This window comes from Nitrosomonas sp., assembly GCF_040240425.1.
In the GTDB taxonomy this organism is placed as follows: Bacteria; Pseudomonadota; Gammaproteobacteria; order Burkholderiales; family Nitrosomonadaceae; genus Nitrosomonas.
Window position 1 is genome coordinate 1 of the sequence record NZ_QPHG01000008.1, and the last position, 57,671, is coordinate 57,671.

Below are 57,671 nucleotides of genomic sequence, written 5' to 3' on the forward strand. Positions count from 1 at the left end.
AGCCTAGCTCGTTTCAGTACGTCATAAATCGTTGGACGGCTGACGTGGAAGTGTTCTGCCAGCTGAACTACCTTCCACAACCGGGTTTGATATAGCCGCCAGATTTCCTGACGATCCAATAATGTTAAGCGAGTGCGTTTGTGTATGTTCATCTACAGTATTCTCCTGAATACTGTAAACAACGCTAGGAATTCTTACACTTTATCAAATTAATCAATCCTGATCGGTGAAATTTTAATCAGAACTCTTCATTTCTAATATACTTTATTGAATCTGAGATCCAGGGAATTACAATTAAGGTTAAGGAGAGTAATTTGTTTTTTACGCGCGACGATCGCAAAATCAGCATCATAGGTGGCTTACTATTGCTGGGGCTCACGCTGACGACAGGCATTACCGTGTACACCGCCATGCGGCAGGAGATCGAGTCGGTACTGGGTAGAGGATTGGCTGTTGCCTTGCAAGGGAAGTCATTTTTGCTGGAATCTCAAATTGAAAAAGGTTTGGCGGATGCTCGCGCGCTGTCGCTGCGCCCTTTTATTGTTCAATCGATGCAACAACTCGCCGTCGAACCTGGCAATCTCAATGCATTACATGATCTCATGCGAAATGTTAACTCGCTGCCCGAAGCTGGTTTCTCCGCGGCCATCGTTCGTGATATACGAGGTAAAACGCTGTCGCAAGTGGGTGAGTTCTCCAAAAGTAAAGAAGCGCTCCGGTTAAACAAAGACACACTCCTCATGTGGGACAAGCAATTTTTTCTTCACACCACGAATAATGTGCTCGATCAAAACAAACAACGGATTGGCAGTATCACAACGCAAGTCAAATTACCACAGCTCACGAGCCGGTTCATAGGAATGAGATCAATCGGTGAAACCGGTGAGTTCGTATTGTGCGCAAAACCGGAGGAAGGAAAATATGAAGTGGCTTGTCTGATTAGCCAGATTAACGGCGTCCAATTCAAGCATCTACTTCCGAATGAAAGTGCACCATCCCAATTTCTGACGATTTACAGGAAAAGTGGGGTTGCCGCCACCAAGGATTATCGTCAAGTACCCGTCATAGAAACCTATGCTTCCTTGGATTCTATTGGTCTTAACATGATTCTCAAGTTGGATGAGGAGGAATTATTTAAACCGGTTACTGAAAAGCTGCAAGATATCAGTATTTATCTTGCAGCACTAATTATTGCTGAAATATTGTTACTAAATTGGTTTGTACGCAAACTCATCAAATCGGAAAAAGAAGCACGAAAAGCTAAAGAAACAGCCGAGCAATTTTCCATTGAATTAAGCCGCAAAGAAAGTGAATTGCGGGAACGCTTAAAGGAAATCACTTGCCTTTATGAAATTCGCCGCAGTATCGGACTGGAGTTATCGGTAGAAGCAGTTTGCCAGAATATTATTAAGTTTTTAATTCCTGCAATGCAACATCCGGAACATACATCGATTACGATTGAATTGGATGGAAAACGTATTTCTTCCTCGCTTCAGGCTGAGGATTCCACACATGAGTTAGCATCGGATATTTGTATTAATGGTGAGAATCATGGTCAATTAAGTGTTTATTATCTTGAAAATAAACCTTTTTTAGTTATAGAAGAACAACGACTCATTAATGCAATAACGACTGATTTAGCGCTATGGCTTGAACGAAAGCAAGTTGACGAGCTATTGCACGCACGCCTTAAAGAAATCACATGCTTGTATGAAATCCGCCGCAGCATGGGAACGGAACTTTCGTTAGAAGATGTTTGCTTCAGTATATTTAAATACCTAATACCCGCTTTACAGTATCCGGAAATCGCTACTGCAATTATTGATGTCAATGGTAAAAATTTTACTTCTCTCAGTGAGGATTTCAATCAAACTAACCAGCTTCACTCCATTAATAAAATAGATACTAATGATTCTAATTTTGAGCTTCATCATCAAATTGATGAGAATAAATCTGCTTTGCAATCAAAAATCTGTGTTAATGGAAAAGAATGCGGACATTTAATTATTTTTTACTCTGAAAACAAACTATTTCGTTTACCGGAAGAACAGAAGCTTGTTAATGCGATTGCCAATGATTTAGGAAGCTGGCTTGAACTCAGACGGTTAGAGCAAGCACTGGTATCTGTGGCTGAAGAGCAAGCTCATACAATCGGGCAGGAATTACACGATAATGTGGGGCAACAAATCGCTGCGATTGGTTATCAGGCCAGAGTACTCGAAAAGAAAATTTCAGCTTCAACAGTCGGAAATGAAAATTTGACTACATTGGCAGCCTCAATCGCTTCCCAAACACAAACTGCTGTGATTCATATCAAGCAGCTTGCGCAGGGATTACTCCCATTCGAATTGGAAGCCAATGGCTTGATTCAAGCATTACAAACCTTAGCCACTAGAATCTCAACAACGTATAATATCGACTGTAATTTCTCGTGGAATAACGTTAGTATAATCAATGACAATAGCGTAGCACTCAATTTGTACCGGATTACGCAGGAAGCTGCAAATAATGCCATCCGGCATGGTAAAGCGCAACATATAACCATTACCTTAACGTCCGATGAAAAAACGCTCCGCTTATCAATCTGTGATGATGGATGTGGTTTTACTGGAATTGATATCAATCATCCGTCAACACCAGGAATGGGCATTAAAATTATGCAATACCGTGCGAAGCAATTAGGCGCGAAGATGGAAATTCTGGCCCGCAAAGAAGGCGGCACAGAAGTTCGTTTAAAAACACAATTAACTAAAAATGTCGACAATGAAAGCAAAAGTAATGCTCGTTGATGATCATGCCATGCTACGGCACGGCCTTGCAATGCTCATCAATATGGAACCGGATATGGAAGTATTTGCTGAAGCAGGTGATGGCGCTGAAGCAATGGAGATACTCAAGAAAAATAATTCGATTGATATTATTTTACTGGATGTAACGCTCAAAACAGTGTCGGGACTTGAAGTCATCAAAAGTATCCATGCGGCGGTTCCGGATTTACCGGTGCTTTTTATCTCCATGCATGATGAGTCGGTTTATGCTGAACGTGCGCTTCGCTCAGGCGCACTGGGTTATGTCATGAAACACGAACCTGGTGAAATACTGCTTGAGGCTATCCGTGAGGTTCTAAAAGGTAATGTTTATCTCAGTAAGCAGATGCACAAAAAGCTTTTAAAACGAATGGTTATGAAAAGCTCTGAGCCTGAACATCTAATTAATACATTGACGTCCAGCGAACTTGAAGTTTTGCACTTAATCGGGCAAGGGCATAATAGTCACGAAATTTCCCAGATGCTGTGCCGCAGCATTAAAACCATTGATACGCACCGCTTTAATATCCGGTCAAAATTAAACCTGAAAGATGGTGCTGATTTGATTCGCTACGCTACACGCTGGATTTCTCAGCAGCAATAACAATTCAAATACTATGAAGTATTTCCAAGAAGAAGTTTTATCGCAAAAAATACCAATTATCCTCAAAAAACTTCCGGTTAAAAACAAATCATGCGATGAGAACTCTGTTTGATCGTTCTGTTACAAACCTTAATGAAAAGATTAAGAAATAAAAACAATAAGATCAATAAAAAACTCCAATACCAATCGTATGGTTCAAAAAATACCCCACTGACTACAGCGGGGTTTTCAATTTTCTCAAAGCTGAAGTTTGATGTTTCTTGAGGGGTGGCAATTCATTTCTTGAGATATTTCTAGTGCATATCTCAAATTGAATAGTAAAGAAAAAATAACTGCAGAAATTTAAAAATAGAACCCAATTCAACACGCCCATGACCTCCAGGATCATTGTGACATTCTTAAGATAAATTGTCTTAAAAATGCTTGGGTTAAGCGGTCCATTTACAATAAATAGGGATTGTAAATATTTTAAGATGAGGCAAATTTACGGTTTAAATCAGAACGTGATTGAAAATCCGTAAATTGAAATTACTATAAAAACTTAATTTCTGTTCAAAGACGTTTCGTATCCATTGACGTATTTCTTTTTGCTTGCTGATTTACCAAATTTTAAAGCGATCACGATATAAGTGACAAAAAACGCCAATCCCAATTGACCATCGGTAATAATCCAGTTAAAGATATATTGGGTTAATTCAAACATCGATAACAAGCTAGCGCCTATAGCGATAATTGCAATAGTAAATATCTGTTTTGTTGACATAATAATCTCCTTGATATTAAAAATATTTATTTATAAAAACTTTGCGCTTACATTATCGACTCTCGTTAGGTACGCTACTTATTACCCTTAAATAAACAGGTTTAATTTCCTGTTTTATTTTGAGCGCACCAATAATATTGAAGAGTCAACTTTAGCGACCAATTGCTCAGCAACGGAACCTACGTAGAAACGTTCCAATCCGCGGCGATTGGATGTTCCCACTACTATCAAATCCGCCTTCCAGTCATAAACAGCGGCAGCAATAGCATCAGCGATGCCATTTAATCCATATTCAGCTTCGGCATTGAGAAGACGGGTTTCGACACTCAAAACATCCGTATCGGATTTAGCCTTTTCAAGAATTTCATTACCTCGATTTCTATCAACCTCATTTTCACTACCGATGCAATGAACAATGCATAAAGCTGAGTTGTAAGTGTTAGCTATGTTTATTGCTTCCGCTAACGCTTGCTGAGCTATCTCGCTACCGTCGACTGCCACCATTATTCTTTTGTACATACACTATTCTCTTAATGAATTCCTGCTGGGTTTTTTAAAAGTAGTAATACTTTCAGTCCTTAAACACCATCGGATTACGACAAATTATGCGACGGCAATTTGTCTTGCAGATTATTGCTGTGCATTTTTTTCAAATAAACAAAATACTGTTTAATTACAGATACTAATAATTTTTTGAACATGACAAATTCTCCTCAATGTATTTCAATACGTTTTTACGGTAATACTTTGATTCTTCTACTTGTAAATCACTAACAGTTTACGAATAGCCATACCATTCAACATGCTTACTGCAAATTGCTATTATCTTTTCTCAGGTTATCGAAATAACGTTTGACAACTGATTTTCCAGCCATATTCTCGTGTTTGGTATAAACCAAATAGTGCACTACACCATGGATCACCATTGCAACCAGCAGGCCTTCAAAAATACCCACTTTATAAACTAAGCCCGCTGTCAAGAACGCCAATATCAGCGCATAAGGACCATAATGAGTAACGTGTACCAAGCCTGCAATCATCTTATAACCGGTAAACAACATAATGGCCGCCAAGGCAAATTTCGGCAAATAATCAAGATAATGTGTGTTAAACGTAAAGAAACACACCACGGAACCAATAACCAAGACCGAGAATTTGGTCATCGCGCCAGCAAGCTTATTGGTCGTACTTTTAGCCAAGCCATCCAAATTCGTCATACCACCGAAGAAACTCGAACCTAAATTAGAAATCCAGATTGCAAGCAAGCTATTGTTACTATTGGTTTTACGTTTTAACGGGTCAATTTTCTCAATTGCCGCATTACTCATCACCTGTTCAATCACATCCACGATTGCCAGCATGGCGCAGAAAAATATCATGTAAGCCAACATCAACACTGTCGTATCTTCACTCGGTAATGGCAATTTCAATTGCAATTCAATATCTTCAACAGAAATCATAGGAACAGTCATAAACTGCGCCAGGATCACGCCACCGATAATGATCGCGAAATAAGGAACAGCCGGTTGTGTATCTTTAAACTTAGCAAATAGGAGTAAAAACAGACCAAGACCACCAGCTGAAATAGCCGCCATCTGAATGCGCGCTTCATTCCAGAAATCTTCCGTTACCAATTCCGCAGGGATTTCATAGGTAAATTCTGAGAACTTCAGTAAAATCTTCAATCCAACACCAGCCAGCAATCCTTCAACCAGATATACCGGAACCGCAACAAGCAAATAGCGTTGCCAATTAAATTTCCAAATAATGGCTTGCATAATGGCGGTCATACAGATACAAAATGCCATATTCTGAATACCAAAAGCTGCCACACCCATCGCTAATACTGGAGCCAGTCCGGCCGCAATACCCGGTGATCCAATAAAATTGCCCGGCTTGAACCAGGCATTTATCCATCCAATCAAGGAAGCAAAAGCTACTGTAGCCAAGCCTACTTTAATAGGATAATTAGACATAATCGCAATACCAATCGTTAATGGAATCGCCATCGCCCCAGTTATTAAACCCGCAGCAGTATCACGAAAAAAATACTGCGACTGAAAAGCAGCTGATCCCTCTTTCTTGACAGTCTCCGCTGCCTTTTGCTGCGAGACTATCGATTCGTCATCTGACCGTGTTGCCATAAAAATACCTCTCTCTCGTAAACTGTTAGTGATAAACTTTATAAAACCTTTTCGTTCAACTGAATACAAATTTAACCTTTATAGTCAAATAGCTTGTTGAAGAATTTTTCGTCGTTGAAATAAACCGGTATTCTGCAATCCGTCATTTTTCTGCAACGCATACTTCCAAGATCACAAAATTTCTTTATCTCAGCTTTCGAGATGTCTATTCTTCAAATAATAAGCTTAGGCAAATCGTATCGCGCCCGGATTGCGTTGTATATTAGTAAAACCATTATTATTTAATGGGTAAAATGCCAACCATACTTGGTAAAATTATTACCATCCGCGGGCAAATCTATTGCACATTACTAGATTAAAAACTTACTTATTATGAGTAAAATACTTACTTAAAATAAGTAAATTACTTAGATTTTTCTAATTTAATTCGTGAAAAAATTCACCTATAATAATTTATTTATTAAATTTATTTCAATAAATTCATATAACTACACAAGACTAAAGAACCATATCAATTAAAATCCAATATCACTTATTTTTAAAGAAGAGAGTAGGCGAAAAAGAAGAGGCCCTTTGCTGAACCGTTCATGGATAGTTACAAAAAACTGAGATAGGAATAGTGATAAGAAATTGAGATGGGTAAAATAGAGGTAAGCGACACCCCATTTTACTTATATCGTTCTAAGTATCCGCTTGATACGCGGATTAGACTGCAAGCTATTGAAAAGTTATTAATAATAAAATAATGGCGTATATTGCAGCCGATTTTTGATACCAGTGTAAAGTTGCAAATTAATTGCAAAAACCGCATTACGTTACATTAATATCACATCATACTGTTCTTGCGTATACGATTCCTCAACCTGTAAGCTGATTGGTTTCGCAATGAAATCACCCAGTTGGGCTAAACTCTGCGACTCTTCATCCAGGAACAAATCGATTACTTGTTGCGATGCCAGAATACGAAATTCATTGGCTTCAAACTGCCTGGCTTCGCGCAGTAATTCGCGCAATATTTCATAACAAATGGTTTGCGCGGTTCTGATTTCTCCGCGCCCCTGACAAGTTGGGCAGGTTTCGCATAGCACGTGCGCAAGACTTTCTCGAGTTCGCTTGCGTGTCATTTCAACCAATCCCAACGCACTGAATCCATTGACAGTTATGCGCGTTCGATCCTTAGACAGTGCTTTGTTGAATTCCGCCAAAACAGCTTGTTTATGTTCCTCAGAATCCATATCGATGAAATCGATAATGATAATGCCGCCGAGATTACGCAGACGCAGTTGCCTTGCAATGACCTGGGCTGCCTCCAAGTTAGTTTTGAAAATAGTGTCATCGAAATTACGCACACCGATGAATCCGCCAGTATTGACGTCCATCGTAGTTAGCGCTTCAGTTTGATCGATGATCAGATACCCGCCAGACTTTAAATTGACACGTTTGGCCAATGACTTTTCGATTTCTTCTTCCACACCGTACAGATCGAATAACGGACGATCCCCCGTGTACAACACTATGCGTTCGGCGATATAGGTCATATAGTTATGCGCGAAGCGGACCAATCGTTGAAAATTCTCCCGCGAATCAACGAGAATCCGGGTGGAATCTTCATCCACAAAATCGCGCAATACCCGATGACTGAGATCCAGATCCTGATAAAGCAAAACAGGCGCCGCAATCGTCACCGATTTCTGTTGAATGTCGCGCCATAACCGGTGCAGATATTCAAGATCGGCACGCAAATCGGCTTCATCAGCGGTTTCTGCCATGGTGCGGATAATATACCCGCCCTTTTCTTCCACCGGTAAAATCTGCTGTAGCTTTTCCCGCAATAACTCGCGTTCGCTATCATCCTCAATACGCTGAGAAATACCGATATGAGATTCTTGCGGCAGGTATACCAGTAAGCGGCCGGCCAGGCTTATTTGCGTGGACAACCGCGCGCCCTTGGTGCCAATCGCATCCTTGATCACTTGCACCAGAATACTGTTGCCCTCGTATAACAGTTTTTCAATGGGCTTGGCCTCATCACCCTCAGGATTGGAATCGCGGATATCCGCGACATGCAGGAAGGCGGCACGGTCCAAACCAATATCGACAAAAGCCGATTGCATCCCCGGCAAAACGCGGCTGACACGGCCGTTATAGATATTTCCCACAATGCCTCGGCCGCTCGTCCGTTCAATATGAAGTTCTTGCGTTACCCCCTGCTCTAATATTGCTACTCGGGTTTCTTGCGGCGTGATATTAACAAGAATCTCATTGCTCATATTCAATACAATTAGTTCTCAAAAAAATCAGAAATTGGATGAAGCGATCAATCAAACTTAAGATTGTGCTGCAACAACCTTATTGAAAAATTTCTATACCGGTTTCTGCCAGTAACTGCGCTGTCTCATAGAGCGGCAGCCCCATAATGCCGCTATAACTGCCGGATATCTCGACAATGAAAGCGGCCGCCATGCCTTGAATAGCATATGCACCTGCTTTATCCAGCGAATTATTATTCACTAAATAACTACGAATCTCCTGTTCACTGATTTCACGAAATCGTACCGTTGACGCTGACAATCGCATCTGCACATCATCCTTCACGCCGACACCGATCGCTGTCAGTACCTGGTGCGTGCGGCCCGACAAGATTTTCAGCATTTCTTCGGCATGTGCATTGTCTCTCGGTTTCCCGAGAATGCATCCATCAACCGTCACAATAGTATCAGCCACCAATACCGGTAAAACCGGCAAGTGGCGTTGCATAATCCGCTTCCAGCCCGCGTTCGCTTTGGCTCGAGCCACCCGGTAGATATAATCTGATGGCGCTTCGTCCACCAGCGGTTGCTCATCGATATCGATGGCGCGCCCTAGCGTTTCACGCATCATCAGCAAGTTGAATTTCACACCAATCTGCCTTAATAATTCACGCCTTCTGGGGCTTCTGGATGCAAGGTATATTTGGTTCTCAGAGAGCATTACAGTCAACCATCACTTTCAATGGGAATCTCATCATTTCATTCATTGTATTTTAAATACCTAATCACCATACGACGTGCAATCACATTTGCGTGATCCTGTTCAAGCACGATGGTAAGGGTGGTTTTTGTTAATCGACACTGCGCGATAGATCTGTTCCGCCAGTAACACACGAACCAGACCATGCGGTAACGTAAGCTTCGATAATGCCATCAGCTCATGCGCGATTCGCTTGATATCGCCATGCAGTCCATCAGCACCGCCAATGACGAATGCAATAGCTTCACCTGTCGTCATCCATGTATTGATCACATCTGCGAATTGCACTGTTGCCCATTGCTGGCCCCGTTCATCGAGCACTACAATGTGGCAATTCGGCGGCAAAACGGATCGAATTCGTTGGGCTTCCGCTTGCAGAAGTTGTTCAACCGGTTTTCCGCCAACCCGCTTTTCCGGTTTAATCTCAATTAAATTGATGTTAATTTCATGGGACAAGCGTTTGGTATATTCGGCATAACCTGCTTCTACCCAATCCGGCATTTTGTTTCCAACCGCGAGTATAAAAAATTTCATGACTCGAAGAAATCAATTGGTCGTTCTTTTTAGTGCGCTAATTCCGCTCCGACCATAGTGCTTTCAGATTGTAATACTCGCGTACAGCCGGCAACATGATGTGCACAATCACATCGCCCAAATCAACAAGTACCCATTCCCCTGTCTGCTCCCCTTCCATGCTGTAAACCTTTCCCCCGGCAGCTTTAACTTGTTCTTGCACATTATTGGCCAGCGCTTTGGTCTGACGGGTCGAATCGGCACTGGCGATAATGATATATCCAAACATCGCAGTAATTTTGGATACATTAATCACGTCAATATCGTGCGCTTTGATTTCCTCCAAAGCGTCGACAATGACAGGTACCAGTTTTTCTGAATTCATAGATTCCCAGTGTATAAACGATTAAATTTCATATACTCAACGACATTTTCGGGCAGCAGATAGCGTATGCTTTTCCCAGCGCTGATCAGTGACCGTATTTGTGAAGCCGATATTTCCAGCAACGATGTTTGCGCCGCATAAATAAAACCGCCGGATTGCGATTCGAGCTCGCTGACATCGGTGACGTAGCGAGAAGACAAGACCTTCCGCACCTCATCGGGCAAATTCTGATCCGCCTCGATGGAAACAAAGCCTGGCCGGGTAACCACAATGAAATGACACAAATCGAATAACTCATGCCATTCAGACCATTGATTGATCTTAGCAAACGCATCGATTCCCAACACGAAGCAAAGCGCGGTGTTATCTCCCAGCTCGCGCCGGTACTCCCGCAACGATTGCACCGTTGTGCTGATTCCAGGCCGGTTGATTTCCCGTTCATCCAGCGAAAACCGGTTGTTATCCTGTATGGCCAGCCGCACCATAGCTGCACGATGCCCTCTCGATGCCGTGGGCGCAGCCCGTAACCTCGGAGCGCCCGAGGGAACAAAGATCATGCGCCTTAATCCGGCTATATCAAGCAGCTCTTCAGCGACCCGCAAATGCCCATAATGGATAGGATCAAATGTCCCGCCATAAATGCCAATCAGTGGAAACTTATCGGTAACAGCCATGGTTGTATATAAAGAAATTAACAATACGGATCATAGCAGCGCCAAGCGCATATCCGTCAATACTTCCGACAGGTGCGTCGTGAAACGGGCTGCCGTTGCGCCATCGATGACACGATGGTCATAGGAAAGCGACAAAGGCAACATTAAACGGGGTACAAATTGATGATCGCGATAAACCGGTTTAATACTGGCCTTGGAAATACCTAGAATGGCCACTTCCGGTGCGTTGATAATGGGTGTAAAAGCTGTTCCACCAATGCCACCCAAACTGGAAATGGTAAAGCTCGCGCCTTGCATGTCAGTGGATTTTAACTTACCCTCACGCGCCAGTGCAGACAATCTCGCCAATTCTTCGGCAATGGTGATGATCCCCTTCTGGTCAACATCCTTGATTACCGGCACCACCAATCCGTTGGTGGTATCCACGGCAAAGCCAAGATGGTAATAATGCTTGATGATTAAATTGGCTTCACCATTGCTATCGTTATCCAGCGATGCATTGAATTCGGGAAATTTCTTCAAAGGCGCGATTAACGCTTTCATTAAGAAAGCCAATAAGGTCAGTTTGACTCTATTTTCTTTACCGCTATCGTTGGATTCTTTCCGCAATGCTTCTAGATCGGTGATATCCGCTTCGTCGAACTGTGTGACGTGTGGAATCATCACCCAGTTGCGGTGTAAATTGGCGCCAGAAATTTGTTTAATGCGCATTAATGGTTTTAATTCAACCGGACCAAACTTAGCAAAATTCACCTGCGGCCAAGGCAACAGATTCAATGCCGCACCCGTCCCGGTACTGCGGGATTTTGACAATTCGGCTTTCACATACGCCTGCACATCCTCTCTGAGAATGCGATGTTTGGGGCCGCTGCCGGTAATCAAATCGAGATTGACGCCGAGTTCCCGCGCAAAGCGGCGGATCGACGGGCTGGCATGCGCTTTGGATGGAGCATTGCTGACCGCGAATACAGTTTGTGGCAGGTTCTGCGGCTGATTAACAACCGACTTAGCGTTGTGTTGCAGTTGCGGTGCGATTTCTTTTTGAACTGCGGCCACCCCAGAAACTTCAGGAAGTGTTTCCGTGCGATTGTCATCGGAAACTTCCAGGGTCAACACGGTGCTGCCTTGCGATACCTTGTCACCCGGTTTGACTAATATTTCCTTTACCAAACCGGGATAAGGTGCTGGAATTTCAATCGTCGCTTTGTCGGACTCAAGCGTAATCAGGGAATCTTCGGCCTTTACCCTATCGCCAGCTTTGACCAGCACTTCGATGACCGGTATCTCTTTAAAGTCGCCGATATCCGGAATGAGCACTTTTTTTAACTCAGCCACACGCTTTCCTCACATACCTTGGAATGGGAGAATGCAATGACGCACATTCATTGTTGTTAATTCATCACCGGTCTAGCTGGTCGCCGGATTGGATTTTTCCGGATCAATACCGTACTTCTCAATCGCTTGAGTGACTTGCTGCTGGGTGATTTTTCCTTCCTCCGATAATGCTTTGAGTGCCGCCACGGTAATATAGAACCGGTCGACCTCAAAGAAATGGCGCAGTTTCTGACGCGTATCGGAGCGGCCGAAACCGTCGGTTCCTAACACGCGATACCTGCCTGGCACAAATTCACGAATCTGATCCGCATAGATTTTCATATAATCCGTTGCGGCCACTACGGGGCCTTTTCTACCCTTAAGACAATTTTCTACATGCGATTCTTTTGTCGGTTGTTCCGGATGCAGCATATTCCAGCGGGAGACAGCCAGAGCCTCACGTCTTAATTCATTGAAACTGGTTACACTCCACACATCAGCGTGCACAGCATAATCTTGTTTCAGTATCTCTGCGGCAGCAATCACTTCGCGCAAAATGGTTCCGGCACCGAGCAATTGCACGCATGGTGCTTTAGTATTTGCGCCCGCTTCACTGAATAAATACATGCCTTTTAAAATATTTTTCTCAGCATCAACCGGCATTTCAGGGTGACTGTAGTTTTCATTCATCACCGTGATGTAATAATAGACATCTTCCTGTTCTTGATACATCCGGCGCAGTCCATCCTGGATAATCACAGCCAGCTCATACGCAAATGCCGGATCGTACGCTACGCAGTTGGGAATCGTAGATGCAACGACATGACTGTGCCCGTCTTCATGTTGCAATCCTTCGCCATTCAATGTCGTACGCCCGGCCGTTCCACCCAGCAAGAAACCGCGGCAGCGCATATCACCAGCGGCCCACGCCAAATCACCGATACGCTGAAACCCGAACATCGAATAAAAAATAAAAAACGGAATCATTTGGATGCCGTGCGTGCTATAGGCCGTAGCTGCCGCTATCCAGGATGACATGGCGCCCGCTTCGCAGATTCCTTCCTGCAAAATTTGCCCATGCTTATCTTCCTTGTAATACATGAGCTGATCTGCATCCTGCGGTGTATACAATTGACCGCTCGACGACCAGATGCCCAATTGCCGGAACATCCCTTCCATGCCAAACGTACGCGATTCGTCCGCGACAATCGGCACGATATGACTACCGATTTGTTTGTCTTTTACCAGAATGTTCAGAATCCGCACAAACGCCATGGTGGTCGACGATTCGTGTCCTTCGCTGCTGACCTTCAGCAAGGTTTGAAATGCAGACAAAGCTGGTACTTGCAACGCTTGCGCGCGTGTCTTACGGCGGTGAAAAGTGCCGCCCAATGCTTTGCGCCGCTCGCGCATATAGATAAATTCCGGCGAATCTTCAGCGAAAGTCAGATAGGGAATATCATCAATTTTATCGTCGGGAATATCCAAACCGAAGCGATTGCGAAACGCTTTTAACGAAGTCGTTCCCATTTTCTTCTGCTGGTGAGTAATATTTTGCGCTTCGCCCGCTTCACCCATGCCATATCCTTTGATCGTTTTCGCCAGAATCACGGTCGGCTGTCCGGTATGTTTTGCCGCCGCTGCATACGCCGCATAGACTTTATGGGGGTCGTGCCCACCGCGGTTTAACCGCCAGATATCGTCATCGGACATCGTGGCGACCATTTCCAGCAATTCAGGGTATTTACCGAAAAAATGCTCGCGCACGTAAGCACCATCTCGCGATTTGAAATTCTGATATTCACCATCCACGCATTCCATCATCCGCTTCTGCAATAATCCTTTGGTATCCTTCGCCAAGAGCGGATCCCAATAAGACCCCCAGATCACCTTGACGACATTCCAGCCAGCGCCGCGAAAGGCGCCCTCCAGTTCCTGGATAATTTTGCCGTTGCCGCGCACCGGGCCATCCAAACGCTGCAAATTGCAATTGACCACAAAAATCAGATTATCCAGTTTCTCGCGCGACGCCAGCGAAATAGCGCCGAGCGATTCGGGCTCGTCCATTTCTCCGTCACCCATGAAAGCCCAGATTTTACGGCCATCGGTATTGACCAATCCGCGGCTGCCCAGATATTTCATGAAACGCGCCTGATAAATCGCCATCAACGGCCCTAGTCCCATGGAAACCGTAGGAAATTGCCAAAAATTAGGCATCAGCCATGGATGCGGGTACGATGACAAACCATTCCCGTCGGCTTCCTGACGAAAATTATCCAGTTGCTCCTGGCTTAATTCGCCGGATAAAAATGCATAAGCATAAGCCCCTGGGGAAGAATGTCCTTGTACATAGACTAAATCGCCGCCGTGCGTTTCACACGGCGCATGCCAGAAATGATTGTAACCGACGTCGTAAAGCGTTGCGGCTGAGGCGAAGCTGGCAATGTGCCCGCCGACATTGGTATTTTTGTTGGCGCGCAATACCATCGCCATCGCATTCCAGCGCACATACGAGCGAATCCTGTGCTCGATGGCATTGTCACCCGGCGAGCGCGCTTCCTTACCTATGGGAATGGTATTGATATATGCGGTCGTGGCGCTATAAGGCAGATAAGCCCCGGAGCGGCGTGCTTTTTCGATCAGTTTTTCCAATAGAAAATGAGCGCGTTCGCCACCTGCACTGGCGATGACCGAATCCAGCGCATCCAGCCACTCTTGTGTTTCCTGCGGATCAATATCCGGTTGCTGTTCCATGTGCACGCACACTCATTTAAGTTTATTTACTTGCTTACCCGATTTTAAGACCGGCCTGGGCCCGTTCCGCCGCCAGAATGGTATTGCATAGCAGCATGGTGATGGTCATCGGTCCAACCCCTCCCGGAACGGGCGTAATAAAACCCGCAACTTCCTTGACAGCATCGTAATCGACATCACCACAGAGTTTGCCATCCGGCAATCGGTTAATACCAACATCAATGACGACAGCACCAGGTTTTACCATCCCGGCAGTAACCATGCGCGGTTTTCCGGTCGCCACAACCAGAATATCCGCATTTTTTGTAAATTGCTGCAAATTGCGTGTTTTTGAAGTGCAAATGGTCACCGTAGCGCCCTGCTCCAGCAACATGAATGCCATTGGCTTACCCACAATGTTGCTGCGCCCGATCACCACCGCATGCTGTCCTTCAATCGGAATCCGGTTTCTTTCCAGCATCACCATCACGCCATACGGTGTGCAAGGAGAAAAAATGGTATTGCCGGTAACCAATGCACCAACGTTATAGAGATGAAAGCCATCGACATCTTTTTCAACGGCGATGGATGCGATGACACGGTTATTTTCAAAATGCGCAGGCAACGGCAACTGGACCAGGATGCCATGGATGTGCGGATTCTGATTGAGCGCCTGAATACACTGTAATACTTCATCTTGATCAGCGTGCTGCGGAAAGTTATGCACTTCGGAATAAATACCGATTTCGCTGCACGCTCTGACTTTATTCCTGACATAGATACTGGATGCTGCATTATCGCCAACGATAATGACTGCCAACCCTGGCTTGATACCCAGTTGAATCAATTTTTCCGCACGTGCGCTCCATTCAGTCCGCACCAATTCAGCCAATTTCTTGCCATCGATAATCTGAGCACTCATTTTTACACCAGCAGCCGGTTGATCAATCCACGTGAATTTTTGCTATATACCGAACAGTTAGAACATCTTGCTTCCGTGAGCAGCGCTAACTCGCTTGTTTTGCTTTCTTGATTTTTGTGCGATAGATGAAAATACCGATTAAAAATACCGGAATGACAAAAATCGCCGCAGCAATAAGCCCGCTCGCAAGTATCGCAATCGTCGTATTTCCCGGCATGAATAAGGTAACAAACCAAATCACCAAAAAGGCAATTGCTAAACCGCCGTACAACATGATCTTTCTGCCGCGATCATACAATCGCCAGAACGCTCCGGATACTTGCGTATCATCCACGTAGTGATCAAACACTTCCGCCAGACTGTTATCACCGGGCTCAGATTCATAACCGATAGCGACCGCTAGTGCATTGTGATCTTCTTCAATTTTGGACATTTTCCGGAGAAACTCAATGCGCTTGGCGACTTTCTGCTGGGGCATGCGCTCTTGCACGAAAAATTCCGCCAAAGCCGCAAACGCCAACTCGCGCGCATCATCAGCACTGCCCAAGTTTTCCGCGAACTTCCACATGACACCAAACAGATAAAGCTGAATAGTCATGTCCCTGAATTCAGGTGCAAAATCATAACCCTTGCTCTTAATAAGCTCGAGTTGCGTAGTCTTGACTTCTTTGGCGTGCGCAATACAGGCATCCATGATTGAAACATCCGGACCTGTCTTATCTGCACCCTCTAATTCTGCAGTAGTCTTATCAGAAGCAGCTTTCTTCTTTGTCATTTTGAAACCTCATGCTTTTTTATTTTAATCAGAATATTGATGCGCATTATATACTGGCTGAGGGAATCAGGAAAAAGTTCATTCCGGTTTCGTGGCTTTTATGCCATGAATCCGCATCGGGCAATTTCGTAGATATGATGTTTTACTAGCGTAGAATAGCTGATAAAACAATGTACTGCTGCGAGTTGATTGTTAGCGTGCGTGAAGATTAAGACGCTGCCAAATAGCGGATGTCAAGTTGGCGGAGTTCAACGTATAAAAATGCAATCCGGGCGCACCGGCTTGCAATAACTGTTCACATAAGCCGGTGACAACATCCAATCCGAAAGCTTGAATCGATTTACTGTCGTCGCCATAACCTTCGAGTTTCTTACGAATCCAGCGTGGAATCTCCGCGCCGCAAGTATCAGAGAATCTGACCAGTTGTGAGAATTTATTGATCGGCATGATGCCGGGAACAACTGGAATATTCAAACCGGCCGCCTCGCACAACTCGACAAAATGAAAATAAGCGTCGGCATTATAAAAATATTGCGTAATCGCCGAACTGGCACCCATTTCAATTTTACGCTTGAAATTATCAAAATCCGCTTGCGCAGACCGCGCCTGCGGATGGTATTCCGGGTAAGCCGCCACTTCGATATGGAAAGAAGATCCGTATTCCTGCCGGATAAAAGCTACCAGTTCGCTGGCATAACGAAATTCACCGGCTTGCGCCATCCCTGAAGGTAAGTCGCCGCGCAATGCGACAATATGACGGATCCCCGCTTCATAATACTTTTCCAGAATGGCACGAATGTTCTGTTGCGTTGAGCCGATGCAAGATAGGTGCGGTGCAACGACATGACCTTCCGTTTGAATTTCCAGCACGGTCTCGAGCGTCCGCTCGCGCGTCGAACCTCCCGCACCGAAGGTTACCGAAAAGAACTTAGGATTGAATCGTGCCAACTGCTGGCGCGTCAACCGGAGCTTCTCAACTCCCTCAGGGGTTTGCGGTGGAAAAAGTTCAAAGCTGAAGGTCGGAGGAAATTTTTTTTGTGATTCCATTTGTGCAAGCTCTATGGATACAGAATTAGTACGGCTGCTGCCGTAGCTACGCAGATATTAATCATTATTTTCTTACTGGAAGAACCAGCAGAGCAGATGCAAACTCATACACCCGTTCTTCCAGTAAAAAGATAGACGATTAGTACCGGTACATTTCAGGTTTGAATGGACCGTTTTTGCTCAATCCCAGGTAATTGGCCTGTTCATCCGTCAATTCGGTGAGTTTCACACCCAATTTACCGATGTGCAAACGCGCCACTTTTTCATCCAAGTGTTTAGGCAATACATAAACATTTTTCTGATAATTTGCGCCATTCTGCCATAGCTCCATTTGCGCCAATACTTGGTTGGTAAACGAGCTGGACATCACGAAAGAAGGATGGCCGGTCGCACAACCCAAATTCACCAGCCTGCCTTGCGCCAGAACGATGATGCGGCGTCCGGTCGGAAATATGACGTGATCCACTTGCGGCTTGATATTTTCCCATTGGTATTTTTGAATGGATGCGATATCAATTTCCGAATCAAAGTGACCAATATTGCAAATAATGGCCTGATCCTTCATTTTCAGCATGTGATCATGCGTGATGACCCGCAGATTACCAGTTGCGGTAACAAAGATATCCGCTTGACTGCACGCATCGTCCATCGTCACTACGCGATATCCTTCCATCGCAGCTTGCAACGCACAAATCGGGTCAATTTCAGTGATCCAGACAGTCGCACCCAAACCTCGCAGTGATTGCGCACAGCCTTTGCCAACATCACCATATCCGCAAACCACAGCGATTTTACCGGCAATCATGACATCCGTTGCACGCTTGATACCATCAACCAGGGATTCCCTGCAACCGTACAAATTATCAAATTTTGATTTCGTGACGGAGTCATTCACGTTGAAAGCAGGAAACGGCAATTCGCCATTTTTTTGCATTTCATATAAACGGTGCACTCCGGTCGTGGTTTCTTCTGTTACACCGCGTATCCTGGCCAGATTGGTTGAATACCAATTGGGTTCGGTCGCTAATTTCTTTTTGATCGATGCAAATAATGCGGTTTCTTCCTCATTGCCCGGATTCGCAATAACCGCAGGATTTTTCTCGGCTTTTGTACCCAGGATCAACAATAACGTCGCATCGCCGCCATCATCCAGAATCATATTGGCGCCGACCGATTGACCGGCAGCCGTCCATTCAAAAATCTTGTGCGCGTATTCCCAGTAATCTTCAAGCGACTCGCCCTTATAGGCGAATACCGGAATATTTCTGGCAGCAATCGCAGCAGCTGCGTGATCCTGAGTGGAAAATATATTGCAGGAAGCCCAGCGCACTTCGGCACCGAGTGCTACCAGTGTTTCGATCAACACCGCCGTTTGAATCGTCATATGCAAAGAACCGGCAACCCTGGCACCTGCCAGTGGCTTTTGGTTCGCATATTCTTTACGTAATGCCATTAAACCCGGCATCTCCGTTTCAGCGATCGCGATTTCTTTACGACCCCATTCCGCCAATGCAATATCGGCAACCTTATAGTCAGTAAAGAAACTACCATCGGAATTAAGCACAGCGTTCATAATAATTATCTCCTCAATTTATGAACGAGCGCCGTTGTGACAAATACCCGCCTATGCTGAGCCTCGCGGAACCAGCCGCTGCAGCGCTCCTCACCATAGGGGAAAACCAATTAAAGGTTATTGATGTCGGCAAAGATTACAGAAAATTTAGAGACCGGCATCAGCACGTAATTGTGCGGCCTTATCCGTAGCTTCCCAGGTAAATTCAGGAAGTTCACGTCCAAAATGCCCATAAGCAGCTGTTTTAGCATAGATCGGACGTAACAAGTTAAGCGCATGAATGATGCCGCGTGGGCGTAAATCAAAATGCTTTTCGATGAGTTGAACAATCTTTTCATCGGCAATTTTACCCGTGCCGAATGTATTGACCATCAATGAAACAGGACGTGCAACACCAATGGCATAAGCCACCTGCACTTCGCATTTACTCGCAATTCCTGCTGCCACGATATTTTTAGCCACATAACGTCCGGCATAGGTCGCCGATCGATCAACCTTGGATGGGTCTTTGCCGGAAAAAGCGCCGCCGCCATGATGCGCTGCACCGCCGTAGCTATCGACAATGATCTTGCGCCCGGTCAAACCGCAATCGCCCATCGGACCACCCACTACAAAACGCCCGGTGGGGTTCACCAAATATTGAATACGATTACTGATCATCGAAGCAGGCAGTACCGGTTTAATGACTTCTTCAATAACCGCTTCGCTCAAAGCGGAGTGTGAAATATCCGGATCATGCTGAGTGGAAATCACCACTGTTTCGATTTGCTGCGGCTTACCGTTCTGATAACGCACCGAAACTTGCGATTTGGCATCAGGGCGCAGCCAAGGCAATTGGCCTTTTTTTCTCAATTCAGCTTGCCGTTCAACCAAACGATGCGCATAAAAAATGGGCATGGGCATTAATTGCGGTGTTTCGTCGCAAGCATAGCCAAACATAAGGCCCTGATCGCCCGCTCCTTGTTCCATTTCTTCTTCTTTGGAACGATTAACACCTTGGGCGATATCTGGCGATTGTTTGTTGAATGCGGTCAATACAGCGCATGTGGTCGAATCGAAACCGATATTAGAACTGGTATAACCAATATTTTTAACCGTTTCACGCGCAATGATATTGTAATCAACCGATGCATGGGTTGTTATCTCGCCTGATAATACAATCAACCCGGTACTGCACAACGTTTCGCACGCAACCCGCGCGTTAGGATCTTGACTCAGAATTGCATCCAATACAGCATCAGAAATCTGATCGGCAACCTTGTCAGGATGTCCTTCAGAAACAGACTCAGAAGTAAAAAGATATTCACTCATAATTTAACCAATAAAGTAATGATAAGTTTTAAGTATAGCGGATTGTGTCTTTGAAAATAGAACTCTGTCAATTTCGACAATGCTATTGTGACGGAAGAATTGAGCTATGTATCATGGAAATAGACAGTGATTTGCTGATTTATTCATTGCGCTGTCAATAGCAATGTGCTTTATGCTTGCATTTATTTGCTGGGCCAATCGACAATTCCATTGCTTTCCGAAAATGAATTCTCTATTCAATCCAGCTTATATATATCAGCCTTGAAGCATGTATTACCCTTTCGCACCCGTTAGCCGTAAGAAATTCTAACCCAATTTGTTAAAAATATCGAATAAGGAACCGTAGAGAAGCGAAGAAGTGTTTTTTCTTATCGAAAAGGTGTTGTTAAAAATAATTTTATGAGAACATGTTATGGGAAGGTTGGGTTCTGTCAAACGCATTGATTTTTGTCCACTGGAAACTCTAAGAATCTCAAGTTAATGAACCATCAATTCATGGAAGTTACATTTACTCGTATCGCTCAGTCCATTACGCCTATCGCAATCTGCTTCTCACGAATCACCCGGCTGCAGGCGCTCACGGCTGCGGGAATGGTATTGCTGCTGTGCAGCCACACCGCATGGGCCGCTGCATTTGGCAAGTTGATACAGCCTTTTGGCAGCTATGGCTTTACCGCGGATGACAATATATTGCGTATACGCGACAGAATGCCCACAACAGCACTGGGTACGAATAATCTTTTTGATATCTCCCATCGTTTTACCGGCGGCGTGATGTTTGAGAAAGAAGTCGGACGGCAACGCTTGAATGCGAATTTAAACTGGACGCACACCCGGTTTGAGAGATTCGATCAGATGAATAATAATCTGAAGAATTTCAGTGGCAGCTGGCATTGGTTTCTTGGTAACCGCCTGGAAGGTAATATGGGTGCAAGTTATGTGCAGTCGCTAGCACCGTTCTTGTTTCAGCCGGGTGTTAAAAATGTGAGAACCGAGCAAACCGAGTTTTTTAACGCCAGCTGGAGTCTCCATCCACGCTGGCGCTTGAATGGCGCTTACACCCGCTACGATCTCAATTCAAACAGTCCCAATTTGCGCTTTCTTAACCGTACTGAAGACCGCTTCGAAGGCGGAATCGATTTTGTGACATCAGGCAGAAATACCATCGGCGTGCTGTTTCGCGGCACCATCGGTGATTTTCCGGTTCGTGTTCTGGCAGCCGATGGTTCATTCACAGACAATAGTTATCATCAAAAAGAGGCATTGGCAAAAATCAACTGGGCCGTATCTGCCAAATCGAATCTTTACGGAACGGGCGGATGGGTAGAGCGGACCAATGCAAGTTTCCCCGCACGTAACTTTAACGGATTTAATGCCCGTCTAATCTATAATTGGCAACCCACGGACCGGGTTGGATTATCGGTGAGCGGATGGCGCGAGACCGCTGCAATGCAAATGCTTACCGCCAGCTTCAGCCTTAACACAGGGGGCAGTTTTGCACCGTATTGGGATATCACACGAAAAGTGAAGCTTCAAGGAGATTTTTTATATCAAGATATGAAATTTGATAATTTTTCAATTTTCACCGATTCTCTCTTTCCGATCGGTACACACAATACGCTTCGCAATGCCACGGTAAGACTCACATACACCCCTTATCCCGGTTTGCAACTAATGGCCTCGGTCTATCACAATGATTTACAAACCAATAACAGGTTGGGTGGATTTAATGCCAATGGCGCCAATATCAATCTGCAATACACGTACGGAAAACGATGACAGTTAACGATTTACCGATAGTAGCCTTTTTCAAGCATCTGCTCGATCCTTTTATCATCTGGAGCATGCTGATACTGACCGCCTGGTTGTACGATGAAGATTTCACCAGTTATTACCTGGTGCTGGTCATCATTACCTTTTTCGTTTCCACTTACATTTACGAGCGCATTCTCATTTACCGCAATTGGCGCAAGGGGCGTTTGTTCGCCTATATGCGCGATACAGTGGTGGGTTGGCTGATGATCATCGCCATCCTGGTGTTTCTGGGATATGCCACCAAATTTTACAACCAATTTTCTCCGCAAGTGCTGCTGACCTGGTTCATCGTTACACCGCTGATGCTGATTGCAAGCCACATTACGGTGCGAAGCATTGTCACCAATTTATACAACAAGGGTAAGCTGCGTTCGGCGATCGTGATCGGAGCGAACGAAAACAGTTTGGCATTCATCCGCCACATTGCCGAGCTGCCCTTTTTGCTGATCAGTTACCAAGGTTTCTTCGATGAGCGCAGCAGTTCGCGCATTGCTGGCAATTTCGGTTCTCAATCGGATGAACCGGCCGATCTTGCGGCAGCGACGGCTGTCAGCAGACCGGACGATTTCGGTTCGCGTTTGGGGGGATTGGATGATGTTGTGCCTTATATCCAGAAGCATAATACCGAGATGGTTTTCATCAGCCTGCCAATGTCGTCACAGCCGCGCATTCAGAAATTGATGGATGAGTTGCCGGATACCACGTCGTCGATCTATTTTCTGCCCGATATTTATATCTTCGATTTGATGCAGGCGCGTTTCGAGTACATCGGCGATACGCCGGTCGTGGCCATGAACGAGTCGCCTTTCATCGGTGTCGACGGTGTGGTGAAAAGTATCAGCGACTTTATATTGGCTGTGCTGATCATTATTTTGTTATCGCCCGTGATGGCGTGTATTGCCTTGGCGGTGAAAGTCACGTCGCCCGGCCCGGTGATCTTCAAGCAGCGCCGCTATGGTTTGAATGGCGAGGAAATCATCGTGTATAAGTTCCGCTCGATGACGGTGACCGAGGATGGCGCCACGATTCAACAAGCGAAACAGAATGATCAGCGTTTGACCAAAATCGGCGGCTTCCTGCGCCGCACGTCATTGGATGAGTTACCGCAATTCTTCAATGTGCTGGAAGGCAAAATGAGCATCGTCGGCCCGCGTCCGCACGCGGTGGCGCATAATGAGCTCTACCGCAAGTTGATCAAGGGTTATATGCTGCGCCATATGGCTAAACCCGGCATCACCGGCTGGGCCCAGGTCAACGGCTGGCGCGGTGAAACCGATGTCCTGGAAAAAATGAAAGCCCGCATCGAACACGATCTCTACTACCTCAAAAATTGGTCTATCTGGCTCGACCTCTGGATCATCTTCAAAACCGTCTGGATCGTGCTCCGAAAAGATAATGCTTACTAGCTTCAACCGCTGGGAGAATCGCTAACCGATGATATGCCGCAGCCAGCGGCTAATATCCGCAATTTCGGCTTCGCATACACTATGCGCCATGGGATATTCATACCATTCGAGCGGATAATCGGCTGCCAGCAATTTATCGCGAGACACCGCAGCATGCGAAAGCGGTATTACCGGATCATAAATACCATGCGCCATGAATACTGGTGTCGTTGCATTCGCCACGCAGGCTTCCACTGCGAGAGTTTCCGCGAGCGGCAAATAACATGACAAGGCGATAATGCCGCCCAGCGGATTGTTTTGACGCAATCCGGTCTGCAACGCCATTGCGCCGCCTTGCGAGAACCCGGCGAGAAAGATGTGACCAGAAGGAATACCGCGCTGCATCTCTCTTTCAATCAAAGCATCCAATGCTTCTTGCGAATCCCGGATACCGGATTGATCCTCAGGATCGTTAAAGTCTGCGCGATAAATATCGTACCAGGCACGCATGACATAGCCATTATTAATCGTAACCGGACGCTCCGGCGCATGCGGAAAAACAAATCGAATCGACGCACCGGGCGGCAGCGTCAGTTCATTGATGATCGGTACGAAATCATTGCCGTCAGCCCCCAAACCGTGCAACCACACTATGGTATGCGCCGGTGAGCCGCCGGTTTCAATTTCCACAGCAGGTAATAAATCAATTGCTTTCTTCATCGATAGAAAAATACCCATTCACATTGCATTGACATAAAAAATCGATCAGATAAAATTCCGCAACTCAACGAATTCACCATAAAGGAAGTTATGAAACGCAGGGATTTTATAAAATTAATCGGCACAAGTGTACTCTCTTTCCCTGCTTCATCCTTAATGGCTAAGCAACTGCTCTCTTCGGATTTCAGCAACTGGACCAGTTACCGCCTGAGTTATCAAATCGATCTTCCGGCTAAAGGTAATTCAGCCCGTTTATGGCTCCCGCTCCCTGACACCAATGATTCCTCTTTTCAATTCACGCAAGGCAGTAACTGGAGCGGTAATGCGAGCAAAGCATCATTTTCTACCCTAGGTGCGAATCCCTTCCCGGCATTCAAGGCGGAATGGCACGGCAAACCCAAAAGTGGCCAACGCCATGTCAGCGTCAGTTGCATTGTAAAAACATCTCATCATTCCTTTGATCTGGCGCATTATCCCGCTATCAAGAATTCAGCGTTGCCCAATAGTATCAAGCATTATATTAACCCGACGCATTTGAAACCGACCAATGGCATTGTGCGTGAAACCGCTCATGCCATTTTGAAAGAAAAACATGCCGAAACGACAGTACAACAAGCAAAAGCAATCTATGATTGGGTAATCGATAATGCGCAATACGATGAAAACACACGGGGACGCGGTCAAGGCGATGTTAGAGCCATGCTCGAGAAAAATGAACTCAACGGAAAGTGCGTTGATTTGAATTCATTATTTGTCGCGCTGGCCAGAGCGGCCAATATCCCCGCACGTAACCAATACGGTATTCGTATCAATGAATCAAGCCTGCACGACTCCATCGGGCAATATGGCGATATCAGCCAATCGCAGCACTGCCGCGCGGAATTCTTTCTGGCCGGGCACGGTTGGATACCGGTCAACCCGTCCGATGTACGGCAAGTATCCAAACTGGAAAAACTTCCGCTGGACGATGCAAAAATCATGCAATTAAGAGAAAAATTCTTCGGCAGCTGGGAGATGAATTGGTTGACGTTCAACCACGCCGAAGATCTCGCGCTGAATCCTGGTAATGCCGCCAGCAAATTGCCATTCTTCATGTATCCGCAAGCGGAAATTGACGGAAAACTCTTGGATAGTCTGGATCACAAAAACTTCTCATACAAAATCACTTCTGGTGAACTCGTCGGTACCGGTGCTAAGTTTTAGCTCGAGAAAAGATTTCTTTTTCGCGTCGAACCCGCTTCCCCTCGCGGATAGAAGAGATCGTTTGACCGTGGGCGGTGGGTCTTATGATCCTGAACAATTAACCGTAATTTATAAAACCATCCTTACCTGCATAATCGCTTGAGAAGTCGCGCGTCCGGCTTTTCGGTGTTTAGCGTTCCGGCGCATCCGCATCCATCGGTGCAGCAGGCAGCATTTCATTGAAAGGGGACTCACATAACACCCGGAAACCGATAACGCTGCTACGATTGACCAAATGACTGTAGCTGCTCGCTGTCGAGCGCACGTTATCCAAATCATTTTTCCAGAAACCGCGGCACATTACGCGGAATTGAATGCTCTCTAAGGAAATATCACTGCGTGGATAGTCCGTATTCAGACACCATTGCCAAATGTTACTTGCCATATCGCCAACGCCGAACGGATTATGACTCAGCGGGTACAAACCGAGCGCCACCATGCATCTAATACTTGCCCCATGAACTTGCCCCATGATACTAGCCAGATCTGGATGCCTCGCACCTCTCCAAGGAAGATCCTGCCCGGTACTGCCGATGGCAGCCCATTTTCATTCCCACTCGGCCGGTAACCGAATGATCTGATTACGTTTCACACTCAACCAACGGCAGAACGCCACAGCATCGTACCAGGAAACGTTGATCGCCGGATAATTAGCAAACTCCCACAGTAAATTTCCGGGATTATCTGTTTTATGCAAATCCTGCCACCAAGCTTCATTGCGATAACCATCCGCTGCATCCATAAATGCACAGTATTGCGACCAACTGATTGGATAGCGGGCAATACGGAAAGGTGAAATTTGGAAATAATCACCAGTTTCCAGTGTCACTTCTCCAGCCGGTATATCGATCCACGTAATGTCCGGTAATCCCTGCGAATCTAGGCCGACGCCGCGACGCGGATCGCCAAATTGATTCAAACGCAAACCGATTTCTTCACGCCGTTGATGCGATGTAACGTCGTTGTGGAGTTCGTCGAGCAATCGGAGCGGCTCCGGATATAAAAATTGCCGCAACGGTAGTTCCAAGTTCGGCTCCAATGTTCGCCACAGCGCAATAGTTGGATCGCTGAAATTCGCTTCAAAAGGGGGTGCGTCAAGCCGGTGTAATTTCGCCAATGCTTGGATGGCAGTTTTTTGCCGCTCCCAGCCCCATTGCAATACCGTCAGGCGTTGCCAGTTGTGCCATTCATGTGCGGCTTGCTCAACTTGACGGCGCAGCGCTAGATCCCCAGCGTAGCGCGCGTGCCAATCTTTGAACCGTTGCCAGTGGCTGAACACCGCTTCGTGACCCACTTCAACCGTTACTGGTTGATCGTGATTGTCTTGGCGGCTGACCAGGATGCGCCGGTCGACCAGATGTTGCGCCAGCATTAATACCGGTTGCGGTAGTTCCTGTAGGTGCGCACGACGGCGCACCACCGCCAACGACCCGGTGCCGTCGTCAATGCGTTGCTCGACGCTGGCAATGGCGAGAAAAAAACGGGAAAAAACGTCATCATCCAGAGTGATCGTTTGTTGCGCGCAGTTTACTGCTTCTTCGGCCAGGCCGTCGATGGCGCCGGCGATGCCGCCGATCGCTTGATACGCGGCTTCGGTCAGTTCGTGGTCGTTTCTGCGCGCATATAACTGCGCCAGTGCAAATTCCGCCAATGCCAATGCGCCCGGTGCGGTGCCGGTATCGTTCAGAATGCGCTGCACCAGCCGCGGCGCAATGGTGAGTCCCGCGGCTTTGGCGGGCTCGATGATCATTTTCTCTATAGCAGCCGCACCCGGCGTGCCGACGGAATAATGTCCGCTACGCAGCAACGCCGCGCTGGTTTCGTCCCGCGGCCATTGGCTGTAGAAATCGGAGCGCATGGCAACAATGCAGCACAACCGAGGACTTGCCGCCGCGATAGCGAGTAGTTGAAAGAACGCATCGCGCGCCGCGGCATCGATTTTTGCCGCGAACAGTTCTTCAAACTGATCGGCAAACAACAGCAACTGCGCGTTCGCACCCAGCGGTTTTAAACTCTCTTCCGCGATGACTGCGATGCTTGTCGGATCGGCGCGTAACCGCTGCGACAGATCCGGTACGCGCCAATTGCAATCGGGAAAAGCTTTGCTCAAAGCGGCCGCCAGCGGCAGGAACGGATCGTCCCCCAATTCGCGCGGCAAGAAACTGGCGGTCACCCAGCGTATACCACCGATGTCGCTGGTGTGCAGCGCCGGAATCAAACCGGCGTACACCAGCGACGACTTGCCCGAGCCGGACGGCCCGATCACCGCGATGAAACGATCATTACGCGCCAGCAGCCGCTCGATCAAATCAGCGGTCTCGACAGCGCGCCCGAAGAAACGGTCGGATTCCTGCGGCTTGAATGCACGTAAACCGGGGTATGGTTCACCTTCGATGCGTTTAGGTGGCGACGTTTGTTTGCGCGAAAAATGACGGAAAAAAGCTTTTAGGACATGCCCTTTCAAATCTTCCGCCGTTTTAAAAATAGCTGCACGGCTGGTGATTTGCTGCCGGAAAGCTGCGATTAATTGCGGCGGATTTTCTCCGGTGACTGCATCATCGAAATTTCTTCTGATTTCGTCATCGTCTTTGATGAAAATCAAGGTAGGAATGCTACGTGCAACCGCTTCGCAATATTCCTGTTCTGTAATGGATTGAATTGCACCATCCGGTTTGTACCCGTAACGCCGCCCGACGATGCCGATATACAAATCGCATCTCGCAACATCGGCGAGACAACTATCCCGCACGCTGCGCTCGTCGGCGGTATAACTCTCGACCACGATGCATTCCCCGCTCAGCGCATCTTTAACGGCTTGGCGTTCGGGAATTAGATCGTTTAACGTCGATGAAAGGTAGACGAGCATGGCGATGGCAATTCAGGCATAGAAAAAGAATGTTGTTAATTACTTACGAAAAAAATTCTTTGCCGATCACGACATAGTTCTGTCTGATGGAAATTGTCTGATTTTATCAGAACCGCACATGCAGAAAATATCGTGCAATCAACAATTGACGCAAAATCAAACCGCTTTAATCACCCCATCTTCCAGTTCCACCACGCGATCCGCGATGTCCAGGATGCGATAATCATGCGTCACCAAAAGAATCGCAGTTTGCGATTCTTTGGCTAATCGTTTTAGCAGACTAACGGCTTCATAACCGCTTTGCTTATCCAGCGATGCGGTCGGTTCATCGGCCAGGATGATTTTAGGCTGCCCGACTAATGCACGCGCGATGGAAACACGTTGCAGCTGCCCTCCGGAAAGTTGCCCCGGTTTGTAATGCAGCCGGTCTCCCAGCCCCACTGCGATCAGCGCTTCCGCGGAGCGGTCGCGTCTTTGCTGTTCCGTCAGCGTGTTGATCATTTCTAGCGTCATGCTAACGTTCTGCAACGCCGTAAGCGACTTGAGCAAATTATGCTGTTGAAAAATATAACCGATCTGTTGCCGGGCATTGACTCTAATCTGCTCGCTGCTGTTGATGAGCTGTTGATCGAGGACTTTGACACTGCCGTGAAAGGCCTGGCGCAGACCGCCGATAATGGTCAGAAAAGTCGTTTTGCCGGATCCGGAAGGCCCGGTGATGAGTACGATCTCGCCTTTCCGAATGGAAAGGGTAATGTCTTTCAGCACCAGCTGCGTTAACGCGCCGCTGCCAAAGCTGAAATTCAAGTGCTCAACATCAATGACTGTAGGCATCAGAACATATCCGCCGGATTGGCGTCTTTCAGCTTACGAATTGCCAGCAACCCGGCCATGACGCACATGGAAAGAATAAATAGAAACACCGTGATGATTTTGCTCCAGAGCATCGGCATCGGCATGTACATTTGCGATTCAGCAAGGTGGTATAACCCCAAGGAAAGCACATAACCCGGAATGAACCCCAACACAGCCAGAAAGAAAGCCGAAGCAAACACTAGGCGGACAAAATAACCGTGCTCATAGCCCATGGCTTTCAGCGTGGCGAATTCGTTGCGATGATTGGCGATGTCGGTAAACAAAATCTGGTAGACAATCACCAGACCGACCACCCATCCCATGACCGTGCCAAAACCGAAAATAAACCCGATCGGCGCGGTATTGGCCCAATAATCCTTCTCATATTTCAGCAATTCTTCATAGCTAAAAATATTCACGAACTCGTTGAGCTGGCTCCTAAGTTCCGCTTTGACTTGCTGAACCGGCGCACCGGGATGGAGCTTGATGACGCCTATGTCGATCTCACCGAGATTCCTTCTGGGAAAGATGCGCATAAAATTTAAATCACTCGTCATCACATTGCCGTCAGCGGCAAACGACACGCCCAAGCGGAATAAGCCCACGATGTTCACCTTATAATCGTTAATTTCCGTGACATTCCGGCTTGCTTCGAGTAATTGGCGCATAGGGCCGAATTCCGGACGGGAGTATTCGTCAAACAGCACGGTATCCTTGAGCCGCAATTCATGCCGCTTGTTTTTGATCTCATCGACATTGAAAATCAGCGAATCCGGATCGAAACCGTAAACCATTAAGGTACGCTTGACCTGAGTATTAATATTTTTGAGCGGCGCCAACCCGAGATACAACGGATAAGCTTCCGCAACCGCCGGACTTCCTAGCACACGCATCAATTCGCTGCGCTTGAACTGGATCGGCCGCCACATGGCCTCGCTTTGCTTGTGCATCAAAAATAAATCACCGTTCAATTTGACCGGCGCGGAGGCTGCGCTGGCGTACAAGGAATCCTTGAAGCCCAGCTGCATGAACACCAAAACGCACGCAAACAATACCCCGCAAATCGCAGCTACCAGCTTGGATCGGTCAAAAATGAGCTGCCGCCAGGCCAGGCGGGCGGGAAAGTAAAACCAGGCCAGCTTATTCACGGCGCAATCCGCACCTTAACCTGCCGGAAAATCTGGTGCCGCAATTCCGCCACAGCCTCCGGTTCGAGCGTCAAACGCACTTCGATGATGCGATTATCCCGGTCGGCTAAGGGATCAGTATCGTTCAAATCGTTTTTCCGCACGAGAAATCCCAGTTCTCTCACCTGCGCCTGATAAGGCCGCTTGAAACCCACGGCATGGATACATCCAGATTGACCCACCTTGATCCGCAGCAAATCCGATTCATAAACCTCCGCGACAACATCCAGCTCGGTCAAATCCGCCATTTCCAGCACTCCCTTATCGCCAATCCGTTCTCCCGGGCGAGCAAAAATTTTTAATAAGGTACCGTCAATGGGTGCCACAATTTGCGTATTGTTCAGTTCCGCTGCGTTTATTTTCAGCTCAGATTGCGCTTGTGTAATCTCAGCCGACAAGCGCTTCAGATGAATTCCGGATTGTTCAAGCGCCAACCGTTTGGCATCGGCCAGCGAAACACTGGTAGCGGAGCTATGTTCCAATGATTGATAACGCAGGTATTCCCGTTTATTAAAAGCGAGCGCAGCTTGCTCCACAGCCCGCTGTGCTTCCAGCACCTTAATACGCGCTCTGGCGGCTTCCACTTGCGCCTTTTTCTTAAGATGATCGGACAGTATGGCTAATGTATCGCCCGCTTTAACTTGATCGGTTTCCTGAAAAAAAAGCTGTTCAACTCGCGCACCTTCGGGACCTGCATTATGGGAAATTTTAATTACCCGGGAACGCGGTTCAATGCGTCCCAATGCACCAATGCCCAGCTTCGCATCAAGCGAGCATCCCGCCTCTGCCAACGCATAAGAACTGCATAGAATCAGGCTGATAGCAGCGAAAATAGAGCAACTTACTTTAACGTACATAAATAGAGTTTTTTATTTTGATCGATTCATTCAAAAACTTGATTGTCTTATTTTTCATACTAGTCCATGTTCAAACAAATATCGCTATGCCGCACAAATTAAGATTATGCATGAATGGATACGAAATCGTCATACGCATCTCATAACCACCGGATAACTTCGGCTCTTATCGGTGATTCCATGTAGGCAATCAATCCGGCAAACGGGTGAATCCAATAAAGATGACAATCCCCTTAATACAGACAATTTCTTGACAGATACATCAGTGGTCGGGTATGTTTCGCGCTCACATTTCAGGTGCCTTCAAGGTTTCGTTCTTGAAGGTTAAACGGGAAGCCGGTGCGTCTGATTCGAATCAGGCAATGCCGGCACTGCCCCCGCAACGGTAAATGAGTTAATCATCTGCATCGTGCCACTGTGTAACAACACGGGAAGGCGCAGATTTGGAATAGCTTCCGCTCATAAGTCCGGAGACCGGCCCGAAGTGAACATTACTACGGTATTGCGGCGGGCAATCAGTGGCATTTTGACCGGTTTTCATTGCACGGACCGGTTTTCTGTCCATTTCCAATTTCCCTTCGCATTCCTTAATCATTGATAACGCGCGGGTGTGCGCGAAGGGATCAATTCATGCAAAAATGCCGTCTAGCGGCGATGGCTGTGCTGTGGCTCGGCACGACTCTGAATGCGTATGCCGCGAATGAAGATCATCAGGAGAAACCGGTGATTGTGACTGCAACGCGCACGGCGCAAACCGCCGATGCTTCGTTGGCTTCGGTCACGGTCATTTCGCGCCAGGACATCGAACGCCAACAGGCGCGTTCAATTCAGGATTTGTTCCGTGGTGTGCCGGGAATGAGCATCTCGAACAATGGCGGCGCCGGTAAAGACACCGCTGTGTTCATGCGCGGCAGCGAATCCGATCAAGTGCTCGTGATGATCGACAACATCAAGGTAGGTTCCGCCACTTCGGGCACTACGGCGTTTGAAAACATTCCGATCGATCAGATCGAGCGCATCGAAATCGTGCGCGGCCCGCGCTCCAGTTTATATGGCTCCGAAGCCATCGGCGGCGTGATTCATATCATTACGCGCAAAGGCAGCGGCAGCGGATTTAAACCGAATTTCAACTTCGGCGGTGGCAGTTACGGAACTTTGGAAGGCGCCACCGGATTCGCGTACAGCGGCAAGCAGAGCTGGTTGAATATGACCGCCAGCGGCATCGGCACGCGCGGGTTTAATGCCTGCAACGGCTCCAGCGATGCCGGTTGTTTTGTCGATTCATCCGATCCCACGTTATACGACCGGGACGGTTACCGCAATACCGCCGGTTCCGCGCGCGCGGGATACCGTTTTCAAAACGGACTGGAAATCGACGGCAATTTTATGCGATCCGCGGGCAAAACCGAATTCGATGGCAGTTTCGTCAACAAAGGGATTGTGATGCAGCAAGTTTTTGGTGGCACGGCGCGCTATTCGCCGCTCAAATTCTGGCGCATCAATCTGATCGGCGGCAGCAGCCGTGAGGATACCGATAATTTTCTCAACACGCTGTTTCAAAGCCGCTTCAATACCACGCGCAATACCATTTCGGTATTGAACGATTTCACCATCAATCCGAAAAACTTGCTGACCATCGGCATGGATTATCAGAAAGATCACATTAATAGCACAGAAGCTTTTTCCGTGAATTCACGTACCAATTGGGGTGTTTTCGCGCAGCATCAAGCCACCGTTGCCAAACATAATTTTCAGTTGTCGCTGCGGCATGACGATAACCAGCAATTCGGCAGCCGGGTGACCGGCGGCACGGGCTGGGGTTACTCGCTCACCGATAATGTCCGCCTGCTGGCCAATTTTGGTAGCGCCTTCAAAGCACCGACATTCAATGAATTGTATTTTCCCGGCTTCAGCAATCCGCATCTGCGTCCGGAAGATTCGCGCAGTTTTGAGTTCGGTACGCGCGGCAATGCAACTTGGGGAACTTGGTCGTTGAATATCTATGAAAATCACATCTACCACTTGATCGCTTACGATGCCAGCATCTTCGCTCCCGCCAACGTCGATCAGGCGCGTATTCGCGGTTTTGAAGGCATACTCAGCACACAAATCAAAGGCTGGCAATTCAATACCAACCTGACGCTGATGGATCCCGAAAATCGTTCATCCGGACCAAATCGCGGTAATATACTGCCACGGCGCGCCGCAGAATCGTTCCGGCTGGAAGCCGACCGGCAATTCGGCCAATATCGGCTGGGCGCTATGCTATTGGTCGAAGGCCAACGCTATGACGATTTGGCCAATACCCGCAAGCTGGACAGTTACGTCAAATTCGACCTGCGTGCCGAATATAATCTGAGTAAGCATTGGCGCTTACAAGGGCGGATTGAAAATTTATTTAATGAGCACTACCAAACCGCTGCATTCTACAATCAACCAGGGCGGAATTTTTTCGCTATGTTGCGTTATCAACCCTAACATAAGGAGTTAAACATGCTGACTTTATCCACTCGTCATCAAATCGCTATTGGCTTGCTACTGGCAATCTTAATGATGCTCACCCGCAGCCATCATTTTGCCACCTTGTATAACCTTGCTGACGCTTCCTGGGCGGTTTTCTTTCTGGCAGGTATTTATCTGCGTTCCGCATGGCCGTTGTTGGGATTCTTTGCTTTGGGCTGGGGATTGGATGTTGCCGCCACTACCTGGGGCGGTGTCAGTGATTTTTGCATGACGCCGGCCTATTTCTTCTTACTGCCGGCTTATGCGTCGTTATGGCTGGCCGGACGCTGGTATGCCAAGCGGCACCAATTCGCCTGGAACACCGTCCTGCCGCTTTCCGCCAGCATCGTGGCCGGTTTAACGCTGTGTGAATTATTTTCCGGCGGCGGGTTTTACTTTTTCTCCGGCCGCATTGCCGAAACCAGTTTCGCTGAATTCGGTACGCAACTGATCAAATACTTCCCGCTTTATATTGAAACCTTCGTATTTTATGCCGGTATCGCTGCCGTGATTCACGTGCTGTTTACGCTGATTGCGCAGCAACTCAATCCACGCAACACTTCGGCAGGATAACGTCATGACCGATTCCGGACGCGCAGAGCGTTATCGCACACGTATGCAGCGCAAAAAGGAAGTGATTGATGAGGCGATTGCACGTGCCGACCGCGAACAAGGCTTATTGCTGATTCTCACCGGCAACGGCAAAGGCAAATCCAGTTCGGCCTTCGGTATGATGGCACGGGCACTGGGACATGGCATGCGCGTCGGCGTAGCACAATTCATCAAAGGCCGCTCGGATACCGGTGAAGAAGCTTTCTTCCGCAAACAACCCGATGTCGTCTGGCATGTTCTTGGCGAAGGTTTCACTTGGGATACGCAGAACCTGGAACGCGACACGGAAACTGCGCAGCGCGGTTGGGCTGTGGTGCAGGAAATGCTGCGCGACCCGTCGCTGGATTTAATCATCCTCGACGAATTAACGTATCCGATCAAATTCGGCTGGTTGGATCTGGATACTGTTCTGAATGACCTGAGAAACCGCCCGGCCATGCAGCATGTCGTCATTACCGGGCGCGGTGCGCCCGAAGCGCTGTGTGAAGCGGCGGATACCGTGACTGAAATGACCGACGTCAAACACGCCTACCGGGCGGGCGTTCAGGCGCAAAAAGGAATCGATCTGTAGCCACTATGCATAACAGCCATCGCTTCAGTGATAGCGAACGTGCCGCTATCTATCGCGTGATCGCCGAACGCCGCGACATGCGGCATTTTCTGCCCGATCCGGTTGATCCTTGGGTATTGAAGCGCCTGCTCGCTGCCGCACACCAAGCGCCCAGTGTTGGCTTGATGCAGCCGTGGCGGTTTATCCGCATCACCGATCCGCAGTTGCGCACGACTATCGCAGCCCACGTGGAAGAAGAGCGGCACCGCACCGCCGCTGCACTGGCGGAACGCAGCGACGAATTCATGCGTTTGAAAGTCGCCGGTATTCTGGAATGTGGAGAACTGCTGGTCGTTGCATTGAGCGACCGGCGCGAGCAACACATTTTTGGCCGCCGCACCTTGCCTGAAATGGATCTGGCTTCAGTCGCCTGTGCGATCCAGAATTTTTGGCTGGCCGCACGCGCCGAAGGATTGGGCATGGGCTGGGTGTCATTGTTCGATCCCATGCAGTTGGCTGAATTACTCGACATGCCTTCCGGTAGTAAGCCGGTCGCTATTTTATGTCTAGGCCATGTCGAAGCCTTTTATCCCGCGCCGATGCTGAAGCTGCAAGGCTGGGCCGAAGAACGTCCGCTGCAAGAATTGCTTTTTCACAATCGCTGGAGCAACTCGGCGGTACCACCGGAATGAGTATCACGCAGACTGTTTCTTCAGCATGGCTGCATGGCGGCACCTGGGGCACGCTTTGACCCTCATTCAACATCTTCCCTAACTTGGCAGAACACCCGCGATGAATACGCAAACACTGATGGTTCAAGGCACCACGTCAGATGCTGGCAAAAGCATGCTGGTCACGGCGTTGTGCCGCTGGCTATCGCGCCAGGGTGTTCGCGTCGCGCCGTTCAAATCGCAGAATATGGCCCTTAACAGTGTCGTCACCGCCGATGGCGGGGAAATCGGCCGGGCTCAGGCAGTGCAAGCCCTTGCCGCCGGACTGGCGCCGCATACCGACATGAACCCGGTATTGCTGAAACCCAATACCGATAAAAAAGCGCAAATCATCATTCACGGTCATGCCATCGCCAATATGGATGCTGGTATTTTTCACGACTATAAATCGATTGCACTAAAAGCGGTGCTGGAATCGTATACGCGACTCAGTAATCAATACGAACGGATCATAGCCGAGGGCGCGGGTTCACCAGCGGAAATTAATCTGCGTGCCCACGATATTGCCAATATGGGCTTTGCCGAGGCGGTCGATTGTCCGGTCATTCTCATTGCAGATATCGACCGCGGCGGTGTATTCGCGCACTTCGCCGGCACATTGGCATTATTGAGCGAAAGCGAACAAGCGCGCATTCAAGGTTTTGTCATCAACCGCTTCCGCGGCGATAAAGCATTGCTCGATCCCGGATTGGATTGGCTGGAGCAATATACCGGCAAACCGGTGCTGGGCGTATTGCCTTACTTGCAAGGCTTGCACCTGGAAGCCGAAGACGCTTTGCCCGGCTCCGCTGCTTCAACCGTATCGCCGGAGCAGAAACTCTTCCGGATCATCGTCCCGGCACTACCGCGTATCAGCAATCACACCGATTTCGATCCGTTGCGGTTACATCCGCAAGTTCACGTGCAATTTATCGGTCCCGGCGAAACCATTCCGCCAGCGGATTTGATCATCCTGCCAGGCTCAAAAAGCGTATGCGCAGATTTGGATTGGTTACGCCAGCAAGGTTGGGAGCCTGCAATCTGCCGCCATTTACGCTACGGCGGTAAATTGCTGGGCATTTGCGGCGGTTTCCAAATGCTCGGCCAATGGATTCATGACCCCATCGGTCTTGAAGGCGATGCCGGTAGCGCACCAGGACTCGCTTTTTTCGATATGGAAACGACACTGGCAGCGGATAAAATTCTGCGCAATTGCCAGGGACGCTTATCTTTGAACGATACGATCGTGACAGGTTATGAGATCCATGCGGGAATTACTACTTATCACACACGCTATCAGTCGCTTATCCATTTAGCGCAAAGTCAGGATGGCGCAATTAGCGATGATGGTTTAATCGCAGGAACGTATTTGCATGGCATTTTCACATCCGCTGCCGCTTGCCGCGAATTACTGACCTGGGCCGGACTGGTTGATCAACACAGCATGCCCGATTACCCGTCGATATGTAATGCTGCAATTGATCGGTTAGCCGATTGTGTCGAGCAATACCTGGATACCGCGCGAATGAACCAGTTGCTCAACCTACCTGTGCGGATATCATGACATCCGTCCGGACTTTGATTCTGGGTGGTGTACGTTCCGGCAAGAGCCGGTTAGCCGAACGTTTGGCGCTGGAGAGTCAATTGCCGGTCATATACATCGCCACCGCCACCAGCGAGGACGACGAAATGCACGCAAGAATTGCTGCGCACCAGGCGCGGCGTCCTGATCACTGGCAAGTCATCGAGGAGCCTCTGCAACTGGCTTCCGTATTGACGCAGCATGCCAACAACGAGTGTTGTCTATTGATTGATTGCTTGACACTCTGGTTGACGAATTGGTTGATCCACCCGGAAGTCGAGCGATTCGATGCCGAACGCGTGGCATTCCTCACTGCCCTCTCCCAGGTAACCAGCAAGCTGATTTTGGTCAGCAATGAAACGAACATGGGCGTTATTCCGATGGGGGAATTGAGCCGCCGCTATTGTGACGAAGCCGGTAAATTACATCAAGAAGTGGCGCAACACTGCGATCAAGTCATTTTAACCGTTGCCGGTCTGCCTCTGGTGCTTAAAGGAGAGCCGGTATGACGCAACCGGCTGCTCTTCATTGGCTCAGCACTCCACCGGCCGTTCCGAACCAGGAAATGCGCCAATTGGCTGAGCAACGCCAAACACAACTCACTAAGCCACCCGGCTCTCTCGGTCGTTTGGAAGAACTCGCCATCCGGCTCGCTGCGCTGCAAAATACATTGCAGCCCGGTGCCGATCGCGTGCACATCGCCATATTTGCCGCCGATCATGGGGTTGCCGCCGAAGGTGTTTCAGCGTTTCCGCAATCAGTCACTGGCGAGATGATCAGAAACTTCACCCGCGGCGGCGCAGCCATCAATGTTCTGGCGCGCGCATTGAATGCTTCACTGGAGATCATTAACTTGGGAACAGTACACGATACGCAAGCACTGGCCCAAGTGCGGCATTGTCATTTGGGACCGGGTACGGCCAATTTTGTTCATCAGCCCGCGATGACCTGGGAACAATTGAGTCAAGCATTCCAAGCGGGTTTTGAAACCACTGAACATGCACATCAGACCGGTCAGCAGCTCTTTATCGGCGGGGAAATGGGGATCGGCAATACCACCAGCGCCACCACGTTGGCGTGTCTTCTACTGAATGAGCAACCGGAACGGCTGACCGGACGAGGCACCGGATTGGATGAACAAGGCATCGCGCATAAAATAACAATCATCGCGCGTACATTATCATTGCACCGGCCGCAAACGGATTCGCCCTTGGACGCATTGCGCCGCGTTGGCGGGTTTGAGATTGCCGCATTGACGGGGGCTTATATCCATGGCGCTCAACTAGGCTTGCCACTGCTGATTGACGGATTTATCAGTACGGTCGCGGCATTAGCCGCTGAACATGTTGTTCCGGGATGTAAAAATTGGTTTATTTTTTCCCATCAATCTTCCGAACTGGGACACGCACTCGTGCTTAAAGCACTCAATGCCGATCCGCTTATCGATTTGCAGATGCGTCTTGGAGAAGGCAGCGGCGCAGCCGTCACGTTGAATCTATTACGCATGGCATGCAAGTTGCATAATGAAATGGCGACTTTCTCCGAAGCGCAGGTTTCGCAACAAAGTGAGCTTTCGTAGTATTTTGACGACTTCAATTGATTTGCTGCGGCATGGCGTAACAGAAAACAGTCAGCGTTATTGCGGCAGCACGAATTATCCGTTGACCGCGCTCGGTTGGACACAAATGTGGCATGCCGTTAACAGTCAATCGACGCAATGGCAACACATCGTTACTTCGCCTTTAGCACGGTGTGCGGATTTTGCGCATGCTATGGAGCAACATTATTCGATTCCCGTCACTCAGGATGATCGTATCCGGGAGATACATTTTGGTGATTGGGAAGATCGATCCAGCGCTGAATTGATGCACACCGATGCCGGTGCTTTATCTCGCTTCTGGCAAAATCCCTTCGATTACCCGCCACCTAATGGCGAACATTTGCTGGATTTTCAGGCACGTGTTTTATCAGCTTGGGAAGATATTCAACAGAAATTTTACGGAAAGAAGGTTTTATTGATCACACATGGCGGTGTCATCCGAATGATCGTCTGCCATATTCTGCAGCATCCGCTCAAATGCATCCTCGATATTGATGTGCGTCACGCCAGCATCCGGCATGTGCGGATCGATCATGCTGAAGCTTGTCGTATCACGTTCGACCCCAATTCTTCTCTATGATCAGAGCATTTTTGTATCCGTGCAGCGACAGGAATTATCGCAGTACTACTCTGTCGCTACTATTCTTGCGGTTCAGCGAATGGAACTGGTCAGCGGACGAAATCTTCCGGATAAGGCACTTTCATATTCTCGCGATTCAGCAGACTGATTTGCTGATATAACTTATCGATATCGGACCAACCGGCTTGATCTATTGACGGTATCCAACGCGCGCGCATATAACCGTTCCGGTCAATGAGAAATTCCATATGATCCGGATTTTTCCCCTTCCCGATGATATCCGGATGCGTCAGCGTCCGGCGCGATAATGCATAGCTGGCAGCAATCTCGGATGCGCCTTGCGTAACAGCCGAGAACGGCAATTCAGCCGCGATTTGAGTTAACTCAGGGGCGGCAAGCTCATTTGCCGGTACTGCTAATACAGTAATATTTTGCTCACTTAGGCGGTCATACGCTTGCTTTAATTGCTCGATACGATCCTGCGATTGCGGCCATGAGAAAATAACCAGTAAGACAGCTTTATGTCCACGAAAATCCTGCAGCGAGCCGCTGTTGCTATTATTTTCCGTATACGAAAAGAGTGGCGGTTTTACATAGGCTTTATTGGGTATGATTTCCGGTGTTAAAATTCGCGCCTGATAACCTCTTGATAATGCATGTACATAGTTCACCAGATCCCAGCGATCCTCTTCGGATATTTTTTCCGCATAACCCGGCATATCGGTATTAACCATTCCGTAGCTAATCCAATTATAAAAATCTCCCGGTGTGTGCTCTGTGGTATGCGGTTCGATCAACAGATCGGGTAATTTTGTCGATAGCGTTCGTGACTTGATGCCATTGCCCATTCCTTGATGACCATGGCATTCAACGCAGTGCTGATTGAATAAAGCGGCACCATTGGTTATAGAAATTACGTCAAAAGGCACTGACGGTCTACGATAGGTTTCAGGATACGCTTGGATTGTCAACGGCGGCAAAGCAATGGCAAGGCCGGATGCCAGCAATAGCGCAGGAACACCAGTCAAACGCTTGCGTCCCCAATTACGGAGCTGACCGAACTGAATTGCTCCTGCCGCTAATATCAGAATAAAAACTCCAATCCATACTTGAATGGCCACATTCGGCTTATCCCAGGTTGCCAGAATCGAAAACCGGAATGGGAAGGGCCAATTTTCAATCAGCGCGTGCTTTACCGGCGTAGTATTGGCAATTACAGTTGCCAGGAATAGTAATAGCAATGCCAGAATGAATTCAATGCGCACCCACTTCCTCATCCCTGTTTTGCCAGGATTCGTATTATCAGGTTGCGAATCGCTTGCTAATAACGGCAACCAATGCGCACGGACTCGCGCTGCGATTAAGAGAATGATACTGAGGATAAATATCTTGATGCTAAGCAACCAGCCGTAGGGTGTCGCAACAAGCGCAGCATAAAAGCCGTCAAAGATACGATCGGCCACGGTGATTCCGGTCAAAATAATCAATAGCATCACCGGTAACGCAATTGCTGAGAACCGCATCAACGTTTTATATTCCGGCGCATTGCCAGATTTAGCCTTAGCATTTTTGTTATTCTCATAAATCAATAGTAAAAAAGCCGGTAATGCTCCAAACCAAACACCAGCTAGAATAATGTGCAATGCATAAGGCAAAACCGCCAATACGGATAATCCTTCAGCCGCAGCATGACTTGCTAGTGAGCCTGCGATCAGAGGCAGAGTTGCAGCAAAAGCAATTAAAATATACTGCCAGCGGGTTTTGGGAGATTTACGAAGTAAAACAATGACGAATAACAGCATTAGCGCGGATAACGTACGCCAGCTCCATATTTGACCAACGCGCGTATCGCTGATGAATCCTAACCAAACATCTTGCTGCCATAGATTACTGACATTTCCGGTAATTTGAACTAAGGATGTCATCAGCATTACCACAAGACCGATGGGAATACTGATAGCCAGCCATGGGAATAAACGTTCTAGTCGTACAATCCATGCTTCCAGACGGACTCTTTTTCCGGTATTGGCGATAGCTAAAAAGATACAGCTACCCAATAAAATCATGTTTGCTGCAAGTTGAAACCAACGTGCAATTGCTGCGATAACTTCTACCATTTTGCTACATTTTATTCTTTTACATTGAAATCAAAACTTGATTCAATAACATGCCCATCAACCGACATCACGCGATATTTCACAGTGTAACGTCCTGATCCTAGTTGCGGTAAGCTCAAGACGACAGATTTTGGGTCATCTGCAACGCTTTCAGGGCTATTTTCAGTTATTGAATGCTTATTGGAATCGAGCACAGTAACGGCTGCATAAGACCCTTCTATTTTCTCATTAAACCAAAGCCGTACTTGTTTGGGTGGTATAGAGAGTGTAGCTCTTCTGGGTGGATCGGATTTAACCAGCGCCGCATGCGCCATCACTGATTTTACTTGAAATGCAAAAGAAAACATTATCACCAGAGAAGCAAGGACTGCCATCTTTTTAATAACAAACTGTATTGATCGCTTTTCTTGCACAGTTTCCTCTCAATTTTTCAGATTAAATATATTTTTCGCTATTTGATTCTACCAAGAAGGATGAGTTCAATATGTAACTCATCCTTGATTTCACATCAGCATTCGATGCAACTACGACGGGTTTTGATTAGCAGGTTTACGCTTCCGCAAGAAGAAGAAAGCGGCAACAGCGAGAACCAGTACAACTGGTGCAATAATCGCTGCTTTCGGGGTCGGACGGCCTTCACCCACCGAGAACGGAAAACGTGATACATAGTCCTGCGCTCCACCCGTCACCGTCACCAGCCCTACAAACTTGCCTTTCTCCGGAAAGGTGTGATCTACCGTAATCGATGCCGATGGATATACTTTCGGTGGTAAATGAAATACTGTGATCTCATCCAGGTTCGCTTCCGATCCCGTGTCACGAATAATCCGCACTTCCGTTTTCAGCGGCCGTAATTCTTCCTGGATGTAGTCCAGTGCTATCACGGTCTTGCCTGTTTCCGGTATGTCTTCACAGAATTCTTCTTCCTGAGATAAGGGTTGATAGCCGGTAAAGTGCATCCGGTAAGGCCCTACCGTCAGTACGCACATGTCTTCAGCCAGTGCCAAACCACCGTGCGCTTGTGCTTGTGAGGTAAATACCATGCCCGTTGCGAGTATAATCGCGAATAATGCTTGCTTCATTTCTATTAGTCTTGCTGACATCGTTTGGATTTCCTGTGTCTATGAATGGTTAGTCTCTAATATGCTCTGTCTGCTATAGGATCGCTCAGTTCTTGTTGGCCCGGCGCGTTGCCAGCCAGTCTCTGAAACGTCTCGACCGGATGAGTTTATACCCAAGTATTGTAGTCAGCAATAGGCCGACTGCCGGTCCTATGGTGGCTCTGAATACTTCGGCGTAGTTGATCATTTCCACCCGTAAATGATATTCGTAGTTCAGTGGCGGTATGCCTTCGGCAGTAATCAATACCAGATATTTCCCTTGCTCCAGGGGACTTTGCGTGCTGATCACACCGTCCTGATACATCGCCGGGTGCAGATTTGTGATCGTATCTCCTTCGCCAGCTTTGCTGCCTTTCATAACCTTTACGCCTATCGGCATCTCACGCAGTGCAGGGTCTACTAAATCTATCACGAGTATGGCATTGCCCGCTTTGGGTATTTCCGTGCAGTAATGCCCTTCTTCGTTCACTTGTGGCTGATAGGTACTGAGGTGAATCATGTTCTCGCCGATCCGGCGCATGCAGCTGTCTTCTTCCATCGCTACTTTGCCATGTGCACCAGCTGTGCCAGCATACAGTGCCATAACAAGTGTAAAGACTGCCGTCCCCGTTTGTGCTATTTGCCTGACCACGACAAATCCTCCTTTTGGATGAGCGCCTCTAATTTTGCCAGTTCTTTTGTCCGCATTCTTTTAATACCCTAAATTTTTACTCTTTTCTCTACCGATAAAAAAAACCGGCACACCGGCTGTCTTTCGACAGTGGTGTACCGGTGTTGATACTTAACTTCTCTTACAGTTTGGTAAAGACTGGAATTACCGCGCCAGCAATACTGTTGATATAACGATTGCCTGCTTCATCCCAGGTCATCAACAATCCGCCAAAACGGCTTTCAGGGTCACCCAACAGTGCCATCAAACGTTGTACTTCCCACAACGCATCTTTGGCTTCCATCTTAACTTCACGGGTTTCTCCAGGTTGAACGCCTCTGTCATCATCCATCGATAAGCCGGTTGCTACCAGTTCTCTTGGATAGTCAGGATCCAGGTGTTTACGGCCCAGTTCGTTCACAAAGCGTACGCCCGCTGTTGTGAATTCACCAATGTTGACCGCTGTGTCACCGTTGTTGGTGATTTCCATCGTTACACGCAGTGCACGGCCAGGTACGTCGTAGTTAGCGTGCGTTACTTTGATTGCTACCGGGTTCGGTGCAATCGGTAACGGTGCTACTTTCGATTCGCCAGCTTGGATCGGTACTGTGTATGGATGTACGCTTTCGGTGTAACGATAGCCGCCCCAAACAATCGCGCAGGTCAGTATTGCAACTGCCAGACCTACTTTTCTGTCCGTTGGGGAGGTTAACAGTTCGTCACCATACGCCAGCAATACGCGGCTACGTGGCAGGAACATCGGTTTCGCTACAAAGTAGCCAATCCAGAAGCAGCCTAAGCCCAGCCATACGATGTGCCAGAATATACCGTTGCTTAAGTTGAACGTTTCCAGGTCAATGGTTTTACCAGTCAGTGTGGTCACTGGGTTGGTAAAGTCATCCCAACTGCCGGAGATGTTCATCCATGAGGCTGGACCTGCAATAGGACCTGCATCTTTGATGTTTACCATCGCGTGCATGTGATGACGTCCTGGAATACGTGCTTTCAGTCTGACTTCAAATGCATAGTCACGGCCAATTTCCAATGGACCTGAAATAAACGTTGGTTCGCCGTTCAGTTTGGTGCTTAAACGTACAAACACCGGGCTTGGGCTACCTACGTTAAAGAAGGCGCGAGTTGGTTTACCTACCGCACGTGGCCAGTCTTCAGCTAAGTGAAAAAATCCGGTCATCGTCGCAATGTCGTTGACTTTGGTGACTTTCGGTTGCCATTTCAAGTCGTACCATTGAATACTACGCATACGCAGGAACGGTTCTTGTGAGCGTTCACCGTGTGCCGCTGCCGTCTTAACATCTAGTGTCAGCGTCATCGCCAGCGATGCCGCTCCAATCGCTGCTCCATACAGGCCTAATACGCCCAGTTTAAATATGCTTCTTATATTCATTATCTAATCCCCTGTGCAAAGCCTTTTTCACCAAATGCGGTTACGTCGTTCTTCATAGAGATGCGTCCTCTTTCCCCTTTAACATAGTAGAAAGCGGTGCAGTACAGTTTGCCAAAGTACCACCATACGCAGAACATCAGCATGGATACGAACGCTGCGAAGAACGCTGCAATCACTGTGGTGTGTCCACCAAAAGTACGCAGTGAGCCTTGCTCAATCAGGCGAACATATTCAGGTGTACCGGTACGTACGTACAGGAAGCCTGTGTAGTCAGCTACTGATAACAGTACGCCTTCTACAACCACTGGTAAGTGGGTTGGGCCAAATATCGGCCAGTTGCCTGGGTAGAAGAATAGTCCAAAGAATCCGCCGCCTAACAGAGCTGTGATCAGCCAGTTACCGGTCAACAACATGATCGTGTCCATCATCAATGCACCTGGAATCATGGTTGATGGCAGTACAAAGTTGATCGGATAGTGTGACCACCAGTAGAAGCCCCAGTAACGGGTCAGCCATTCACCTACTAACAGGCATACGATACAGAGTGTCGCGCCAAATGGCAGGCGATAGTTTACCCACAGGTAATACATCAGTGCTGCACAGTACATAATACCTACAATCGGTGTCACTACTGGCCACCATTGACGGTCTTTCCAATCAAGCCAGAAATCCCAGTCACCTGCTAGCAACATAAAGTGCATGTGATAGGTTCCTACCAGCAGAATACACAGAATCGGAAAATATACCGCATCTATGTATCTGGACATCTTGACCGCTTCCGGCACCATCTTGGCCGCTGCTAAAATTTCGTCTGTTCTACTCACTAGACCCTCCCTTCTTCATTTCGTGTGATATTAAATTATGAAAACTTGACGATTCCCTTACTTCTTTTTGTCGTCTGCTTTTTGCTCGTTTTCATTACTGCATAGTAACTTAAGTCTTCTTATCCTTCCGCCCGTATCACAGGCGGAAAGGATGTGTTGCATTCAGAATTAAGGAACGATACGGTTGTTCAGAATTTCTCTGCTTGCGTTGTTCCAGGTTACGTCAGTCAGGTTTGAGTAACGGGTGATGATTTGTGCTGCAATACCACCCGAGAATAAACCTGCCCAGCCCAGAATCACAAAGCCCCAGTGCAGTGGCGCGCTGAACAATTCTTCCATGAACCAGAATGCATGACCCCATTCGTTCAAACCTACGTTTGGCAGAATCATCAATGGGCCAGCAATTGCCATAACCAGCGGGAACGATGTGCCGCGGCTGTACAGTGGCAGACGGGTCATTGCGTACAGGTATGACGCTACGCCACACACGATGTACATTGGGAATGAACCGTAGAACACCACTACGTGACTTGGCGTGAAGCTGGTGTCACGAATAATCACTTGGTGCCATGATGCGTCTTGTTCGGTGAAGAAGCTGCCGCCCCAGTAAACACCAAACAGATATACGCCCAGCCACATCATCCAGTAGAAATAACGTTTGATTTCCAGCTTTGGATCTAAGTTGTCCAGTTGTTCTTTGGTGTCACGGGTTTTCAGTATCCAACCCCAGGTTACTAACGCAAACAAAGGCATCAGGGTCATGTGCACACGCCACAGTCCCATCCATACTTTGTCAAATTCCGGTTCCATCGAGTCCATACCGTGTGAGTATGCAAACGTTCTTTGGTACCAGATCCAGAATATCGCAACCAGCAGCATGGTTAACATGCCCAGTTTGTAGTATTTCGAGTCATACCACAGCGACATATCATAGTCAGCACTTGATGCACTGCTACTCGTGTTATAAGTTGTTGCCATTTTATTTTCCTCCTATTAAATAAATAATAAGTCAGTTAGTTAATAGAATTAGTTACTTAGCATGAGAAATCATATTCCCATGTTAAGTACCTGGTTAGACGGTTACTCTCGTCATAAAAGTTCCCGTCAGTCCAAGAAAATCAAATTATGCATTTCGCAACGTCATTGTTACTTTTGCGCTGAATGCATCCGGCATTTTAAGAATTAATAACTACTATTTCAAGTAGTTAATCATCCAGCACTGTTATTCCGAATAACAGGCTGTGTCATAAAAGCGTAAAAAAAATGTAACTGTCATAAAACTGTAACATTGATTCTATATAACGGTTGCCATCGTAGATGACTCACTTTTTCAACCCTGGATCAACGACAGATGAAGAAATTATTCAGACTTACCCTGGCAACCACCGCGTTAATCAATTTAGGCGTTCTATCCAGCGCCTATGCACTCGATTTATATGTCGATACAAAAACCAAGCAAATTTTTGCGGAACCCGGTCCCGGCCGCGTTCATATGGGCACCTATGAAAAATCAGAGAAAGCAGCGGCCAAAACAAAAGCTCCCCTAAGCGTATTGGCAGCGCCTGCACAGACTCCAACCCATGAGGACCGGACAGCGGAAACGGAGCATAAACCGGCGGGCGACCGCTTGGTAAGACTGCGTGAAAAAGCTGAGAAAGAACAACTTAAGAATCAAGTCTCGGTACTCGAGGAACGCGTCAAGGAAGTTGAAAAAATACACGGAAATTTTGACGACCGCGGCTTACATTGGTCAACCAAGGATGGCAATTTCTCGGTATCGATGAATGGACGGATTCAGCCAGCCTCGCAATACAATTTTATCAATGACCCTGACCCCGCTTTCGGAGCAAGTACCGCAAACGAATTGAATAGCGGCATGAATATCCGCCGTGCGCGTTTGGGCATCGAAGGTACATTTTATAAAATCTGGGATTACAAGTTTGAATATGACTTCAGCCGAGGCAACGGTACTGTCGGATCGGGAATTACCGATGCGTTCGTGCGTTTAAACCATACCGATGCGCTCTCTTACAAACTGGGTTCGTTCAAGGAGCCGTTCAGCTTGGAAGAAGCCGCCAGTAACCGCTACCTGACTTTTATCGAACGGCATATGTCCGTCAATTCGTTCGTCGATAATCCCAATACGTATAAAACGGGTATCGGCGCCAATTATGCGGTTAAGAGATTTCAAACCGGTATTGCATTCCAAACCGAACCCATCGGCGGATGGTCTTCCGCATCGACTTCCGTCAATGCCAACGGTAACCAGAACCGTAACAATGGCTCCGGCGACACCGGCTGGCAAGGTATTGGCCGTGTCAGCGGCAGACCTTGGATGATTGATGACACCAAGTTTTTCCATGTCGGTGTTTCTGCGGGACATACCGATGTCAACACACAATATCGCGCCGATGGCACCATGGTAGGTGAGGGCCAGATCGGTGGCGGCGGCGGTATGTCATTCTTCGCCTTTCCGGGCACCAACGTGGATCGCACCAATATCCTGAATACCGGTAATCTGAGCACCGGTGCGTTGAGTGATCCGAATCGCCGTCAAGTCACCAGCTACGATCGTTATGGGGCGGAAAGCTGGTTTGTCTACGGCCCATTCTCGGCACAAGGTGAATATTTGCGCACCAATATCAACGGTGTTGGTTATGACAGCGAACACCTAACCGGTTATTATGGCTTTGTAAGCTACTTCCTGACCGGTGAGTCGAAGGCCTATCACGTCAGAAACGGTGCGGCAAACCGTATCAAGCCTAACCGGCCCTTCCATTGGAACGGCACCGGCTGGGGCGCATGGGAAGTCGCATTCGGCTATGATTACATTGACATGAATTCCGGTGTCATCAAAGGAGGCCGCGCCGACATGGTCAGATTCGGCTTAAACTGGTACCCGCATTCCAATGTTAAGTTTCAGGCCAATGTCATCCATATGCTGGATATCAACACGGCAGCAACGCCAACCACGAATACCAATGGTTACTCGGGCGGTGCCGGAGCACGTACGCATGGATGGAATAATGGTGATCTGAGCGCATTCCTGACACAGTGGACGATTGATTTCTAAAAATCCGCCACTAAAAAGTTGAGCAAAAATCGAGTGTTCAGTGTGATTTCCTGAATGCTCGATTTAAAAAACCTGCGATCTATCAGTACTTAAGTTTTTACCCGCATGACATTGTTGGGAAACATGCGTTAACATTTTCGTGCGCGGCATTTTGAATGCCGTCATTTACGCCGCATCATCTCAAACAGGAGAATGAAATGTCGCAACCTTATTACTTCAACCAACTCGCTGTAGCAATCTCATTGGCAATACTGACTGGCTCCGCCACTGTCGCCAATGCACAAACGGTTATTAAAATAGACGGCTCCAGCACCGTCTATCCGATCACCAAAGCCGTGGCGGACAATTTCCAAGCCGCAAAAAAGAACGCGATTAACGTTACGGTCGGCATATCCGGCAGCGGCGGCGGTTTCAAGAAATTTTGCCGTGGCGAAATTGATATCGTGAATGCTTCCCGTCCGATTCTGAATAGTGAAATGAAGGATTGTAAAGGCGCCCGCGTGCAATATGTCGAAATACCCGTGGCGTTTGACGCTCTGACGGTGGCGATAAATCCGGAAAACTCCTGGAGCACGTCAATGACCATCGCACAGTTGAAGAAAATCTGGGAACCTGCTGCGCAGGGCAAAATCACCCAATGGAATCAAATCAACCCGGCATGGCCGGATGAAGCCATAAAGCTATCCGGCGCTGATGAAGATTCCGGCACTTACGATTACTTCACCGAAGCCATTGTCGGCAAAGCCAAATCCAGCCGTCATGATTTCACTGAATCCGATAATGACAATGTGCTGGTGAACCATGTGGCAAGTAACAAAAACAGCTTAGCGTTTTTTGGCTTCGCCTATTACATCGAGAATCAGGACAAAGTAACCGCCGTTGCGATCGACAGCGGCAAAGGCGCGATTCTCCCTTCTGTCGAAACCGTGGAAAACGGCAGCTATCAACCGCTATCCCGTCCGGTTTTCATTTATGTCAACATCAAAGCGGCTGAAAAACCCGAGGTCAAGGCATTTGTAGAGTTCTATATGAAGAATGCGCTTCTCCTGGTCAAAGAAGTGAAGTTCTTCCCTCTCCCGCCCAGAGCCTATGCCACCATGTTGGAACACTTCAACAACAAACGGGTGGGCTCGGTATTTAGCGGTAAGCCAGCGGTTGGTCTTACGATTGACGAGCTGATCAGGCGTGAAGACCGGTTGCAATATGAGAATTTCTAACCGGTAATATTCTAAAAAATACTTTTCACATCAACAATACATCTTTTACACAGCAGCTCCGGGCAGAAACCTTACGGAAAAATTCTCCCGGACTGCTGCTTCCTTTTACATCCGTGGATTTTCTATTAACACGCGACCTTAACCGTTATCAATGCTAGACTGTATCCTGCCTTAATGCATTGATCGGTTTACCGGTATTGATAAATTTTCAAAAAATCCCAGCATTCATTTATGATATGAATGATTATGTGTAATTAAACCGGCCTCATCGCCGCAGAGTCATCCATCCCGACCATGTCTTTTAGCCCGATTATTTTGTGGACCGATGCGCTGATCTATTTGTTTGTCGCCATTGTATTTTTCATCGTTTGGTATGTCCGCCGTCATGAGCATCTGCTGGCGCAATGGAAACGCGTAGGACATAGCGCCAGCGGCATGTCCGCGCTCACCGTGCTGATCTTTTTTCTGGTGATCGGCTTATTGGACACGGTACACTTCCGCCCCGCACTGGATCACAAAAACAATCAGGGCGAGACGATTTATAGCGTGGAAGTGCTGAGTTTGCTGGATTTACTGGTGACACCGTTACGCACGCAAGTCGAGAAAACCTACTCCGCACCGCTGGCAGCACATTTATATGCCAAAGAAACCATCGAACAGCCGGATGGTACGCAAGTGCGGACTTTCGCCCGGCTCCAGTTTGGCGGCGCGCATTTGCAAGATCCTGACACGGAACACAGCGCCGATATCACGAAACTTGCGCTAAAAGGCTTGGCTTGCGGCTTGCTGATCTGGAGTGTACTGTCCGTTGGCTTAATCGCCCGGCTTTCCTATCGCAACCGGCAGAATTTTGCCCCATGCCTAATGGCCATTTGGCGCCGCAACACCGAAATTCCCTGGCGCGCCATTTTAATCACGCTGCTCATTCTGCTGCTGATCATCGGTTGTATCACTGCATTGGCCGGACATTATCATGTGCTGGGCACCGACAAGGTTGGCCAGGATATTTTGTATCAATCGCTGAAAAGCATACGCGTTGCCCTGGTGATCGGCACGCTAACCACGCTCATCATGCTGCCGTTCGCATTATTGCTGGGCATTATGGCCGGTTATTTCCGCGGCTGGGTCGATGATGTTATTCAATATATTTACACGACGCTGAATTCCATTCCCAGTGTTTTACTGATCGCCGCTGCGGTACTGATGATGCAGGTGTATATCGAAACCCATCCGGAATTATTCGATACCATTGCTTCGCGCGCCGATCTTCGGCTGCTGTTTCTCTGCATGATCCTGGGCATTACCAGCTGGACCGGATTATGCCGGTTGTTGCGCGGTGAAACGCTGAAACTACGCGAACTGGAGTATATCCAGGCGGCGCATGCCTTTGGCGTTTCGCATTGGCGTGTCATCAGCCGCCACATACTGCCTAACGTGATGCACATCGTGTTAATCGCGACGGTGATGGACTTCAGCGGATTGGTGCTGGCCGAAGCGGTGTTGTCGTATGTCGGTGTCGGTGTCGATCCATCGATGATCAGTTTCGGCACCATGATCAATGCGGCGCGGTTGGAAATGGCGCGTGAGCCGATGGTGTGGTGGGCCTTGCTGGCGGCGTTCAGTTTCATGTTTACTTTGGTATTAAGCGCTAACTTGTTTGCCGATGCGGTCCAGAATGCACTGGATCCACGCATCCGGACATTACGGCAACGCACGGTACTCCCGCGTTTTGGCAAAAAAGAAAAGCAATTGAAAGACAACGCATCCGACGCAACCGCACCGGCAAAATCTTCTTCTCATCCATGAATACCTTGCTGGAAATAGAAAATCTCGAAACCGTGCTGCACACCGGCGATATGCCGGTACGTGCCGTCGATGGCTTGACGCTGACCATTTCACCCGGGGAAACATTTGCGCTATTGGGTGAATCTGGTTGCGGCAAGTCGATGACTGCGTTGTCGATCATGCGCTTGTTACCGGGTGCCGGTGAAATCGTTGCCGGCAAAATCAGCATCGGTGGCACGGATTTGCTGCAATTGCCTGAAACCGGCATGCGTAAAATCCGCGGTAAGCGCATCAGCATGATTTTTCAGGAACCGATGCTCAGTCTCAACCCGGTTATGACCATCGCCGAGCAAATCGAAGAAGTGCTTCAGCAGCATTTGAATTTATCGCACGAAGCCATGCAAGCGCGCATCCGGGAATTGCTGGAGCAAGTCGGTATACCCGATGCGGCACGCCGCATGCACGAGTATCCTTTTCAGTTTTCCGGTGGTATGAAGCAACGCGTCATGATCGCGATGGCGCTCGCCGGTGAACCGGAACTGCTCATTGCCGATGAGCCGACCACCGCGCTGGATGTAACGATACAAGCACAAGTGCTCGATCTGCTGCGGCACATCCAACAGCAAAAGCACATGGCCATTTTACTGATTACACACGATCTGGGCGTGGTGGCGGAAATGGCGCAACGCGTCGCGGTAATGTACGCGGGAGAAATTGTCGAGCTAGCAACCCGGCATGATTTTTTTCATCACCCGCGCCACCCCTATTCGCAGCAATTGTTCGCCGCACTGCCTGGAAAACAGAAACGTAATCAAGCATTAACTGTTATTCAAGGCAATGTGCCGTCACTGGCACAGCAATTTACCGGGTGCCGGTTTGTAGATCGCTGCAATCAGGCACTGGCACAATGTCGCGATACCGTTCCGCAATGGCACACGATTTCCGGTCAACATCAGGTCCGCTGTCATTTATACAGTAACAACGCCGCTCAAGCTGCTACCAACGCTAGCACAGTAGTGCAGGAAACCGTGCATGTGACGCCATCGGCTCTCCAGGTAACAGATGAAACGCTGTTGCAGGTCACTGACCTGAAAGTGCATTTCCCGATTCGCAAAGGCTTGTTCAAACGTGTCGTGGGTCATGTCAAAGCAGTCGATGGCGTATCGTTGAAAATTGCCGCGGGCAAGACGCTGGCGCTGGTGGGTGAATCCGGCTGCGGCAAAACCACGATCGGCAAAAGCATTCTGCAATTGATTCAGCCCACAGCGGGCAGCGTGCGTTTCAAGGAACAGGAACTGAACGGATTGAAGCGCAGTCAATTGCGACCGGTACGTTCGCAGCTTCAGATCATTTTTCAGGATCCTTATGCTTCCTTGAATCCGCGCATGCGCATCATTGAGATTCTGCAAGAAGGCATCAATGCCTTAAAAGCCTATCAAACCGGTTACCCCGGCAACGATACGGCTGCATCCGCACAGTCTCCGGAAAATGAAATCGATGCATTATTGCAGCGTGTCGGTCTGCCTGCTGAGGTAAAATGGCGCTTTCCGCACGAATTTTCTGGCGGACAACGGCAACGCATCGCAATTGCCCGTGCCTTGGCGGTCAATCCCAAGCTGCTGATTTGCGATGAACCGACCAGCGCCCTGGATGTATCGGTTCAAGCGCAGATTTTGAATCTGCTCAAATCGCTGCAAAATAATTTAGGACTTGCATTTTTGTTTATTACCCACAATATCGCGGTTGTCGAGTATCTGGCCGATGAAGTGGCGGTGATGTATCTGGGACGTATCGTTGAACACGGGCGTATCGACGAGGTGATGAGTAACCCCAAACACCCGTACACGCAAGCGTTATTGTCATCGGTTCCGCACATTGAAGCGGATCCCGCGCGGCACATTATTCCGCTCACGGGAGACTTGCCGTCACCGGCGGCACCGCCGGCGGGCTGTCATTTTAATCCGCGTTGCGCGCACGCCATGCCGGTTTGCCGTACAGCCTACCCGCCAGCCAGCTCGTTCAGCACCACGCATACCGCGCATTGTTATCTTTATTCACAGGAACACAGAACTACCGATTATGAGCATTGATCAAGAAGTATCGCGGCGGCGCACGTTCGCCATTATTTCCCATCCGGACGCGGGTAAAACAACGCTGACGGAAAAATTGCTGATGTACGCCGGTGCGATTCATATCGCTGGTAGCGTCAAAGCGCGTAAAGCCAGCCGCCACGCCACTTCCGACTGGATGGAAATCGAGAAGCAGCGCGGCATTTCGGTGGCCAGTTCGGTCATGCAGATGGAATACCGCGATTGCGTCATCAATCTGCTCGACACACCGGGTCACCAGGATTTCTCCGAAGACACGTACCGCGTGCTGACCGCCGTCGATGCGGCGTTGATGGTGATCGACGCCGCCAACGGGGTCGAAGCGCAAACGTTGCGTCTGCTCGAAGTGTGCCGCGCGCGCAACACGCCGATCGTTACCTTCGTCAACAAAATGGACCGCGAAGTACGCGAACCGCTTGATCTGCTCGACGAAATCGAGCGCACACTCGGCATGACGACTATTCCATTCACCTGGCCGGTCGGCATGGGAAAAAATTTTCATGGCGTGTGCGATTTGCAGAACAACGGCATGCGCGTATTTCAGCCGGGATCGGATCGCGTCGACACAGAAAATGAGGTGATCGCCAGTTTTGACGATCCGCAAATCCAACAACGTTTCGGCGCAGGATTATCCACCGCGATGCAGGAAATCGATTTGATCAAAGGCGCGTCCCCACCTTTCGACCATGCCGCATTCCTCGCCGGTAAACAAACTCCGGTTTTCTTCGGTTCGGCGATCAATAACTTCGGTGTACGGGAAATTCTCGATGCATTGGTCGATCTGGCGCCACCACCGGAATCGCGCAACGCCATTCAGCGCGAAGTACAGCCGGATGAAAAGAAATTCTCCGGCATGGTGTTTAAAATCCAAGCCAACATGAATCTGGCGCATCGCGACCGTATTGCCTTCGTGCGCGTCTGTTCCGGGCATTTCAAACGTGGCATGAACTTGAAAGTCGCGCGCAATGGCAAGGATATCCGCACCAGCACGGTTGTGTCCTTTTTATCGCAGCGCCGCGACATTCTGGAAGAAGCATACCCCGGCGACATCATCGGCATCCCGAATCATGGCACGCTGCAGCTGGGTGACACTTTGACCGAAGGCGAAGTGCTGCAATTCACCGGACTGCCCTTTTTCGCGCCGGAAATCTTCCGCACCGTGGAAATCGCCGATCCTTTGCGCAGTAAGCAATTGAAACTAGGATTGGCGCAGCTGGGAGAAGAAGGCGCAATCCAGGTGTTCCGCCCGCATTTGGGCAATATGCTATTACTGGGCGCGGTCGGCACGCTGCAATTTGAAGTAGTCGCGCACCGCCTGCAACATGAATACGGTGTCGCGGCGCGAATCGCTTCCGCCAAATATCAATTGGCGCGCTGGATTACCTGCGACGATCCACGCGAATTGCAACGCTTTATCGAAGCCAATGCGCACCGTATCGCCTATGATGCCGTCGACGCACCGACTTTTCTGGCATCTTTCGGCGCGGAATTGAGTGTCGCGGAAGAGAATTGGCCCGCCATCCGTTTTCATAAACTGCGTGAGCACGCCGGACTGGTGTTTCAGAGCCACATGACGGCATGATCCACAGCATGGCGATGAAGGTATGCTTTTTCCTCTCCATGCTCATTTTTGCCGCGCCTGCGGCAGCGAATCCTTCAAATGACGCGGCATCTTCCGGCGCTGCAAAAACCGTGCGGTTTGCCGTACTGGGCGACATGCCCTACACCGATGCCGAATATGCCCTACTGGAACAGCCCAATGGCGCAATCGCCAAAGCCATTCGCGCATTAAACCCGCCCGTGCTGATCCACCTGGGCGATTTCAAAAGAGGCCGGTTGAGCTGCAGCGACGATTTGTTTCAAGACCATTACCGCCAGATCGCGCAACTGAATCCGCATAAAACGGTATACACCCCCGGCGATAACGACTGGACCGATTGCGACCGATTCAGTACCGGCATGCGGCACGACGAACTGGAACGCCTCGGCTATCTGCGCCAACTATTTTTTCATCAAGACCGGCAACACTTAACCAAGAATATTCCGGGCCTTATCCGGCAACGCGATTTCATCGAAAACGCGCAATGGAGCATCGGGCCGGTCGCTTTCACCACGCTGCATATTCCCGGCACCAATAATGGCCGCAGGGAAATTCTGCGCAGCAACATCGACGATGCCTTGAACGAAGCGGATCGCCGCGATCAAGCCAACACCGGATGGCTGCAACAACGCTTCGCCACGGCGGAATCCGCACAAGCGGTGGTCATCGCTTTCCAAGCGGATATGTTCGACTTTGATCACGAAAAACCGGTCTGCACCACGAGCAATCGCACCGATTGCGATGGCTTCCGCTTGCTGCGTGATCTGATCAAGCAAAAAGCCGAACAATTCAAGAAGCCGGTTCTGATCATTCACGGCGACACCGCAGCGTATTGCCTGCACCAGCCCTACCCCGGCATCCCTAATCTTTGGCGCCTGAATGCACCGGGCGATTACAAATACATCGATGCGAGTCTGGTGGTATTCGATCCGGAAAACAAAGACACACCCTTTACCGTAACCGGTCTACTGGACGGTAAACCCGCTCCGGCGATCTGTGACGACAACTTGCTCAGCTTATCCCGGTATATTCCCCTTCAAACTTTAAAAACACTCTTATCATGATTGTCAGCATGACCGGCTACGCCGCCGCAACCCAAGAAATGCCCTACGGATCGTTCAACCTGGAGATCCGTTCGGTCAATAACCGCTATCTCGACATCCAGCTCCGTCTGCCGGATGATTTTCGCAAGCTGGAACCGGCCATGCGCGAACTGCTGACAAAGCAACTCAGCCGCGGTAAAGTCGAATGCCGCCTGAATTTTTCCCCGTCAGCAAATACGGAAAATTCTCAGCAGCTCGATCAGGCTTTGCTGGAAAAATTGCTGCAACTCGAACAATCCGTCAAAACACGCCACCCCGCCGCACCTTCGTTAACGGTGGCGGAAATCCTGAAATGGCCCGGCATGCTCGGAAGTGACATGGCACCCGGCGAGGAATCCGATGAAATCGGCATGACCTTGCTACAAACCGCATTGAATGACTTAAAAGCTGCGCGGATACGCGAAGGCGACAAGCTGAAATCCGTTTTACTGGAACGCATCAAGCAAATGCGCCAATTACTGCAATCCGCTGCCCCGCGCATTCCGGCATTAATCGCTGCCTTCGAGGAAAAACTGCGCACTCGTTTAGAAGAAATTCTTGGCACACAAGAAAACGAACGCATCCACCAGGAAATCACCCTGTTCGCCAGTAAAATCGACGTCGACGAAGAGCTCTCACGCCTGCAAGCGCACATCGACGAAGTCGAACGCATCATCAACAAAGGCGGTGCCGTCGGCAAACAACTCGATTTCATGATGCAAGAACTGCACCGCGAAGCCAATACCATCGGCTCAAAATCGGTTGACCTGGAAATTACGCGGATCTCAATGGAATTGAAGGTGATTATCGAGCAGATGCGGGAACAGGTGCAGAATATTGAGTGATGGAATCTGAGTTTCTACTGCTTTATTTAAATATCACAATTCCACTCAACTAACTCACATCGATAATAGGAGAAATGTCATGCTCTATATCTACATGAATAATTATCGCGGGTTCAGTAACACACTTATTCCTCTAAATAAATGCACTTTTCTAGTCGGAGAAAACAGTACAGGCAAAAGCTCTTTTCTTGCATTACTGCAATTAATA

The 57,671-nt window shown here is 48.4% G+C and carries 50 protein-coding genes and 2 riboswitches (1 of these 52 running past the window's edge); of the genes, 21 read left to right on the forward strand and 29 right to left on the reverse strand.

Annotation, left to right across the window (positions count from 1 at the left end):
* The coding region (locus DU481_RS04375; RefSeq protein WP_176776394.1) for a helix-turn-helix domain-containing protein at positions 1-152 on the reverse strand (152 nt) is incomplete at its 3' end.
* A 162-nt stretch (positions 153-314) separates the two neighbouring features.
* Here DU481_RS04375 and DU481_RS04380 point away from each other — a divergent pair.
* Both DU481_RS04380 and DU481_RS04385 read left to right on the forward strand, forming a co-directional pair.
* Entirely contained in the window at positions 315-2,789 is a 2,475-nt protein-coding gene (locus DU481_RS04380; RefSeq protein ID WP_350132908.1) for a sensor histidine kinase, read from the forward strand.
* Positions 2,755-3,411: a response regulator gene (locus DU481_RS04385; RefSeq protein ID WP_350132910.1), complete on the forward strand. Its 657-nt coding sequence runs from the start codon at positions 2,755-2,757 to the stop codon at positions 3,409-3,411. The genes DU481_RS04380 and DU481_RS04385 overlap by 35 nt, the downstream gene beginning before the upstream one ends.
* A 541-nt stretch (positions 3,412-3,952) precedes the next feature.
* On the opposite strand, the gene DU481_RS04390 is transcribed toward DU481_RS04385, so the two are convergent.
* The 15 genes from DU481_RS04390 to metK form a co-directional block, all read right to left on the reverse strand.
* Positions 3,953-4,174, reverse strand: coding sequence for a hypothetical protein (locus DU481_RS04390; RefSeq protein ID WP_350132912.1), 222 nt, complete (start codon positions 4,172-4,174; stop codon positions 3,953-3,955).
* A 114-nt stretch (positions 4,175-4,288) separates the two neighbouring features.
* Entirely contained in the window at positions 4,289-4,693 is a 405-nt protein-coding gene (locus DU481_RS04395; protein ID WP_350132913.1) for a universal stress protein, read from the reverse strand.
* Between the two features lie 287 nt (positions 4,694-4,980).
* A complete protein-coding gene (locus DU481_RS04400; RefSeq protein ID WP_350132915.1) occupies positions 4,981-6,318 on the reverse strand; it encodes a SulP family inorganic anion transporter in 1,338 nt (445 codons plus the stop codon).
* Positions 6,319-7,133: 815 nt separating this feature from the next.
* Entirely contained in the window at positions 7,134-8,588 is a 1,455-nt protein-coding gene (gene rng / locus DU481_RS04405; RefSeq protein ID WP_350132917.1) for a ribonuclease G, read from the reverse strand.
* 79 nt (positions 8,589-8,667) lie between these two features.
* Entirely contained in the window at positions 8,668-9,288 is a 621-nt protein-coding gene (locus DU481_RS04410) for a Maf family protein (protein ID WP_107804359.1), read from the reverse strand.
* 102 nt (positions 9,289-9,390) lie between these two features.
* Entirely contained in the window at positions 9,391-9,861 is a 471-nt protein-coding gene (rlmH, locus tag DU481_RS04415; protein ID WP_350132919.1) for a 23S rRNA (pseudouridine(1915)-N(3))-methyltransferase RlmH, read from the reverse strand.
* Between the two features lie 37 nt (positions 9,862-9,898).
* Positions 9,899-10,225 (reverse strand): ribosome silencing factor, encoded by a 327-nt coding sequence (rsfS, locus tag DU481_RS04420; RefSeq protein ID WP_090321316.1) that lies wholly within the window; start codon positions 10,223-10,225, stop codon positions 9,899-9,901.
* Entirely contained in the window at positions 10,222-10,899 is a 678-nt protein-coding gene (gene nadD / locus DU481_RS04425) for a nicotinate-nucleotide adenylyltransferase (RefSeq protein WP_350132921.1), read from the reverse strand. The genes rsfS and nadD overlap by 4 nt, the downstream gene beginning before the upstream one ends.
* 30 nt (positions 10,900-10,929) lie before the next feature.
* Entirely contained in the window at positions 10,930-12,234 is a 1,305-nt protein-coding gene (gene aceF, locus DU481_RS04430; RefSeq protein ID WP_350132923.1) for a dihydrolipoyllysine-residue acetyltransferase, read from the reverse strand.
* 72 nt (positions 12,235-12,306) lie between these two features.
* Complete coding sequence (gene aceE, locus DU481_RS04435) at positions 12,307-14,967, reverse strand: pyruvate dehydrogenase (acetyl-transferring), homodimeric type (protein ID WP_350132925.1); 2,661 nt, start codon at positions 14,965-14,967, stop codon at positions 12,307-12,309.
* Positions 14,968-15,001: 34 nt separating this feature from the next.
* Complete coding sequence (folD, locus tag DU481_RS04440; protein WP_350132927.1) at positions 15,002-15,868, reverse strand: bifunctional methylenetetrahydrofolate dehydrogenase/methenyltetrahydrofolate cyclohydrolase FolD; 867 nt, start codon at positions 15,866-15,868, stop codon at positions 15,002-15,004.
* Between the two features lie 85 nt (positions 15,869-15,953).
* A complete protein-coding gene (locus tag DU481_RS04445) occupies positions 15,954-16,643 on the reverse strand; it encodes a hypothetical protein (RefSeq protein ID WP_350132929.1) in 690 nt (229 codons plus the stop codon).
* 192 nt (positions 16,644-16,835) lie between these two features.
* The gene (metF, locus tag DU481_RS04450; protein WP_350132931.1) at positions 16,836-17,690 is read right to left on the reverse strand and encodes a methylenetetrahydrofolate reductase [NAD(P)H]; all 855 of its coding nucleotides are present in this window, start codon (positions 17,688-17,690) and stop codon (positions 16,836-16,838) included.
* Positions 17,691-17,829: 139 nt separating this feature from the next.
* Positions 17,830-19,263 (reverse strand): adenosylhomocysteinase, encoded by a 1,434-nt coding sequence (ahcY, locus tag DU481_RS04455; RefSeq protein ID WP_317530645.1) that lies wholly within the window; start codon positions 19,261-19,263, stop codon positions 17,830-17,832.
* Positions 19,264-19,282: 19 nt separating this feature from the next.
* A riboswitch (S-adenosyl-L-homocysteine riboswitch) is annotated at positions 19,283-19,361 on the reverse strand.
* A 49-nt stretch (positions 19,362-19,410) separates the two neighbouring features.
* Positions 19,411-20,574 (reverse strand): methionine adenosyltransferase, encoded by a 1,164-nt coding sequence (gene metK, locus DU481_RS04460; protein WP_107804367.1) that lies wholly within the window; start codon positions 20,572-20,574, stop codon positions 19,411-19,413.
* Between the two features lie 495 nt (positions 20,575-21,069).
* Between metK and epsL the strand changes: the two genes are divergently transcribed.
* Together epsL and DU481_RS04470 are read left to right on the forward strand one after the other, a co-directional pair.
* The gene (epsL, locus tag DU481_RS04465) at positions 21,070-22,353 is read left to right on the forward strand and encodes an XrtB/PEP-CTERM-associated polysaccharide biosynthesis outer membrane protein EpsL (RefSeq protein WP_350132933.1); all 1,284 of its coding nucleotides are present in this window, start codon (positions 21,070-21,072) and stop codon (positions 22,351-22,353) included.
* Entirely contained in the window at positions 22,350-23,795 is a 1,446-nt protein-coding gene (locus DU481_RS04470; RefSeq protein WP_350132935.1) for an undecaprenyl-phosphate glucose phosphotransferase, read from the forward strand. The genes epsL and DU481_RS04470 overlap by 4 nt, the downstream gene beginning before the upstream one ends.
* Before the next feature lie 21 nt (positions 23,796-23,816).
* Here DU481_RS04470 and DU481_RS04475 read toward each other — a convergent pair whose 3' ends face one another.
* Positions 23,817-24,512, reverse strand: a complete 696-nt coding sequence (locus DU481_RS04475) for an alpha/beta hydrolase (protein ID WP_350132937.1) — start codon at positions 24,510-24,512, stop codon at positions 23,817-23,819.
* 138 nt (positions 24,513-24,650) lie between these two features.
* On the opposite strand from DU481_RS04475, the gene DU481_RS04480 reads away from it, so the two are divergent.
* Positions 24,651-25,697, forward strand: coding sequence for a transglutaminase-like domain-containing protein (locus DU481_RS04480; protein WP_350132939.1), 1,047 nt, complete (start codon positions 24,651-24,653; stop codon positions 25,695-25,697).
* 169 nt (positions 25,698-25,866) lie between these two features.
* Here DU481_RS04480 and DU481_RS15555 read toward each other — a convergent pair whose 3' ends face one another.
* The 5 genes from DU481_RS15555 to DU481_RS04500 all read right to left on the reverse strand — a co-directional run bounded on the left by DU481_RS15555 (position 25,867) and on the right by DU481_RS04500 (position 31,435).
* The gene (locus DU481_RS15555) at positions 25,867-26,208 is read right to left on the reverse strand and encodes an SUMF1/EgtB/PvdO family nonheme iron enzyme (protein WP_502889908.1); all 342 of its coding nucleotides are present in this window, start codon (positions 26,206-26,208) and stop codon (positions 25,867-25,869) included.
* Positions 26,209-26,283: 75 nt separating this feature from the next.
* Positions 26,284-28,602 (reverse strand): nSTAND1 domain-containing NTPase, encoded by a 2,319-nt coding sequence (locus tag DU481_RS04485; protein WP_502889909.1) that lies wholly within the window; start codon positions 28,600-28,602, stop codon positions 26,284-26,286.
* Positions 28,603-28,758: 156 nt separating this feature from the next.
* Positions 28,759-29,436 (reverse strand): ATP-binding cassette domain-containing protein, encoded by a 678-nt coding sequence (locus tag DU481_RS04490; RefSeq protein WP_350132941.1) that lies wholly within the window; start codon positions 29,434-29,436, stop codon positions 28,759-28,761.
* Positions 29,436-30,605, reverse strand: a complete 1,170-nt coding sequence (gene devC / locus DU481_RS04495) for an ABC transporter permease DevC (protein WP_350132943.1) — start codon at positions 30,603-30,605, stop codon at positions 29,436-29,438. The genes DU481_RS04490 and devC overlap by 1 nt, the downstream gene beginning before the upstream one ends.
* Positions 30,602-31,435 carry an efflux RND transporter periplasmic adaptor subunit gene (locus DU481_RS04500; protein ID WP_350132945.1) on the reverse strand — a complete coding sequence of 278 codons (834 nt, stop codon included), beginning with the start codon at positions 31,433-31,435 and terminating at the stop codon, positions 30,602-30,604. Before DU481_RS04500 ends, devC begins: the two co-directional genes overlap by 4 nt.
* Before the next feature lie 344 nt (positions 31,436-31,779).
* Positions 31,780-31,998: riboswitch (cobalamin riboswitch) on the forward strand.
* A gap of 133 nt (positions 31,999-32,131) precedes the next feature.
* Here DU481_RS04500 and btuB point away from each other — a divergent pair.
* From btuB to DU481_RS04540, 8 genes are all read left to right on the forward strand, one after another.
* Entirely contained in the window at positions 32,132-33,979 is a 1,848-nt protein-coding gene (gene btuB / locus DU481_RS04505) for a TonB-dependent vitamin B12 receptor (protein ID WP_350132947.1), read from the forward strand.
* A 15-nt stretch (positions 33,980-33,994) separates the two neighbouring features.
* Positions 33,995-34,576 carry a hypothetical protein gene (locus DU481_RS04510; protein ID WP_350132949.1) on the forward strand — a complete coding sequence of 194 codons (582 nt, stop codon included), beginning with the start codon at positions 33,995-33,997 and terminating at the stop codon, positions 34,574-34,576.
* 4 nt (positions 34,577-34,580) lie between these two features.
* Positions 34,581-35,186, forward strand: a complete 606-nt coding sequence (gene cobO / locus DU481_RS04515) for a cob(I)yrinic acid a,c-diamide adenosyltransferase (protein WP_350132951.1) — start codon at positions 34,581-34,583, stop codon at positions 35,184-35,186.
* A gap of 5 nt (positions 35,187-35,191) precedes the next feature.
* Positions 35,192-35,857 (forward strand): 5,6-dimethylbenzimidazole synthase, encoded by a 666-nt coding sequence (gene bluB / locus DU481_RS04520; protein WP_350132953.1) that lies wholly within the window; start codon positions 35,192-35,194, stop codon positions 35,855-35,857.
* A 100-nt stretch (positions 35,858-35,957) separates the two neighbouring features.
* The gene (locus tag DU481_RS04525) at positions 35,958-37,439 is read left to right on the forward strand and encodes a cobyric acid synthase (RefSeq protein WP_350132955.1); all 1,482 of its coding nucleotides are present in this window, start codon (positions 35,958-35,960) and stop codon (positions 37,437-37,439) included.
* On the forward strand, positions 37,436-37,966 hold the full coding sequence (gene cobU, locus DU481_RS04530; protein ID WP_350132957.1) for a bifunctional adenosylcobinamide kinase/adenosylcobinamide-phosphate guanylyltransferase: 531 nt from the start codon (positions 37,436-37,438) through the stop codon (positions 37,964-37,966). The genes DU481_RS04525 and cobU overlap by 4 nt, the downstream gene beginning before the upstream one ends.
* Positions 37,963-39,036: a nicotinate-nucleotide--dimethylbenzimidazole phosphoribosyltransferase gene (cobT, locus tag DU481_RS04535; protein ID WP_350132959.1), complete on the forward strand. Its 1,074-nt coding sequence runs from the start codon at positions 37,963-37,965 to the stop codon at positions 39,034-39,036. Before cobU ends, cobT begins: the two co-directional genes overlap by 4 nt.
* Before the next feature lie 4 nt (positions 39,037-39,040).
* The gene (locus DU481_RS04540; protein WP_350132961.1) at positions 39,041-39,637 is read left to right on the forward strand and encodes a histidine phosphatase family protein; all 597 of its coding nucleotides are present in this window, start codon (positions 39,041-39,043) and stop codon (positions 39,635-39,637) included.
* Between the two features lie 89 nt (positions 39,638-39,726).
* Here the strand turns inward: DU481_RS04540 and DU481_RS04545 are convergent, their stop codons facing one another.
* From DU481_RS04545 to DU481_RS04575, 7 genes are all read right to left on the reverse strand, one after another.
* The gene (locus tag DU481_RS04545; protein ID WP_502889910.1) at positions 39,727-41,754 is read right to left on the reverse strand and encodes a CopD family protein; all 2,028 of its coding nucleotides are present in this window, start codon (positions 41,752-41,754) and stop codon (positions 39,727-39,729) included.
* A gap of 11 nt (positions 41,755-41,765) precedes the next feature.
* A complete protein-coding gene (locus DU481_RS04550) occupies positions 41,766-42,167 on the reverse strand; it encodes a copper resistance CopC family protein (RefSeq protein WP_350132965.1) in 402 nt (133 codons plus the stop codon).
* Between the two features lie 111 nt (positions 42,168-42,278).
* On the reverse strand, positions 42,279-42,857 hold the full coding sequence (locus DU481_RS04555) for a hypothetical protein (protein WP_350132967.1): 579 nt from the start codon (positions 42,855-42,857) through the stop codon (positions 42,279-42,281).
* 64 nt (positions 42,858-42,921) lie between these two features.
* Positions 42,922-43,458, reverse strand: coding sequence for a hypothetical protein (locus DU481_RS04560; RefSeq protein ID WP_350132969.1), 537 nt, complete (start codon positions 43,456-43,458; stop codon positions 42,922-42,924).
* Between the two features lie 208 nt (positions 43,459-43,666).
* The gene (locus tag DU481_RS04565; protein WP_350132971.1) at positions 43,667-44,929 is read right to left on the reverse strand and encodes a methane monooxygenase/ammonia monooxygenase subunit B; all 1,263 of its coding nucleotides are present in this window, start codon (positions 44,927-44,929) and stop codon (positions 43,667-43,669) included.
* Entirely contained in the window at positions 44,929-45,753 is an 825-nt protein-coding gene (locus DU481_RS04570) for a methane monooxygenase/ammonia monooxygenase subunit A (protein WP_090322876.1), read from the reverse strand. The genes DU481_RS04565 and DU481_RS04570 overlap by 1 nt, the downstream gene beginning before the upstream one ends.
* Positions 45,754-45,921: 168 nt before the next feature.
* Positions 45,922-46,731 carry a methane monooxygenase/ammonia monooxygenase subunit C gene (locus DU481_RS04575; RefSeq protein WP_350132974.1) on the reverse strand — a complete coding sequence of 270 codons (810 nt, stop codon included), beginning with the start codon at positions 46,729-46,731 and terminating at the stop codon, positions 45,922-45,924.
* A 373-nt stretch (positions 46,732-47,104) separates the two neighbouring features.
* On the opposite strand from DU481_RS04575, the gene DU481_RS04580 reads away from it, so the two are divergent.
* From DU481_RS04580 to DU481_RS04615, 8 genes are all read left to right on the forward strand, one after another.
* Positions 47,105-48,826: an OprO/OprP family phosphate-selective porin gene (locus tag DU481_RS04580; protein WP_350132976.1), complete on the forward strand. Its 1,722-nt coding sequence runs from the start codon at positions 47,105-47,107 to the stop codon at positions 48,824-48,826.
* 197 nt (positions 48,827-49,023) lie between these two features.
* Positions 49,024-50,043 (forward strand): PstS family phosphate ABC transporter substrate-binding protein, encoded by a 1,020-nt coding sequence (locus DU481_RS04585; protein ID WP_350132978.1) that lies wholly within the window; start codon positions 49,024-49,026, stop codon positions 50,041-50,043.
* 294 nt (positions 50,044-50,337) lie between these two features.
* Positions 50,338-51,849, forward strand: a complete 1,512-nt coding sequence (locus DU481_RS04590; protein ID WP_350132980.1) for an ABC transporter permease — start codon at positions 50,338-50,340, stop codon at positions 51,847-51,849.
* On the forward strand, positions 51,846-53,918 hold the full coding sequence (locus tag DU481_RS04595; protein WP_350132982.1) for an ABC transporter ATP-binding protein: 2,073 nt from the start codon (positions 51,846-51,848) through the stop codon (positions 53,916-53,918). Before DU481_RS04590 ends, DU481_RS04595 begins: the two co-directional genes overlap by 4 nt.
* Positions 53,908-55,518 (forward strand): peptide chain release factor 3, encoded by a 1,611-nt coding sequence (locus DU481_RS04600; protein ID WP_350132984.1) that lies wholly within the window; start codon positions 53,908-53,910, stop codon positions 55,516-55,518. Before DU481_RS04595 ends, DU481_RS04600 begins: the two co-directional genes overlap by 11 nt.
* Positions 55,519-55,532: 14 nt before the next feature.
* Positions 55,533-56,600, forward strand: coding sequence for a hypothetical protein (locus DU481_RS04605; protein ID WP_350132986.1), 1,068 nt, complete (start codon positions 55,533-55,535; stop codon positions 56,598-56,600).
* On the forward strand, positions 56,597-57,463 hold the full coding sequence (locus DU481_RS04610) for a YicC/YloC family endoribonuclease (RefSeq protein WP_350132988.1): 867 nt from the start codon (positions 56,597-56,599) through the stop codon (positions 57,461-57,463). The genes DU481_RS04605 and DU481_RS04610 overlap by 4 nt, the downstream gene beginning before the upstream one ends.
* Before the next feature lie 79 nt (positions 57,464-57,542).
* Positions 57,543-57,671: the 5' portion of an AAA family ATPase gene (locus DU481_RS04615; RefSeq protein WP_350132990.1), read on the forward strand. Its footprint extends 1,152 nt past the window's final position; the window shows 129 of its 1,281 coding nt (coding positions 1-129); the start codon lies at positions 57,543-57,545; its stop codon lies off the right edge, out of view.

Coding starts and splice junctions, on each gene's coding strand:
- DU481_RS04385 (WP_350132910.1), top strand. CDS start 2,755: ATGTCGACAATGAAAGCAAAAGTAATGCTCGTTGATGATCATGCCATG.
- DU481_RS04390 (WP_350132912.1), bottom strand. CDS start 4,174: ATGTCAACAAAACAGATATTTACTATTGCAATTATCGCTATAGGCGCT.
- DU481_RS04395 (WP_350132913.1), bottom strand. CDS start 4,693: ATGTACAAAAGAATAATGGTGGCAGTCGACGGTAGCGAGATAGCTCAG.
- DU481_RS04400 (WP_350132915.1), bottom strand. CDS start 6,318: ATGGCAACACGGTCAGATGACGAATCGATAGTCTCGCAGCAAAAGGCA.
- rng (WP_350132917.1), bottom strand. CDS start 8,588: ATGAGCAATGAGATTCTTGTTAATATCACGCCGCAAGAAACCCGAGTA.
- DU481_RS04410 (WP_107804359.1), bottom strand. CDS start 9,288: ATGCTCTCTGAGAACCAAATATACCTTGCATCCAGAAGCCCCAGAAGG.
- rlmH (WP_350132919.1), bottom strand. CDS start 9,861: ATGAAATTTTTTATACTCGCGGTTGGAAACAAAATGCCGGATTGGGTA.
- rsfS (WP_090321316.1), bottom strand. CDS start 10,225: ATGAATTCAGAAAAACTGGTACCTGTCATTGTCGACGCTTTGGAGGAA.
- nadD (WP_350132921.1), bottom strand. CDS start 10,899: ATGGCTGTTACCGATAAGTTTCCACTGATTGGCATTTATGGCGGGACA.
- aceE (WP_350132925.1), bottom strand. CDS start 14,967: ATGGAACAGCAACCGGATATTGATCCGCAGGAAACACAAGAGTGGCTG.
- folD (WP_350132927.1), bottom strand. CDS start 15,868: ATGAGTGCTCAGATTATCGATGGCAAGAAATTGGCTGAATTGGTGCGG.
- DU481_RS04445 (WP_350132929.1), bottom strand. CDS start 16,643: ATGACAAAGAAGAAAGCTGCTTCTGATAAGACTACTGCAGAATTAGAG.
- metF (WP_350132931.1), bottom strand. CDS start 17,690: ATGGAATCACAAAAAAAATTTCCTCCGACCTTCAGCTTTGAACTTTTT.
- ahcY (WP_317530645.1), bottom strand. CDS start 19,263: ATGAACGCTGTGCTTAATTCCGATGGTAGTTTCTTTACTGACTATAAG.
- metK (WP_107804367.1), bottom strand. CDS start 20,574: ATGAGTGAATATCTTTTTACTTCTGAGTCTGTTTCTGAAGGACATCCT.
- epsL (WP_350132933.1), top strand. CDS start 21,070: ATGGAAGTTACATTTACTCGTATCGCTCAGTCCATTACGCCTATCGCA.
- DU481_RS04470 (WP_350132935.1), top strand. CDS start 22,350: ATGACAGTTAACGATTTACCGATAGTAGCCTTTTTCAAGCATCTGCTC.
- DU481_RS04475 (WP_350132937.1), bottom strand. CDS start 24,512: ATGGGTATTTTTCTATCGATGAAGAAAGCAATTGATTTATTACCTGCT.
- DU481_RS04480 (WP_350132939.1), top strand. CDS start 24,651: ATGGCTAAGCAACTGCTCTCTTCGGATTTCAGCAACTGGACCAGTTAC.
- DU481_RS15555 (WP_502889908.1), bottom strand. CDS start 26,208: ATGGGGCAAGTTCATGGGGCAAGTATTAGATGCATGGTGGCGCTCGGT.
- DU481_RS04485 (WP_502889909.1), bottom strand. CDS start 28,602: ATGCTCGTCTACCTTTCATCGACGTTAAACGATCTAATTCCCGAACGC.
- DU481_RS04490 (WP_350132941.1), bottom strand. CDS start 29,436: ATGCCTACAGTCATTGATGTTGAGCACTTGAATTTCAGCTTTGGCAGC.
- btuB (WP_350132947.1), top strand. CDS start 32,132: ATGCAAAAATGCCGTCTAGCGGCGATGGCTGTGCTGTGGCTCGGCACG.
- DU481_RS04510 (WP_350132949.1), top strand. CDS start 33,995: ATGCTGACTTTATCCACTCGTCATCAAATCGCTATTGGCTTGCTACTG.
- cobO (WP_350132951.1), top strand. CDS start 34,581: ATGACCGATTCCGGACGCGCAGAGCGTTATCGCACACGTATGCAGCGC.
- bluB (WP_350132953.1), top strand. CDS start 35,192: ATGCATAACAGCCATCGCTTCAGTGATAGCGAACGTGCCGCTATCTAT.
- DU481_RS04525 (WP_350132955.1), top strand. CDS start 35,958: ATGAATACGCAAACACTGATGGTTCAAGGCACCACGTCAGATGCTGGC.
- cobU (WP_350132957.1), top strand. CDS start 37,436: ATGACATCCGTCCGGACTTTGATTCTGGGTGGTGTACGTTCCGGCAAG.
- cobT (WP_350132959.1), top strand. CDS start 37,963: ATGACGCAACCGGCTGCTCTTCATTGGCTCAGCACTCCACCGGCCGTT.
- DU481_RS04545 (WP_502889910.1), bottom strand. CDS start 41,754: ATGGTAGAAGTTATCGCAGCAATTGCACGTTGGTTTCAACTTGCAGCA.
- DU481_RS04555 (WP_350132967.1), bottom strand. CDS start 42,857: ATGTCAGCAAGACTAATAGAAATGAAGCAAGCATTATTCGCGATTATA.
- DU481_RS04560 (WP_350132969.1), bottom strand. CDS start 43,458: ATGGCACTGTATGCTGGCACAGCTGGTGCACATGGCAAAGTAGCGATG.
- DU481_RS04565 (WP_350132971.1), bottom strand. CDS start 44,929: ATGAATATAAGAAGCATATTTAAACTGGGCGTATTAGGCCTGTATGGA.
- DU481_RS04575 (WP_350132974.1), bottom strand. CDS start 46,731: ATGGCAACAACTTATAACACGAGTAGCAGTGCATCAAGTGCTGACTAT.
- DU481_RS04580 (WP_350132976.1), top strand. CDS start 47,105: ATGAAGAAATTATTCAGACTTACCCTGGCAACCACCGCGTTAATCAAT.
- DU481_RS04585 (WP_350132978.1), top strand. CDS start 49,024: ATGTCGCAACCTTATTACTTCAACCAACTCGCTGTAGCAATCTCATTG.
- DU481_RS04590 (WP_350132980.1), top strand. CDS start 50,338: ATGTCTTTTAGCCCGATTATTTTGTGGACCGATGCGCTGATCTATTTG.
- DU481_RS04595 (WP_350132982.1), top strand. CDS start 51,846: ATGAATACCTTGCTGGAAATAGAAAATCTCGAAACCGTGCTGCACACC.
- DU481_RS04600 (WP_350132984.1), top strand. CDS start 53,908: ATGAGCATTGATCAAGAAGTATCGCGGCGGCGCACGTTCGCCATTATT.
- DU481_RS04605 (WP_350132986.1), top strand. CDS start 55,533: ATGAAGGTATGCTTTTTCCTCTCCATGCTCATTTTTGCCGCGCCTGCG.
- DU481_RS04610 (WP_350132988.1), top strand. CDS start 56,597: ATGATTGTCAGCATGACCGGCTACGCCGCCGCAACCCAAGAAATGCCC.